The sequence below is a fragment of the Ferroplasma sp. Type II genome (assembly GCF_000496155.1).
Genome location: NZ_KI542682.1, coordinates 1,096 through 48,603 on the forward strand (window position 1 = coordinate 1,096; position 47,508 = coordinate 48,603).

At 38.7% G+C, this 47,508-nt stretch carries 49 protein-coding genes; 26 read left to right on the forward strand and 23 right to left on the reverse strand.

Annotated features, from left to right (window positions below; translation table 11 throughout):
- Nucleotides 1–285: zinc ribbon domain-containing protein (locus AMDU4_RS00420; RefSeq protein ID WP_290703763.1), on the forward strand; the 285-nt coding region annotated here is incomplete at its 5' end.
- Nucleotides 286–459: 174 nt separating this feature from the next.
- Entirely contained in the window at nucleotides 460–909 is a 450-nt protein-coding gene (locus AMDU4_RS00425; protein WP_021786030.1) for a peroxiredoxin, read from the forward strand.
- Between the two features lie 216 nt (nucleotides 910–1,125).
- Here AMDU4_RS00425 and rpl12p read toward each other — a convergent pair whose 3' ends face one another.
- Genes rpl12p through AMDU4_RS00445 form a run of 4 tightly spaced genes read right to left on the reverse strand, consistent with a single transcriptional unit; the run spans nucleotide 1,126 to nucleotide 3,514 of the window.
- Complete coding sequence (gene rpl12p, locus AMDU4_RS00430) at nucleotides 1,126–1,431, reverse strand: 50S ribosomal protein P1 (protein ID WP_021786032.1); 306 nt, start codon at nucleotides 1,429–1,431, stop codon at nucleotides 1,126–1,128.
- Between the two features lie 9 nt (nucleotides 1,432–1,440).
- A complete protein-coding gene (rplJ, locus tag AMDU4_RS00435; protein ID WP_021786033.1) occupies nucleotides 1,441–2,397 on the reverse strand; it encodes a 50S ribosomal protein L10 in 957 nt (318 codons plus the stop codon).
- On the reverse strand, nucleotides 2,394–3,038 hold the full coding sequence (locus tag AMDU4_RS00440; protein ID WP_021786034.1) for a 50S ribosomal protein L1: 645 nt from the start codon (nucleotides 3,036–3,038) through the stop codon (nucleotides 2,394–2,396). The genes rplJ and AMDU4_RS00440 overlap by 4 nt, the downstream gene beginning before the upstream one ends.
- Nucleotides 3,038–3,514, reverse strand: coding sequence for a 50S ribosomal protein L11 (locus AMDU4_RS00445; RefSeq protein ID WP_021786035.1), 477 nt, complete (start codon nucleotides 3,512–3,514; stop codon nucleotides 3,038–3,040). The genes AMDU4_RS00440 and AMDU4_RS00445 overlap by 1 nt, the downstream gene beginning before the upstream one ends.
- A gap of 483 nt (nucleotides 3,515–3,997) precedes the next feature.
- On the opposite strand from AMDU4_RS00445, the gene AMDU4_RS00450 reads away from it, so the two are divergent.
- Nucleotides 3,998–4,660, forward strand: coding sequence for a 2-phosphosulfolactate phosphatase (locus tag AMDU4_RS00450; protein ID WP_290703766.1), 663 nt, complete (start codon nucleotides 3,998–4,000; stop codon nucleotides 4,658–4,660).
- On the opposite strand, the gene AMDU4_RS00455 is transcribed toward AMDU4_RS00450, so the two are convergent.
- Both AMDU4_RS00455 and AMDU4_RS00460 read right to left on the reverse strand, forming a co-directional pair.
- The gene (locus tag AMDU4_RS00455; protein WP_021786038.1) at nucleotides 4,647–5,321 is read right to left on the reverse strand and encodes a 6-hydroxymethylpterin diphosphokinase MptE-like protein; all 675 of its coding nucleotides are present in this window, start codon (nucleotides 5,319–5,321) and stop codon (nucleotides 4,647–4,649) included. The two genes, AMDU4_RS00450 and AMDU4_RS00455, sit on opposite strands and share 14 nt — an antisense overlap.
- Entirely contained in the window at nucleotides 5,318–6,445 is a 1,128-nt protein-coding gene (locus AMDU4_RS00460; RefSeq protein WP_021786039.1) for a DUF373 family protein, read from the reverse strand. Before AMDU4_RS00460 ends, AMDU4_RS00455 begins: the two co-directional genes overlap by 4 nt.
- 432 nt (nucleotides 6,446–6,877) lie before the next feature.
- On the opposite strand from AMDU4_RS00460, the gene AMDU4_RS00465 reads away from it, so the two are divergent.
- Genes AMDU4_RS00465 through dph2 form a run of 3 tightly spaced genes read left to right on the forward strand, consistent with a single transcriptional unit; the run spans nucleotide 6,878 to nucleotide 9,711 of the window.
- Entirely contained in the window at nucleotides 6,878–7,627 is a 750-nt protein-coding gene (locus AMDU4_RS00465; protein ID WP_021786040.1) for an MBL fold metallo-hydrolase, read from the forward strand.
- Between the two features lie 59 nt (nucleotides 7,628–7,686).
- On the forward strand, nucleotides 7,687–8,685 hold the full coding sequence (locus tag AMDU4_RS00470; RefSeq protein WP_021786041.1) for an NAD(P)/FAD-dependent oxidoreductase: 999 nt from the start codon (nucleotides 7,687–7,689) through the stop codon (nucleotides 8,683–8,685).
- 21 nt (nucleotides 8,686–8,706) lie between these two features.
- Nucleotides 8,707–9,711, forward strand: coding sequence for a diphthamide biosynthesis enzyme Dph2 (dph2, locus tag AMDU4_RS00475; RefSeq protein ID WP_021786042.1), 1,005 nt, complete (start codon nucleotides 8,707–8,709; stop codon nucleotides 9,709–9,711).
- Here the strand turns inward: dph2 and AMDU4_RS00480 are convergent.
- Complete coding sequence (locus tag AMDU4_RS00480; RefSeq protein ID WP_021786043.1) at nucleotides 9,693–10,895, reverse strand: tRNA (N(6)-L-threonylcarbamoyladenosine(37)-C(2))-methylthiotransferase; 1,203 nt, start codon at nucleotides 10,893–10,895, stop codon at nucleotides 9,693–9,695. The genes dph2 and AMDU4_RS00480 overlap by 19 nt on opposite strands.
- 191 nt (nucleotides 10,896–11,086) lie before the next feature.
- On the opposite strand from AMDU4_RS00480, the gene AMDU4_RS00485 reads away from it, so the two are divergent.
- On the forward strand, nucleotides 11,087–11,626 hold the full coding sequence (locus tag AMDU4_RS00485) for an Lrp/AsnC family transcriptional regulator (protein WP_021786044.1): 540 nt from the start codon (nucleotides 11,087–11,089) through the stop codon (nucleotides 11,624–11,626).
- 11 nt (nucleotides 11,627–11,637) lie between these two features.
- On the opposite strand, the gene AMDU4_RS00490 is transcribed toward AMDU4_RS00485, so the two are convergent.
- On the reverse strand, nucleotides 11,638–13,005 hold the full coding sequence (locus AMDU4_RS00490) for an aspartate ammonia-lyase (protein WP_021786045.1): 1,368 nt from the start codon (nucleotides 13,003–13,005) through the stop codon (nucleotides 11,638–11,640).
- A gap of 441 nt (nucleotides 13,006–13,446) precedes the next feature.
- Here AMDU4_RS00490 and AMDU4_RS00495 point away from each other — a divergent pair, with 441 nt between their 5' ends.
- Complete coding sequence (locus tag AMDU4_RS00495) at nucleotides 13,447–14,580, forward strand: isocitrate/isopropylmalate family dehydrogenase (protein ID WP_290703769.1); 1,134 nt, start codon at nucleotides 13,447–13,449, stop codon at nucleotides 14,578–14,580.
- On the opposite strand, the gene AMDU4_RS00500 is transcribed toward AMDU4_RS00495, so the two are convergent.
- The 3 genes from AMDU4_RS00500 to alaS are packed head-to-tail and all read right to left on the reverse strand — an operon-like array spanning nucleotide 14,548 to nucleotide 18,987.
- Nucleotides 14,548–15,129, reverse strand: coding sequence for a hypothetical protein (locus AMDU4_RS00500; RefSeq protein WP_290703772.1), 582 nt, complete (start codon nucleotides 15,127–15,129; stop codon nucleotides 14,548–14,550). The two genes, AMDU4_RS00495 and AMDU4_RS00500, sit on opposite strands and share 33 nt — an antisense overlap.
- 1 nt (nucleotide 15,130) lies before the next feature.
- On the reverse strand, nucleotides 15,131–16,315 hold the full coding sequence (locus tag AMDU4_RS00505; RefSeq protein ID WP_021786048.1) for a hypothetical protein: 1,185 nt from the start codon (nucleotides 16,313–16,315) through the stop codon (nucleotides 15,131–15,133).
- Nucleotides 16,312–18,987: an alanine--tRNA ligase gene (gene alaS / locus AMDU4_RS00510; RefSeq protein WP_021786049.1), complete on the reverse strand. Its 2,676-nt coding sequence runs from the start codon at nucleotides 18,985–18,987 to the stop codon at nucleotides 16,312–16,314. The genes AMDU4_RS00505 and alaS overlap by 4 nt, the downstream gene beginning before the upstream one ends.
- 111 nt (nucleotides 18,988–19,098) lie before the next feature.
- Between alaS and AMDU4_RS00515 the strand changes: the two genes are divergently transcribed.
- The 4 genes from AMDU4_RS00515 (at nucleotide 19,099) to AMDU4_RS00530 (ending at nucleotide 21,499) form a co-directional block, all read left to right on the forward strand.
- Complete coding sequence (locus tag AMDU4_RS00515) at nucleotides 19,099–19,617, forward strand: cytidine/deoxycytidylate deaminase family protein (RefSeq protein ID WP_021786050.1); 519 nt, start codon at nucleotides 19,099–19,101, stop codon at nucleotides 19,615–19,617.
- 197 nt (nucleotides 19,618–19,814) lie between these two features.
- Complete coding sequence (gene hsp20 / locus AMDU4_RS00520) at nucleotides 19,815–20,354, forward strand: archaeal heat shock protein Hsp20 (protein WP_021786051.1); 540 nt, start codon at nucleotides 19,815–19,817, stop codon at nucleotides 20,352–20,354.
- A gap of 30 nt (nucleotides 20,355–20,384) precedes the next feature.
- The gene (locus tag AMDU4_RS00525; protein WP_021786052.1) at nucleotides 20,385–20,966 is read left to right on the forward strand and encodes an ArsR family transcriptional regulator; all 582 of its coding nucleotides are present in this window, start codon (nucleotides 20,385–20,387) and stop codon (nucleotides 20,964–20,966) included.
- Between the two features lie 116 nt (nucleotides 20,967–21,082).
- Nucleotides 21,083–21,499: an OsmC family protein gene (locus AMDU4_RS00530; protein ID WP_021786053.1), complete on the forward strand. Its 417-nt coding sequence runs from the start codon at nucleotides 21,083–21,085 to the stop codon at nucleotides 21,497–21,499.
- Here AMDU4_RS00530 and AMDU4_RS00535 read toward each other — a convergent pair.
- The 5 genes from AMDU4_RS00535 to tuf form a co-directional block, all read right to left on the reverse strand.
- Nucleotides 21,496–22,509, reverse strand: coding sequence for a pyridoxal-phosphate dependent enzyme (locus tag AMDU4_RS00535; protein ID WP_021786054.1), 1,014 nt, complete (start codon nucleotides 22,507–22,509; stop codon nucleotides 21,496–21,498). The two genes, AMDU4_RS00530 and AMDU4_RS00535, sit on opposite strands and share 4 nt — an antisense overlap.
- 193 nt (nucleotides 22,510–22,702) lie before the next feature.
- Complete coding sequence (locus AMDU4_RS00540) at nucleotides 22,703–23,224, reverse strand: GNAT family N-acetyltransferase (RefSeq protein ID WP_021786055.1); 522 nt, start codon at nucleotides 23,222–23,224, stop codon at nucleotides 22,703–22,705.
- 245 nt (nucleotides 23,225–23,469) lie between these two features.
- Entirely contained in the window at nucleotides 23,470–25,668 is a 2,199-nt protein-coding gene (locus tag AMDU4_RS00545; protein ID WP_021786056.1) for an elongation factor EF-2, read from the reverse strand.
- Between the two features lie 84 nt (nucleotides 25,669–25,752).
- The gene (gene rpsJ, locus AMDU4_RS00550) at nucleotides 25,753–26,064 is read right to left on the reverse strand and encodes a 30S ribosomal protein S10 (RefSeq protein WP_021786057.1); all 312 of its coding nucleotides are present in this window, start codon (nucleotides 26,062–26,064) and stop codon (nucleotides 25,753–25,755) included.
- Between the two features lie 6 nt (nucleotides 26,065–26,070).
- On the reverse strand, nucleotides 26,071–27,351 hold the full coding sequence (gene tuf, locus AMDU4_RS00555; protein WP_021786058.1) for a translation elongation factor EF-1 subunit alpha: 1,281 nt from the start codon (nucleotides 27,349–27,351) through the stop codon (nucleotides 26,071–26,073).
- 246 nt (nucleotides 27,352–27,597) lie between these two features.
- Here tuf and AMDU4_RS00560 point away from each other — a divergent pair, with 246 nt between their 5' ends.
- Entirely contained in the window at nucleotides 27,598–27,912 is a 315-nt protein-coding gene (locus tag AMDU4_RS00560; protein ID WP_021786059.1) for a DNA-directed RNA polymerase subunit L, read from the forward strand.
- Entirely contained in the window at nucleotides 27,872–28,873 is a 1,002-nt protein-coding gene (locus AMDU4_RS00565; RefSeq protein ID WP_290703774.1) for a DNA methyltransferase, read from the forward strand. Before AMDU4_RS00560 ends, AMDU4_RS00565 begins: the two co-directional genes overlap by 41 nt.
- On the opposite strand, the gene ileS is transcribed toward AMDU4_RS00565, so the two are convergent.
- Both ileS and AMDU4_RS00575 read right to left on the reverse strand, forming a co-directional pair.
- A complete protein-coding gene (gene ileS, locus AMDU4_RS00570) occupies nucleotides 28,866–31,940 on the reverse strand; it encodes an isoleucine--tRNA ligase (protein WP_021786061.1) in 3,075 nt (1,024 codons plus the stop codon). The genes AMDU4_RS00565 and ileS overlap by 8 nt on opposite strands.
- Before the next feature lie 118 nt (nucleotides 31,941–32,058).
- A complete protein-coding gene (locus AMDU4_RS00575) occupies nucleotides 32,059–32,376 on the reverse strand; it encodes a hypothetical protein (protein WP_021786062.1) in 318 nt (105 codons plus the stop codon).
- A 107-nt stretch (nucleotides 32,377–32,483) separates the two neighbouring features.
- Between AMDU4_RS00575 and AMDU4_RS00580 the strand changes: the two genes are divergently transcribed.
- From AMDU4_RS00580 to AMDU4_RS00615, 8 genes are all read left to right on the forward strand, one after another.
- Nucleotides 32,484–32,765, forward strand: a complete 282-nt coding sequence (locus AMDU4_RS00580; RefSeq protein WP_021786063.1) for a 50S ribosomal protein L44e — start codon at nucleotides 32,484–32,486, stop codon at nucleotides 32,763–32,765.
- Between the two features lie 2 nt (nucleotides 32,766–32,767).
- On the forward strand, nucleotides 32,768–32,968 hold the full coding sequence (locus AMDU4_RS00585; protein ID WP_021786064.1) for a 30S ribosomal protein S27e: 201 nt from the start codon (nucleotides 32,768–32,770) through the stop codon (nucleotides 32,966–32,968).
- A 7-nt stretch (nucleotides 32,969–32,975) separates the two neighbouring features.
- Complete coding sequence (locus AMDU4_RS00590; RefSeq protein WP_021786065.1) at nucleotides 32,976–33,737, forward strand: translation initiation factor IF-2 subunit alpha; 762 nt, start codon at nucleotides 32,976–32,978, stop codon at nucleotides 33,735–33,737.
- The gene (locus AMDU4_RS00595) at nucleotides 33,734–33,913 is read left to right on the forward strand and encodes an RNA-protein complex protein Nop10 (protein ID WP_290703777.1); all 180 of its coding nucleotides are present in this window, start codon (nucleotides 33,734–33,736) and stop codon (nucleotides 33,911–33,913) included. Before AMDU4_RS00590 ends, AMDU4_RS00595 begins: the two co-directional genes overlap by 4 nt.
- On the forward strand, nucleotides 33,894–34,646 hold the full coding sequence (locus AMDU4_RS00600) for a proteasome assembly chaperone family protein (protein ID WP_021786066.1): 753 nt from the start codon (nucleotides 33,894–33,896) through the stop codon (nucleotides 34,644–34,646). The genes AMDU4_RS00595 and AMDU4_RS00600 overlap by 20 nt, the downstream gene beginning before the upstream one ends.
- A gap of 39 nt (nucleotides 34,647–34,685) precedes the next feature.
- Nucleotides 34,686–35,303 carry a hypothetical protein gene (locus tag AMDU4_RS00605; protein ID WP_021786067.1) on the forward strand — a complete coding sequence of 206 codons (618 nt, stop codon included), beginning with the start codon at nucleotides 34,686–34,688 and terminating at the stop codon, nucleotides 35,301–35,303.
- Between the two features lie 66 nt (nucleotides 35,304–35,369).
- Entirely contained in the window at nucleotides 35,370–36,635 is a 1,266-nt protein-coding gene (locus tag AMDU4_RS00610) for an FAD-dependent oxidoreductase (RefSeq protein ID WP_342765598.1), read from the forward strand.
- The gene (locus AMDU4_RS00615) at nucleotides 36,632–36,901 is read left to right on the forward strand and encodes a 4Fe-4S dicluster domain-containing protein (protein ID WP_342765597.1); all 270 of its coding nucleotides are present in this window, start codon (nucleotides 36,632–36,634) and stop codon (nucleotides 36,899–36,901) included. Before AMDU4_RS00610 ends, AMDU4_RS00615 begins: the two co-directional genes overlap by 4 nt.
- 51 nt (nucleotides 36,902–36,952) lie before the next feature.
- On the opposite strand, the gene AMDU4_RS00620 is transcribed toward AMDU4_RS00615, so the two are convergent.
- The 5 genes from AMDU4_RS00620 to AMDU4_RS00640 all read right to left on the reverse strand — a co-directional run bounded on the left by AMDU4_RS00620 (nucleotide 36,953) and on the right by AMDU4_RS00640 (nucleotide 43,435).
- Complete coding sequence (locus tag AMDU4_RS00620) at nucleotides 36,953–38,344, reverse strand: hypothetical protein (RefSeq protein WP_290703783.1); 1,392 nt, start codon at nucleotides 38,342–38,344, stop codon at nucleotides 36,953–36,955.
- A 34-nt stretch (nucleotides 38,345–38,378) separates the two neighbouring features.
- Nucleotides 38,379–39,026 (reverse strand): phosphoribosyltransferase, encoded by a 648-nt coding sequence (locus AMDU4_RS00625; RefSeq protein ID WP_021786071.1) that lies wholly within the window; start codon nucleotides 39,024–39,026, stop codon nucleotides 38,379–38,381.
- Between the two features lie 216 nt (nucleotides 39,027–39,242).
- A complete protein-coding gene (locus AMDU4_RS00630; protein WP_021786072.1) occupies nucleotides 39,243–40,121 on the reverse strand; it encodes an AAA family ATPase in 879 nt (292 codons plus the stop codon).
- Nucleotides 40,122–40,132: 11 nt separating this feature from the next.
- Complete coding sequence (cooS, locus tag AMDU4_RS00635; RefSeq protein ID WP_290703786.1) at nucleotides 40,133–42,100, reverse strand: anaerobic carbon-monoxide dehydrogenase catalytic subunit; 1,968 nt, start codon at nucleotides 42,098–42,100, stop codon at nucleotides 40,133–40,135.
- A 144-nt stretch (nucleotides 42,101–42,244) separates the two neighbouring features.
- The gene (locus tag AMDU4_RS00640) at nucleotides 42,245–43,435 is read right to left on the reverse strand and encodes an MFS transporter (protein WP_021786074.1); all 1,191 of its coding nucleotides are present in this window, start codon (nucleotides 43,433–43,435) and stop codon (nucleotides 42,245–42,247) included.
- A 102-nt stretch (nucleotides 43,436–43,537) separates the two neighbouring features.
- Between AMDU4_RS00640 and AMDU4_RS00645 the strand changes: the two genes are divergently transcribed.
- The 4 genes from AMDU4_RS00645 (at nucleotide 43,538) to AMDU4_RS00660 (ending at nucleotide 47,505) form a co-directional block, all read left to right on the forward strand.
- Nucleotides 43,538–44,695 (forward strand): acyl-CoA dehydrogenase family protein, encoded by a 1,158-nt coding sequence (locus AMDU4_RS00645; protein WP_021786075.1) that lies wholly within the window; start codon nucleotides 43,538–43,540, stop codon nucleotides 44,693–44,695.
- Between the two features lie 448 nt (nucleotides 44,696–45,143).
- The gene (locus AMDU4_RS00650) at nucleotides 45,144–45,977 is read left to right on the forward strand and encodes an SDR family oxidoreductase (protein WP_021786077.1); all 834 of its coding nucleotides are present in this window, start codon (nucleotides 45,144–45,146) and stop codon (nucleotides 45,975–45,977) included.
- 398 nt (nucleotides 45,978–46,375) lie between these two features.
- A complete protein-coding gene (locus AMDU4_RS00655; RefSeq protein WP_021786078.1) occupies nucleotides 46,376–46,741 on the forward strand; it encodes a hypothetical protein in 366 nt (121 codons plus the stop codon).
- A 107-nt stretch (nucleotides 46,742–46,848) separates the two neighbouring features.
- Nucleotides 46,849–47,505, forward strand: a complete 657-nt coding sequence (locus AMDU4_RS00660) for an MFS transporter (protein ID WP_021786079.1) — start codon at nucleotides 46,849–46,851, stop codon at nucleotides 47,503–47,505.
- Nucleotides 47,506–47,508: the final 3 nt, after the last annotated feature.

Here is a 47,508-nt window from a genome sequence, read left to right on the forward strand (position 1 = left end):
CTTATAAAAGATATAATTTACAAGGCTGAGAGTGCCGGTAAATCATATATTAAGGTTAATCCTAAATACACATCAATGAAATGCTCAAAATGTGGAAATATAAAAAATGATTTAACATTGGATGATAGAACATATCATTGTGATGTATGTGGTATTACCATTGATAGGGATTTAAATGCGGCAATAAACATATTAAATGATGCTATAGATAAGATATTTAAAATGTTTATAATAAAACATAAAAAAAAGAGTAGGCACGGACTGTCGCCGATTTTATGCCCGTAGAGGCTCAACCTCTGCAATGCAAGTTGAGTTGTTGAAGCGGGAAGCCCCATGCGTTAGCCTGGGGAGGATGTCACTTAACAGGATAATGGCATCATCTATTGGGAATACATTACTTTAGAAAAATCAGGCAAAAATTGACAAAATACTTAATTATACATTAGATATGTATATTACATGGAAACCTTAAATGTAGGGGATCATGCCCCGGATTTTGAAACCCTAGACCAGGATGGAAAGACAGTGAAGCTTTCGGATTTTGAGGACAAGGTTGTAGTTCTCTATTTCTACCCTAAAGACAACACTCCCGGATGTACTATGGAGGCGAAAAATTTCAGGGACAATATAGATATGTTTAAAGAGAAGGGAATATCTGTACTGGGTGTAAGTGTTGATTCTAGCGAGTCACACAAAAAGTTTCAGGAAAAATTGGGGCTTAATTTCACATTGCTCAGTGACAAACCAAAGGAGATAGTTAAGAAATACGGAGTCCTGGGGCTTGCAACGGCAAAAAGAGTTACATATATTATCAAGGATGGAAAAATTGTTTATGTATATCCAAAAGTCAGTCCCAGGGAGCATGCAAAGGAGGTCTATGAAAAAATTGAGGAATTAAAGCTTGTATAATTTCTCTTAAATTTATGATTTAACGAAATTGCTTTTTATACTGAAATTTATCAGTGAAACAATAAGTGAAACCAGCAACCATAAAACGGAAATCATTATTAAAAATGGATTGAACTTTATTACTGAATATGTTAAAATGGCTACAGGCACAAGATATTTTATTATTATCCAAAATATTGTATAGAGAGCCATAAAAATCTAAAATAAAAAATGTATTTATCCGAAAAGAGAGCTTAAACCAGCCATTGCATCTGAGTCAGATTCGTCTTTCTTCTCTTCCTTCTTTTCTTCTTTCTTTTTCTCTTCCTTCTTTGCTTCCTTTGCAGGTGCTGCTGCTACTGGAGCGGCCGCGGCATTTTTAAGGACGTCTTCTATATTGACATTTTTCATGCTTTCAAGCAATGATTTCAATCTTGCGTCATCTGCCGCCACTCCTGCGTCTGTCAGTACCTTCTTTAGGTTCTCTTCATCTATTTCTTTTCCTGCTGAGTGAAGCAGTAAAGCTCCATATATATATTCCATTTTATCACCTCATCCAAATAAAGATCCAAGTCCCGCTGCTGCGTCATCCTCGGATCCTTCATCTTTCTTGTCCTCTGTTTTGCTTTCTTCAGGGTTTTCATCCTCTATATTTTCATTATTTAAATCTTTATTTATTAATGAATTTAGAGTTGTAGCGTTTATTACAGCTTTCCTTATAAAAATATCTATATTCTTCTCGTCAACAAAGTTTGCTGCAAGTGCAAGTCCCAGTGCCTGAAGATGTGCCTTAGATAGAAGTTCAGGCATTATTTCCGGCACCAGGAAGTCCGTCTTCAATGCAAGTGCTTTTGCCTTCAGGAATGCTCCTGCCATATCAGATACTATCTGTTCCACTGTGATAGAAAGTGCATCCTTTGTGTACACAAGCCCATCATCGTATGCAGCTATCATCTCAAGGCCTACTGTGACAGGAAGTATCTCAAGTTTTTCAAGTACCTGAGCCTTGTCCTTCGATATTGCCTGGCCTTTTTTTACCAGTGTAACTTCGCTCTTGATTACTATTTTACCCTTTTCTATTCCAGCCGGTATTCCTGCCTTCTGGAATACGGATATCATAGGACCTGGAGGAAATGATGTTTCCTTGGGCTCTATTACTATATCATCCTCTGCTATTTCCCCTCCCCGGGCTGCAGCCTTGGTTCTTTTAGAAACCAGTATATCGTAGACCGTTTTTGGAGATTTGGTTGTTGTTATAAGTGCTATCTGGCCATATGAGTAGTCTATAAGCCCACCAATATTCTTCTTTCTGGACTTCTCCAAAGCAAGCCTGAGCAATCTTGATCTTAGAACCTGCATTTTTGCTTCTCCACGTATGTCATTCCTAATTTTCTGAAACTCTTTGTTTCGCAATCCCTTTATACTTATAACCGCGGATACTGGACTTTCATCTATCTCCTCAGTAAGATGTTTGACCTTATCCACTTTCCACTGTGCTGGCTCTCTCATTCTATATCACCTAAATTAATTGTAATTGCCTTGCTCATTGTACTCTTAATATAAGCAGAGGCTATATTTCCCTTTCCCTTATCAAGGTGAGAGATTATCCTTTTCATAACTGTGTTGAGATTAGTATACAGGTCTTCATTTTTCATAGATTTTGTTCCAACAGGTACATGAAATGTAACCTTATCCTTGCTTCTTGCACGTACACTCTTTTTAAGATTTTCTATTAATGGTGTAGGATCCTGTCCTGGCGGTAAGGGCTTTGGCATTTTCCCCCGTGGCCCAAGAATTATACCAAGGTTTTTTCCCACATTGCCCATAATCGTTGATTCAGCCACAAAGAAATCTATGCCTTTCACAACCTTCTTAAATGATCTCTTATCATCAGAAAAATTGTTCAGGTCTTCTATTGAATATAAGAAATCTGCGTTCTTGGCCTTTTGCCGCATTTCTTCACTGGCAATGACTGCCACTTTTATATCCCTGCCCCTTCCTGCAGGAAGAATGATTTCTTCATTTATCCTGTTTTTTGGGTCAGCCATATCAACATCTTTAAGGTTTATTCCAACCTCTATACTTTCCTCAAAATTCCTTTTCTTGAATTTTTTTAGTTCTTTTATATTTTCTATAATACTATTTTCCATCACTTCTCACCGATATCTATTTCGCCAGCCTTTATTAGTTTCTGAATTTCAGAAGCATTCTTGCCATCAACTGTGATTCCCAGTGACAGCGCAGTGCCTAAAACTTCAAGGACGGCTCCTTTCATTGTGTATGAAAGTAAACCGGATTTTTTGGATTCCGCAACCTTTTTAACCTGTTCAAGTGTCAAATTTCCAGCATAACTTTCCTTGTTCTTGCCGGATCCCTTGGCTATTCCAGCCTCCTTCTTCAGCAAAGCGGAAGTTGGAGGAATACCTATTATTATTTCATATTTCTTGGTAGAGGGATCCACCACATTTACTGTTACAGGAACCTGCATACCGGCAAATGACTTGGTCTGCTCATTTATATCCTTTATAACCTGCCCAAGATTAAGACCCAAAGGACCCAGGGCAGGGCCTAAAGGAGGACCTGTTGTGGCTTTTCCACCTTCAACCATTGTTTTAACTGCAACCATATATTACACCTTCGATTATACCCTATTTCTAACTCATTTTTAATATTTTCTTTTTAACATATTTATTTAATGTGAATTTAAACGGCAATTTAACCAGATTTATCATACCAGGTCAAAATATTTTTCATCCAGTATTTATTCCTGTGTCCCCTGAAATTTCTGTGAGCAACCTGCCACTTAAGTACTCCGGTTTTATGGAAACACAAGCATATGCCTCAGTCATGGTATCACATTTATCCCATTCCCTCCAAATGTATATGATCCGCTTTCAAATGGGTCCTACCAATAATAAATTGGAAACAGGTTTCATCCACTAATCCAAAAACATTCTTAGCCTTATACTGAAACAGTGTTTCTAAAATATATCTTTCCCCATTAATATAAAATCAACGGCAGTTTATATATTATATTTTCTAAAAGCGCTTATCATATCCATGAAAAAATAAAAAATAAGATATATAAAAAGAATATCATACATGGATGATGGTAAATATTATTGACGGTAGAAAAGAAAAAAAATTTGATGATTCTACAAAGGTTCTTATTGATATATTCAGGGCTACTACTACACTGCCACTTATGCTGTATAGGGGTGCAGAGTTTATAATCCCGGTGCGAACTGTAACAGAAACACGAAGAATGAAGGCAAAAAATCCTGAATATCTTACCAGTGGTGAGAGGTATGGAATCAGAATTCCTGGTTTTAACTATGGAAATTCCCCAGGCGTCATAATCAATGAGGACCTTTCCAACAAAACTCTTCTGTTTACTTCCACAAATGGAATAAAGGTACTTTTTAAAATTATGGAATACCCTGGAACCATATATCTCTCATCATTCATAAATTTTACAGCAACATACGATGCAATAAAGGACAGCGATAGGGTATCAATTATTGTTTCTAACAGGCCTGATGGAGTATCAGATGAGGATTATATCTACGCCAACATGCTCAAAAGCAAACTGGAAGGAAAGGATGTAAATGTTAATGATTACTGCAATCAGATAAGGGTGAGCCATGGGGCAAAAAGGCTGAAAATTATGGGTGCAGGGGCAGACATAGAGAGTTCACTGAAGGTTGATATTTACAGTAACCCAGTTATCTACAGTAACGGAAAAATAATGCCTTTAATCAAATCTCTATAATATCACCAGGGGACATTGATGTGCCCCTTGATTTTGCCAGATAGCCCAGAAGATATTCGGCCCACATAAGCTTTATTTTTTTCCTTGAAACAGCTGCTTGGTCATAATTTGGTTTCATATTTACATTCTTGAAATCAAAACCCAGGAGTGTTATATGAGGTGCACCAAGATGATCGGCAAGAAAGGCTGATCGATCGCCGTCACTGAATCCACCGTAATTATAAAGATATTTCATGGGTATATGCTGTGTGGTTGCTATTCCACGGGAAAAATATCTTGCGTACTTTGTTATTGCAGGCATGTTGTCACCATGTGCATGGACAAAAACAAATGATCCGTGGTTGTATGCATCTATTATGGAATCCATATTTCCGTCAAGATCCGTTACTATCATGTCAGGGTTTCCATATAGGCTATTATAGGTTTCAATAGCAGAATCAGCTACTATTACATATCCCCCTGAAATAGTCCCAAGTACGTTTTCCAGGTTTTTACCATTGCCGACTATGAATGCATTTCTACCACGATATGGTTCTATTATCCCATCACTGTTGTGGATGAATTTTCTTAAAAGTATAGAGGATTCATAATCTGCCATTCTATTTATTTTCAATGAATCGGTGATCTGAAGGTATAATGGAAACCAGTCCTCGAAATTCATTTTATCTCCATCACATTGCTATTCTTGTTCTTTATTGAGGAAAAGTATTTATGCACTGCAGATGCAGACAGTGCTATTATTATTCCAGCTATTATGTATCCCAGATACAATGTCATGGAAGCGAATGTTATGAATCCAACAACGTACCTCACATAGTTCATCATGCCATAAAATATCAGTACTATGGCCAGAGAAAATGATATGCCATACCACATCTTTGACATGCCATGCCTTTCCTCCATATACACATCGAATGCATCGAAAAGCTCCTTTGAAACAAAGGATGCTAATGCCCACCAGACTAATACAGTAAGAAATACAAGAACCTTATTGATAAGGGGAACGGTTTTTATTGTGGACTCATAGCTGTATGCTATACCTATGACTATGATAAAGAACGAAACCACGTAAGAAAGCATGGAAATTTTTGCTTCCTGGGAATATTCCTTCATATTCACGACCAGTTTTACAATAAGCTGGTTGATCTCAACTGCCCTACCTACGAAATATGCCCCAAGGATTATGGTAACAAGCATTACCGCCCCGCTGCCAGGGCTAAGCAAATAGGATTTTGTAATTACCATATAGTATATGGTAAAGATCAAAAGCGACAATCCATAGCTCAAAAGAAGTAAACCCACCGGTATTGTGAATTTCCTTGCAATTTTCTTATCCTTGATTCCTCTGATGATATAATAATAAAGTGATTCTATATTTTCATTATGGCGCACAAGGATATGTTTTACATATCTTATTCGGATCCTCGATGATATGATAGGTATTATGTAGTCATCCTCTGCACCATCAGATACAAGTATAAGATCATCGTAATGCTCCATGGAGAGTACATCGTCTAGCTGCCTGCTAAGTATTTCGTCGGATTTTGCCCCCACATCGTCATCACCGGTGATCAGTGCAATTTCAACATTTTCATTTTTCCTCTTCAAGTCCTCATATACTCTTAGTGCGCCAAAAAGGGCGTTTGCATCAGAGTCTTCAGGATCAACAGAGATTAACTTAAGGGCTGCATTATAGCATTCCCCATACCCCGTAACGGGCCCATCCATTCCTGCCTTTATCCCGTAATCATTGTCACGGTCGACATTCAGTATAAGGGTTGTCATATACGATAACTATAATAGGAAATGTAAGTATATAAGTTTTATCAAATTGATGATATAAAAAAAATAATGACTTCAAAAGCAACATTTCAGGTAATAATAACCACAGTATAGTGTGTTGTTTCAAGTTATTTTATTATAAAATATCCGGCACTTTTCTGCCTGGCCACTCTTTTTACCATTTTTTATCAATAAGTTCCTTAAGTCCAGAATTAACCGGTGCCTTCCCGACAGATGCTTTTTTCATATATCATCTGCTGTTTCCATATTCTCTTCTGATGTGGTCCCATTGCATTCAGGGAGCTATATATTTTTTCTGAGTTGCCTGATAGGTCTACCATTTAGGATTCCAGTACTATATTTTACATAAATACTATTAAACTAATAATTATTCGAAAAAGAGTAAAAAAAAATACTAATAAGCTATTTACTGTTATGCTTAACTTTTATATGCTGTCCTCAGGCAGCAGAGGGAATTCGACTATAATATGGGATGAAAATGATATTATAATCATAGACTGCGGCATAAGCATGAAAAAGTTCTCTGAAAAAACCTCTGAATTAAATATAGAAAATCTTGAAAAATCAATCTTTATAAGTCATGAACATTCCGACCATTCATCCGGTGCCAGGGCCATATCCAGGAAACTGAAAGCTGATGTGTATTCCAGGAATAAAACATTGGAAAAACTTCGCATGGATAATGCATATAGCATAAATGGGGAGGTCGCAATTGGAAATTTCTCCATAACCCCTATAACGGTAAACCATGATGCTGTCGACCCTGTTGTCTATATAATACGAAACAGGGGGGTGAAAATATCAGTTGTTTCCGACCTGGGAGTTGTTGATGATTCCCTGCTTACAGAAATGAAAAACTCCAGTATAATGGCAATTGAAGCAAATCATGATCCGGAAATGCTTAAAAACGGTCCATATACAGAGGCGTTGAAAAGTAGAATAAGAAGCAATCATGGGCATTTGTCCAATGAACAATCAGCAGAAGCAATATATGCATGTGCCTCTGGTGAAACAAAAATTATACTTACACATTTAAGTGAAAAAAACAACACACCAGATATTGCCCTGCATACAGTAAAGTCCCATCTTCTAAACAGGGGCAGGAACTATAATTCCATAGAGGCAGCATCACAGGAGTTTGGAAGTACGCTCTATAGATTATAAGTTATACAAACAAATTAGACCATGCCAAAGTTTTTGTATGCTTTTTATATATTTCCCCGATGAATAACTATGATCTTGTTATAATTGGAGCCGGTCCAACCGGGCTTTTTGCTACGTTTCTTGCAGGTCTCAGAGATATAAATAGCATAACACTGGAAGCCTTAGACTACACTGGCGGGCAGATACCAGAACTTTATCCTGAGAAAATGGTATATGATGTACAGGGAATCCCGAAAATAAATGCTATGGAACTAAGGGATAAAATGTATGAGCAGGCAAAATTATTTGATGGTGAAATTAAACTCGGAGCAAAGGTTACAGACATTATTCCAAATAATGATCAGTATATTATTGAGGTTAACGGCACAAAGGAATATAATTGCAAGGCGATCCTAATATGCACAGGTATAGGAGACTTTACACCAAGGAAGATAGGATGCCCCGGAGAAGATGAATTCAAGGGCAAGGGAGTCGAATATAATGTAAAGGATATAACAAAGTTTAAGGGAATGACAGTCGCAATTGTTGGCGGTGGCGATTCTGCATTAGATTATGCCAATGAGCTGGCAGGCACAGCAAAGAAAGTATATGTAATACACCACAATGATAAATTCAAGGCTGCTGAAAAGACACTTGATATGGCAATGAAAAACCCCCATATTTCACTGATAATGAACACATCTATAAATGCCATAAAAGGAGACAGCCAGATCAGGGAAATTTCCATGATAAATAGTAATGATAAAACCACACAGGATATAAAAGTTGACGCACTCATTATTGCCATAGGCCACGTGGGAAAAGCCAATGTGTTTAAATCCGTAAATATAGAAACCAGCAAAAACGGCAGATCCATAATGGTAGACAACGAGTATCAGACAAATTTAAAGGGAATATTCTCCGTGGGAGATGCTGCAACAGTAGCGGGAGAGCCCATACATCCATTAATAGCTGTGGACGGTGGAAATGCCTATATTGCCATAAACTTCATCAAAAAATATTTAACACCTACCGCAACCATATTCGGAGGACACAGTTCGAGTCTTAATCTTAAATAAGCATAAAACGATATACAGTAAATGGACATCGATGATGCAATAAATGAACTGAAAACGCGAAAGGCTTCGAAGATACTGCTTCAGATACCTGATGGTTTGAAGCCTGAATCCTTCAACCTTTTCAATAAATTTTCAAAGGAATTTAACGTAATAATTAGCTCACAGTCTTTCTACGGGGCATGTGACATAGGCAATATGGAAGTATACAGGGATGTTGATTACATAGTACAGTTCGGCCATTCGGAAATACCCAATATCAAATACACGAAGCCAGTAATTTTCATAGAGTATTTTTATAATGAGATAGAAATCGAAGACGATGTTTTCTCAATACTCAAAGAAAAGGGAATAAAAAATGTGGGGCTCCTGTCCTCAGTGCAGTATTATAGGGAAATGGAATACGTGGAAAAAAGGCTGAGAATGCTTGGATATAATGTTATAATCGGCGATGTGGATGGTAGAATGAAGTACCCTGGTCAGGTTCTTGGTTGCAATTTCAGTGCTGCACATTCTGTATCTGGCAAGGTTGACGGATATCTGCTTGTAAGCACAGGCCTGTTTCATGGAATAGGTGCCCAGCTATCCACAGAAAAACCGGTGTATATACTTGATCTGAACCTGAGATCGATTAAGAGTATACAGCCAGACATAGAAAAATTCCTGAGAAAACGATATGCAAGAATAGAATCGGCAATGGATGCGAAAAAATTTGCCATAGTAATTGACACAAAAATAGGGCAGTACCGGAAAAAACTTGCATATAGCATCTACAATAAGGTAAAGAGTATTGGCAGGGATGCTATAATAGTTACTGCAGATAATATAAATCCTGTGGATTTCCAGAATTTAATGTGCGATGCTGTTGTATTCACTGGATGCCCGAGAGTTTCCATAGATGATGAGGACAAATTCAACATGCCAGTATTGACACCCATAGAATTCGAACAGTTATTTGGATTCAAAGGCAATAATAAATATATAATGGATGAAATAGTAGGTGTTGATTCCTATTCCCCTATAAGATAATTAGACCCGTGAGATACGATTTTGCAGGTAATTTTTGAGTATTTCTCATAACTGCCCTTTATGACAACAGGGCGGTAATTAATATCCCTTCCAACCATAGTTGCGTTCTTACCATTCTCAGTAATCAGTATCTGCTCCTCCCTGCCCACATACTTATCGAGTTTTTTCTCCATGTGTTCTCTGTGAAGTTCTATAATTTCATTGGACCATTCCTTCAGAAGGTTTGAATTAAGTGGTATTTTATTATAATCTTTTGTGTATGGCCTGGGGGAAAACCTGGTTACATTGATGATATCTGGCCTGTACTCTTCCAGAAATTTCAGTGTTTTCTCGAATCCTTCCCTGCTGTCGTTGTAATATCCAAGTATTATATCAGTAGCTATGGACATCTCCGGAAAAGTATTGATGAATCTGTTCCAGACCTCTTTCACTTCTTCTATGGTATATTCCCTGTTCATGGTCTCAAGTACACTGTTATCAGCACTCTGAACGGGCAAATGTAAAAACTTGAACACATTTTCATGCCTGTATGATGGAATCAGTTTTTCTAATATATCGTATGTATTTCTGGGTTCCATCATACCAACACGGAGATAGAAATCCCTGTTAATGGATGAAATTTGGTTTACAAGCTCTGAAAGATCTGTGCCTATATCCTTTCCATATGCTGCAGTGTCCAGTGAGGATATGCGTATCTCCTTTATATTCCGGTCCAGTTCCATCTTTACCTGATTTACAATTTTATCTATTCCCCTTGAGAGGAGACGTCCCCTGGCAATATGTGAAATGCAGAAATTGCAGCTGCCTGTGCAACCCTGGTTTATTGGTATACCATCATATATGTCAGATTTTATTTCTATGCCATCTAAATCTCCTTCATAGAAACTTCTGAATTCACGGGGTTTCATTATATGCACATTTTCTGATTCTATTGTGTTTCCATTTACAGTGGCGAGGCACCCCAGCACCTTAACATTACTGGAAGCTTTTGAAAGGGCAGATATGCGTTTGACCATTCTGTCCTCTGTATGTTTTATTACAACACAGGTACCGATGAGGCTTAAATCTGCATCCTCAGGCTTATCTACAACCTGATTGTTTTTGTCCTTGAGCAGTTTATTGAGGTAAAGTGAAGATTCGGATTTTTGCAATGTGCATCCGTATGATTCAAAATAAATTTTCATCGTTTTTAATTGCAATTACATTAATAACGATTTTTATGCTGTTTTTATATGAATGATTTTAAAAATATTATCAATTAATTATATAAATGCATTAAAATACTATCATCTGAATTGCTAATTTCGATAAATACAAATTTTATATTACAATTTAAATGTGAAAAAAGTTATATATTGCTTTAAAATATAATTTTATGACGGAAGAAAATAACTTAAAGAAATTAGAAGACAATAAAAATTATGAATGTGACCTCTCTGTAAGATGGGAGCATATAGACCCTTCTATTTTGCCATTTGATGAGTTAGACAAGGAAATTATGTGCTTCCTGCGCTACAATGCCAGAATGTCAAATGCTGAAATAGCAAAGATGCTGAATACCAGTGAAGCCACTGTAAGGCGGAGAATTAACGAGCTTGTACGGAGAAAGATTATCACGGGCTTTTCCGCACTGGTTGACCTGCATGCCATTGAAAATAGCATAAAAGTGTGCATAAGGATAGACACCGAGGGAGACAAGCTTGACTCTATTGCCCAGTCACTTTCCGCAAATCCCAATATACTGTCACTGTACAGGAGAAGAGGGCAAAATCAACTGCTTCTTCAGGGTCTTTTCCTGAACCTTGAAACCATACAGGAATTCGAGGACGGCCTGGCAAGAAAGGATGGAATAGTAAAATATGATACAATGGTTGTGTCAAAGGCATTCAAAAAAGATCCTTGGGTAGGCATATAAAAATTTAAAATTCAATTAAGAAAATTGAATATTTCTTTGTACTTTTTTTCATCTATTTTTCCTGTTGCCAGGACAAGGTCTTTTATGCTTTTTCCTGTTTCCAGGGACTCTTCTACTATCTTTGCCATGGTGTCATAGCCCAGGTAAGGATTGAGTAATGCTGCCGAACCGAAACTTCTTTCTATATTTTCCTTTATTTTGTTCAGATCAGGCTTTATTCCCTGCATTGCCTCTTCATCCAGCATTTTGATCCCGTTTGCAAGCCTTTCAATTGATTTGGATATTTCATAGTCTATGTGTGGCATCATGACATTTAGCTCAAGTTGCCCGGCCTTTACAGAAAGATTTACTGCCTGCTGCGATCCGGTTATAGAATGGCATATCATGTTCATGGCTTCAGCTATGGATGGATTTATTTTTCCAGGCATTATGGATGAACCCTGTTGAACTGCCGGGAGTATTATCTCATGCAGGCCTGCTCCTGGACCGGAATATAGAAGCCGTAGGTCATCGGAAATTTTGCTAAGATCAAGTGCCATGTTGGACAGTGCGTTGATTACCCTTGAAAAGTCGGTCATGAACTGCATTATGCCCATTAAATTTTCTCCTGGCCTGAAATTAAAGCCAGTTTCCTCTGATATTTTCTTTACAGCATTTTCCTTATATCCCTCAGGTGTGTTTGCTCCATTTCCCACAGCTGTTCCTCCAATATTTAGTTCCAGTATATAGTCTAATGAAGCTTCAAATTCCTTAAGATCCCTTGCAATTGCAAATGCCCAGGCATTAAATTCGTCTCCCAGTGTTACCCTCACAGCATCCTGGAGATGTGTTCTCCCTGTTTTGTAAACTTTCTCAAATTCCTTGTGCTTTGCCCTTAATGTTTTTATAAGTGATTCAGCGTTGCCAATAAGTTTTGGGGACTTTAGCATTATGCTTACACGCATCATGGTAGGATAAATATCATTTGTTGACTGGCTCATATTTATTACATCATTAGGATGTGCGTATTTGTATTCCCCTTTTTTATGATTAAGTGACTCAAGAACCAGATTCGCAAGTATTTCATTGGTATTCATATTAAAAGATGTACCTGCACCAGCCTGAAAAACATCAAGGACAAACTGATCGTCGAATTCTCCAGCTATTAGCCTGTCACATGCCTTGCTTATGCTTTCATACAATTCTTTCTGAAGTTTACCTGATGTGTAGTTAGCATATGCGGCACCTTTCTTTACTATTGCCATTGCCCTTATATGGTCGCGGTCTCTGGATTTTATCCCAGAAATGTTAAAATTATTCTTTGCCCTAAGAGTGTTTATCCCGTAATAAATGCTATCGTCAATCTGTACCTCGCCTATTACATCTCTCTCTGTTCTCATAAATAATAATGCCGCCTAAGTATAAAAATATGGCTCTTTACACATTAATGCTGCTGACACACCCTCCTCAGATAAAGTATATTCTCACTTTTGCTTCGTTCTCATTCATCACACTATGGACTTTGCAAAACTTATTACTGAGTCTTAAAGTCACTGTCTGTTACAGCATTGCCTCTTCAGGAGTATCAGTGTACCATTTGTTTGATCAGTATATGCGTGCAATTAAGATACACCTTTTATCTCCATCATGCCATTTTTCAGGACTTATCCAGTAGATTCTCTTCTGGCTAGTCATTTCATGGAATAATAAATATTCTGCAATACATTTACTCCCTGAAAGCCGCAATATAATTAAGGTAGAGAAAGTTAGATCTTTGTCCATGAATCCCCAGAAAAGTCCTATGACCATAAATTTTTAATCGTAATATTAAAAAAAATTATATGCTTAAATGCATGGTGGAATTAATGTATATAGAATTTACAGATGCCGGAATGGTTGTTCCTGATACGCTTACCATAGGATACATTGACGGGGACGGCATAGGGCCGGAAATCACAAAAGCCATGATAGATGTTGTCAACAGCGCAATAGAACTTGCATATGGGGGTAACAAATCAATTGAATGGCATAGAATTTTAATTGGTAGTGAAGCCTACGATAAATTCGGAACCTATATACCTGAGGATTCCATAAAAGAAATTCAGAAAATGTCCGTGGTAATGAAGTCAACCCTGAATCTTATGCCTGATAACAGGGATATAAACACTGTATTGCGAAGAAGGCTTGGCCTCTATTCAAACATAAGAATGCTGAAATATATACCGGGAATGGATGTAAGGATAAATACATTTAACAGGCTCAACCTGACAATTGTCAGGGATTCTCTGCCGAATACACATATATTTTACCATTCATCAGAAAGTACAGATGATCTTATAAAATTCATATCAGACAATTATGATCTGAACATAACACCTGATTCAGAAATATACATGATAACACAGAGCAAATTCAGGACAAGAAAGATTGCAAAACAGGCTATCCAGTATTCTAAAAGAAAGGGTAATGGGAAAATAACAATAGTTGAAAGCCAGCAGAACCCAGAATTTGCACAGTGGTGTTTGGAAGAGTTATCAAAACACGAAGATATCAATTATGAAATTATGAAAACAAGGCAATTCATGCAAAAAATCATTATCTCTCCGGAAAATTTTGAAGTGATACTGCTGGACAACATTTTAAGTCGAACTCTTGTGGATTATCTTATGGGTGCAATTAATACAGAGTATGGATGCAGTATGGGAGATGAGTGTGCAGTCTTTGAGGCTGTACAGTCGTCACTTCCCTCTGAGGCTGGATATGATGCGGCCGACCCATTATCCTTTATCCTTTCAGGTTGTGCCATGCTAAGACATATAGGCTGGGATGAGGCCACCAAAATCATTGAGAATGCCATATCTGCTGCTTTTATGGACAACAAAATCCCCAAAGATATTACATCCAGAACCGACATTAATCCTATAAAGTGTTCAGAATTTTCATTAGAAATAATAAAGAGAATGGATGGAATTTAATGCATTATCATTATTTTGCGACCCGTTAAAGGACTTTGGATTTGGTGGGCTTGCTTGTGCGGGCTTTATGTGTATGTCTACAATTGCAGCCTGTCCATTTGATTCCAGTATAATAATTTTCCATGTACCGGGGGTTTCAGCCTCAAAGTTCATCGTTTCATTTTTATCGTGGGGGATGTGGGTGCTTATTCCTTCATATGGGTCTCCGGCGAGATTTATTGTTAAGTTGCCGGAACCTACCATGTAGACCCCCATACTTGTGGAAATTGATAGTATCTTTACATCAATTGTGTGTGAACCATTGTTATATATGGTAATATCGAATGGTTTTCCCTGATATTCTGTGAGATTCAGGGGATTTAATATATTGCTGAAATGTATATTTTTGTCAACCTTCAGGAAGTATACAGAAATCATTTTATGGAATATTTGTGATCCAGTATTAACAGTTATATTGAAATTCTTTTTACCCGTATAATTGGAATGATAGGTAATAAGTTCCAGCGTATATGTAGTGGTGGTCATATTGTTCTGTATGCTCCTTTCCACACTAAAATTTCCCGGGACTTACGGAAAACACAGGTACAACGTTCAATCCGTGATTCTGTACTGTAACGTTTACCGTAACGTTCCCTGTATTGTTTTGCTGCATGACATAACAGGAATCCGGAATTGCAACATTACTATTGCTGGTGCTATGAAATGGCAGTGGTACAAACCCTAGAAGGAGTATGATTATTATTATCAGAGCCCATGATGCTTTTACGGAAATTTTGGGCTTGAAAAAAGTATTCATGGGAAGCGGTCCCTTAATTCCCAGCAACAGAGAGAGAACAACAAGGATCAGTATATAGGGATAAATTATACCAGCAATCAGGAGTATAACTATCCCGGCATATGATGCGTATTTGAAATATTTCCCCATAATTCCAGAAAAAACTAGTCCTCCATCCATAAATCCAATGGGCAATGCATTTATTGCAGTTGTTATAAGCCCGACATAGCCGGCAAGTTCAAGTGGATCTGGTATAATTAATGCCGGGAAGAAATGTTCCAGGACAACAGGAAAAACCAGAGGAAAATTGAGAATTGAAATGGGAGAATGTATAGATGCATTGTACTGTGCAAATGGCATTGTAGCAGCACCGACAACTATAAGAAAAATTGATGCAAAGAATCCAGATAACAATGAAAATGATCCGGCTTCTATCATGGATTTTGAATCCCTAAATTGATTTTTATTTGAATTTATTGTCCCTAAAGTCCCTATTCCAGGAGAGGGAATAAAAATAGGAAATTTATATTTTATATGGTTTTTTCTCAATACAAGATACTTTCCCCCCTCCCGGGATAATAAAACGAATATGACAGGCAGGGCATAAAATATGGAACCATAAATAATATTTCTGTATATGGAAATGGATGAATAATAAGCTGAATAATAAATAAATCCTGAATAAACCAGAGTGGCTATGGAAACAAACAGCATAATTGCTTTGAGTCCATTTCTTTCTCTGCCTATATTCCCGTTGTTAATTACAATAATCTGATTATCCGGAAAATCATTTGTAAATGCTGTTGTCCCTATTTTATCAAGTTCTTCAAGGAGATATGTGAATGACTTTTCACTTCCCCTGGTCCGGATATGGAATATCATAGAGTATTTAGTATTCTCCACATCTGACACATTGTAATATTTTTTTACTATGCTATCAATAATATTGGAGTCCATCATATATTACCATATTCTAAAATCTCCCTTATTAACTTTTCACTTACCCCCTTGCTGCATGTTGCCGAATACAATTTTTTGTTCCTTATCTTTTCCTCAACCTTAATGCCTTCTTTTAACAATCCCGATACAAGCGTATCTACGTATGAGTCAATTCCTATGCCAGTCATTTCTGTACCGCCGTTTATTACTACGGCCTTTGTGTTTTGTCTAAAAATAGCCTGAATAAGAAGGTTCATATCTTCCCTGTCAAAATTTGTTGTATAAATTGCAATATTTCCTATCTTAGTTGAATTGCCCATAATTACAGATTCAATTTTTTCCTTTCTGTAGCGGTCAATCAGTTTCTGGTTTTCCAGGTCTTCCCGGAAAATTTCCAGAGAACGGCTGTACACATCCTTTATGTCTACTTTCATAAATTCCTGCTCCATCACCACAGTATCATAAATCGTCTGTACATACCGCATGGCGGCCGGGCCTGCTGAAAATATAATCCTCTGAATACCTTCCTGTACAGTTTCTGTCCTGATAATTTTTATAAAACCTATGGATCCAGTGCTATCCAGATGAGTACCGCCACAACCCTCTGAATCGATGCCGTCTATGGTGACAACCCTGATTTTTGATGAAACTGGAACACCGCCCTCAAAGAGCCGGAACCCGTATTTTTCAATTGCCGGATTCCAGCTTACATTTACCACCGTAATTTTTCTGTCCTGCTCTATTGCCTCAAGGCACATATTTTCTATATTTTTTATATCTTCCAGCGTTATTTTCCTGTAATGTGTAATATCTATCCTTGATTCGTCCACATCCTTCCTTACACCGCTCTGCCACACATGGTTCCCGAAATATTTTCTCATTATCCCAAGCAGAAGATGGGTTGCTGAGTGGTGTATCATCAACTGTTTCCTTCTTGTATAGTCAATATAACCCTTAACCCTGGATTTGTCCCCTATGTTTCCATCAAGGAAATGCACTATGGCATCATTGTATTTCTGCACATCAACAACATTGATTCGTTTTCCATTGGCTATAAAGTATCCGAGATCACATGGCTGTCCACCGCCCTCAGGATAAAAAGCTGTCTGATTCGGGATTATTAGCTTCTCACCAGAATAAAGGACTATGCCTGTAAATTCACTTATTTTTGTGTTATCATAATATAAAGGACGTGTATGAACAGGTGGATACTCTACAGTTTCTTTTTTCTTTATGTGTTTGGTTTCATGCCTGGATATAACAATCTCCTGGAAATTATCCGGAAGTTCAAGATTCTTCCCGGCCACTTTCATGAATGATTCTTTAATTAAATCCTCATTGAGCCCTTCCGAGTCGTAGAGCGTAATAGCGTCCTTAAGCTCTAGTTTACCTGAATGTATGTACTTCTTCAAACGGTTAACAGCTGTTTTATTTATTTCATTATATTTTTCTTTCTCTATTTCGATAATGTTTTTTATGAAATCCCGGTCATAATTAGAAATAATGTCTGAAAAAATATTGTGCTGGAAGTCCATAAGATCCATGAAATCCTTTGAAAATCCGATTTCATCCATAAATTTCAGCGACCTTCTTATGAGGGTCCTTGCCAGATAGCCAACTTTAACATTGGAGGGTATCACATAGTCAGAAAACATTAAAAGCAGTGTTTTTGTGTGATCTGCAAGTGAATACATGCTTCTAATGCGTTTCAGCGTCCCTATAAATTCATCATTAAGGTTGATTTCTTTTGCCTTCAGGTATGGATCAACCTGCATTAAGAGTTTTGATTCGCTATATGGGTCTATCTCAGCCGACAGTTCAGATAACTTTTGCATAATTTCCGGTTCTATATACCCCACTGTTGCATTTTTCCTTATGTATTCTATTGTATCGCCGAATATTGAGTTATAAACTGTGGGCGTCCCAGTGGAAAGCCACACAAGCCTTTCCAGGCCATATCCAGTATCCACAATTTTTAGGGGCATTTGGGAATATTTTGTTCCCTCTATTTCTATATCACCTTCCGGATCTTCTTTCATATCCATAAACACCAGTGTAGCCACTTCAAGACCCCTGACAAAGACTTCTACTGCATTTCCTGCATTACCGCCGCCAAACCACGGTTTTTCTTTGTAAGTTATTTCATTTCCATTAACACGGAGTTTTTCTGTGAGGAACCTGTATGAGTATTCTATTGTCTCATTTTTCCAGTAAATATATTTATTTTCATAATTAAATGCATCATGGCACAGCATCTCAAATGATGTCAGATGACGGCCTGTTTTTCCAACCAGATCAAGGTCCAGCATTCTTATGCTTGGCTGGGACATTGCAAGGGGATTCCCGGGAGGAGGCACAAGCCCGGAGGTAACCTGCGGCTGGAAATCGTATATGGAAGCGTTAACAAGGAGAACATCATCACGCCATCTGGGTACCACCGGATATGGATCTATTATAGAATGGTTTAGTTCATCCTTCCTGAAAAAGGAAAGGAACTCATCACGCATCTCATCCAGGCTATATGGCCTGTATACGGGAGAGTTGCCTATAAATGAATAACTTTCACAGGCAGGGTCTCCACATGTCTTTTTCCGGGAGTTTTGAGTCCAGAAGAGGGATGAACATACAGTGCATTGCTTCCGTATAAAACTGTTATCCCTAAAGAAATCTATATCAAACTCATTTTGTGCCATTTTACATATAATGCATCTGCATAAATAAATATAATTGTCATGTATTATATATAGAGGGTGTAATGTAAAGCGATAAACAATATTTATATCCTTATGTTTAATTTATATTTTATGGAAGAAAGGCTAAAAAGGCCATCATGGGACGAGTACTTTATGCGTATGGCGTATCTTGCAGCATCACGTTCCAACTGTACTAGAAGAAAGGTGGGGGCAGTTATTGTGCGGGATAATAATGTGCTTGCCACCGGGTATAATGGACCCCCGTCTCACACAGTAAACTGCGATATCGTAGGATGCATAAGGGATGAGTTAAATGTCCCATCAGGAGAAAGGCATGAACTGTGCAGGGGTTTGCATGCTGAACAGAATGCGATCATACAGGCAGCAGTTAATGGATCATCAATAAAGGGATCAAAAATATATGTCACAACCCACCCCTGTGTTGTATGCTCCAAAATGATAATGAATTCAGACATAGAGGAAATAATATTTGCAGAGGGATACCCAGATGACCTGGCAGAATTAATGTTGCTAGAAAGCAATATAAAGATACGGAAGTTTAACCTCACCGACAGGGAGGTAGAATCTATAATAGGAATATATTACACCCATAAAACAGGGGAAGATTAGATCAATAATAATTATTCAACACAGGCTTACTCATATAATGTATTACAAATTTAATTGCTTTTTATTTTGAAAATTTTTACTGGCCTGTTACATAATTATTTACAATTTTTATATTAAATAAAAGATAAAATAAATATTTATATATAAGTTAGCAATATATAGTTAACAACTAAAGGTTGTTAACTAAGGTGATGATAATGAATGGAAGAAGAGAGGATGACTGGGACGATATATTTAACGACATGTATGACGAGTTTGGGCTTGATATGAGAAAGATAAACAAGGAAATGGCCAGATTTTGGGAATCAATAATGAAAGGCGACATAAACAGCAAGATCGTGGGTCCCTATGTGTATGGATTCAGCTACAAAATAGGCCCGGATGGAAAACCAGTATTCCAGGAATTCGGCAACGTTCCAAGAACTGGAATAGGTACCAGGAAGGATACACAGGAAGGGTTCAGGGAACCACTCACTGACATCAATGAAGACAAAGAAAATGTCTATATAACATACGAATTACCAGGAGTTGAAAAAAATGACATAAATCTGGTTGTAAATGAAAACAACATAGAACTTAAGGTTGACAAGGGAACAAGGAAATATTATAAGAACATAGAATTCAACACAGGCGTGGATATAGACACTGTCATAGCGAAATTCACCAATGGAATACTGGACATAACAATTAAAAAATTGAACAGCAAAAATGGTGGCAGAGCTGTGAAAATAGATTAAATATATTTTCTTAATTTTTTGGGTGTTTTTATGGATGAAGATTTATGGTCTATTTTGATTGCGCTGGAAAACAATACCAGGCGAGAAATGTTAAAAACACTCGCAAATTATGATTCATATGGCCTTGAACTGAGCAAGATGATAGGAGTGTCACAGCAGGCTATCAATAAACAGTTGGAAATTCTTGAAAAACTTGGATTAATATCTACAAATGGCAGCATGCCGTCAACCATGGGTCCACCCAGAAAAGTATACAGGTCCATGGGGTTCTCTACCATTACTATAGATTATTCCAGAAATTTCATGAGTATAAAAAAAATGGATATTGACTATGACAATGATAATGTTGATGGAGACAATTCAGACCTGGTGCACGAACTTGATGTTTTGAACCATGAGATCAACCAAATAGACAGAAAAAGAAATTTAATGACGGCTAAAAAGGATATGATAATAGGAAGATTAAAGGAAAAAGCAGCCGGATATGATAATTTTTACAGGAAAATTATATACGAGTACCTTGAAACCATGGACAGCTCAACAGTATCCCAGAACACGGGCGTTCCTGTAGAGATGGTTGAAAGGATAATAAATGATTTTTTGTCTGAATGAAAAAATATTTTTCTTAAATATTTGCACATAACTGGGAAGCATTCTCCTCATATCAGTATAGGGTGTTTTCCAATAATGGGTGTTAAAAGTTATATATATTTTAAATATACATATATATGAAGGTATCATTTAAATTTGACAAGGATGTTGGATTTGTATCAGATGACGGCAAAAAAGAGATAAAATTCAAGAATTCTATAGTTGGCAATGACCAGTACCATTCACCAACTGAAATGTTGCTACTGGCCATGGGTGGATGCAGCAGTGATGATGTGTTGAATATTCTAAAAAAAATGAGAAAGGAAATAAGAAGCTACAGGTGTGAAGTTTCCGGTGAGAAGAGAGATACGGATCCCAAGATGTTAAAATACGGAGAAATACACTACATATTTGAGGGTGATGTGGATCCTGAATCGGTAAAAAAGGCTATTGACCTGTCACTGGAGAAATATTGCTCTGTATCACTGACCGTGAAAAACGCAGGCATTCCGGTTTCCTCTTATTATACAATAAATGGAAAGGATTATCGTTAATTCTTTAATCCGTTTCCTGTAAGCACCAGCATCGAAGAACCTTCAGGATGATATTTTTCATAGGCAGCAAAAACTGTGGCGGAACTGTATTCTGTGTAGAAACCCTTCATTGCCAGGTCTTTTCTTGCTTTTATTATCTCGTTTTCAGATACAGATATGCACATATTTCCACTTTCCATTATACGCACCATATATTTCATCAGTAGTGGACGCTTCGAAACAAGTGCATCAGCTATGGATGAAAGGTTATTGTCTGGATTATATTTATTTCCATTTACCAGTGAACACAGTGGTGATATATTCTCTGGCTGCACTCCCACTATCACGGGCAATTTTGTAATTTCACCGGAATTGTAAAGATGCATTAATCCGCTGTGAAGCCCGGAAAGCAATGTGCCTGCAGAAATAGGCACAAATATGTTGTCGGGCATCTTCCCCTGGAGAAAAATCTCATAGGCCAGTGTGCGTATCCCATCCCTGAATTCCGGATTTAATATGTGGGAAGCGTAAAATCCTGGAGCATTTTCTGCCTCCTCCTGAACATGGTCACGTGACCCGTTTACCTTTATTATGTGTGCCCCATAGCTTTCTATCTGATTCAATTTTTTTGGATTGGCATTAGAAGGAACGTAGATACTGGTTTCGAAACCAGCCCTGGCCCCGTATGCTGCTATTGATGACCCCGCGTTTCCTGAGGAATCTTCATTTATTTTCTCTATATTGAGCTCTTCCCTTTTTGAATACATATAGGATATCAAATTTCTTGCGCCACGGTCCTTATAGGAATATGTAGGGGAGAAATAATCAAGTTTGAATAAAAGATTGCCATTAATTTTTACTATTGGAGTTTGAACTTCTCCAAGTGTTACCCAGTCAGATACATAATCAAAATTTTTATCTATCTTTTCCGTGAACTTCTTTTCTGGAATAATTTCAAAGGGTTCGTTGCATTGCCTGCATCTAAGCTCGTGTCCAATTCTAGGATGGCCATTAAGGCATACTGTGATCATAAAATAAGAATACAACAAAAAATAAAATACTATGCAAAAAATAACCCGTTGGGATGAAATCCTGGAGTCTTTACGGCTGGGACAATATCTAACCTAACGCCTTATACCCGACATTCTTGCCTACTTGAAGGGTGGATTCCTGCTCATGGATCCATAAAAATAATCTTCCTTTTATTATTAACTCAGATAAGATTTAGAGTGTTAGATACATCCTCTTTTCATCGAAATATTTATTTCCTCTCTTAATAGCATTATGGAGTATTCCATATTCTATGAATCCCATGTCCTCATATAGGGAAATCGCCTTTTGATTTCCAGTAAATACACCCAAAATAAGCATCTCAAAATTGCCTTTACACTGTTCTATAGTCTTTTTCATGAGCATTTTTCCAATTCCTCTACCGCGGTACTCCTTCCTGATTGCAATTCCCAATGATCCTATGTGCGAAACTTCATAACCGGGCATGACCCTGTGGACATCACAGAAACCAATTGCCTTCCCATCTTCTTCCGCGACCATCCCTATTACATCTCCACTGATAACGCCCTTGAAAATGTTTGAAAACCATTCAACCTCATATTCAAAAGCCGGTTTTGAGTGATAGAAGACAAGCCCCAGCTCAGGAGTTTCGCTTCTGACTTCATCGTAGTATGAATAATAATTATCGACCAGCTGATTCATATCGGCCCACTTGAGTCCGCGTATTAAAACCATATAGAGATGAATCCTGCTACGTATATGAAGATTTTCAGTTATATCAAGATTCAGAAAACACCCAATACTGAAATGTGAAAATGAGCAAATAATGCATAATAAGCTAACTTGCCATATATAAATACTGTATTGAAAAAAATATGGGAATGGTATTCCCAAATATATTCATTAGATGGAATTGCCATCCCAGGTGGCACCTCTGCTGGTTGAAATTGGAAGCCAATGGCTTCAGTTTAGAAAGGATATCACAGGGACGAGTAGTATGCTTCATCGTAAGGCTCAGGTTTGAGACCTTTCCTTTCCCTGATCTTTGCAACGATTCCGGACTGAAGTTCGTATGGAACACGCTGGTACCCAGAGTTTTCAGAACTCCATATGGCCTTTCCGCCTGTTGCACTTCTTATTGCAGATGCAAATCCTATCATACCTGAAACAGGGGCGTTTGCAACAACTGTGATTTCCTCTCCATTTTGCTGCATATCCTCAACCACACCACGCCTCTGCTGGAGTTCACTGGTAACTGGACCCATTAATTCCTGGGGTACACTGATGTATACCTTCTGCATTGGCTCCAGTAGAACCCTGCCAGCCTGGCACATGGCACCGTATATTGAGTTTCTCCCGGCCGGTATAACCTGCGCAGGCCCTCTATGTATACTGTCTTCGTGCAACTTTGCATCCATTAAACTTACCTTGAGGCCGTATACCTTCTCATTTGCCAGTGGCCCTTTGTTAAGTGACTCATCAAAAGATTCTATAAGAAGTTCCATTGTTTCATCCAGATACTGTATTCCCTTTGTCATATCCAGAAGGAGATTAGCACCATGAATAGATACCAGACCTCTGGCCTCATTATGGTCCAGTCCGGCTTCTTCAAGTGTTGCCATTACAGCCTTCTTATCCTTTATTTTTGACCCGTCAGGTACTTTCCCATCCAGTATGGCCTGAACAACGCCTTCTGGGAGCGGTTCAACCTTGAAATAGAACCTGTTATGCTTATTGGGTGATTTTCCCTCAAATGGCCCACCAGTTTTGTCCACAGTTTCCCGGTAAACTACAAGTGGTGCGGAGGTTACAACGTCTACGTGGTAATCGTTTTTTATCCTGTACAGAGTAATTTCCAGATGCAATTCTCCCATACCGGAAATAAGATGTTCCCCTGTTTCCTGATTTATATCTACCTGTATGGATGGATCTGCCTTGGAGACTGATCTCAGTACATCAATTAGCTTCGGAAGGTCGGCTGTGTGTTTAGCCTCTATTGCCAGGGTAACTACTGGATCAGAGTAATGTGACATGGGTTCGAAATCTTCCATATTCTGTAACGAAGAAACTGTTGAACCGGCTATTGCCCCCTTTAATCCCACAACGGCTGCAATATTTCCTGCCGCTATTTCATCTATGGATATCCTGTCAGGACCGACCATCATTGATAATAATTGCACCTTAGATTTCCCTGCGCCTGTTACATAAAGTTCAGCACCCTTTCTTATTATCCCGGAGAACACTCTTCCAACTGCTATCTCTCCTGCATGTGGGTCTATAAGAATTTTTGTTATCATCATGCTTATGGGGCCGTTGTCATCACATTTTTCCATTGCCTTTCCGATTTCGCTGTTAAGATCTCCGTGCCAGATCTGAGGAATCCTGTATTTCTGTGCCACTGCCGGATTCGGAAGGTTTTTTATTACCATGTCTAGAACCACCTTATGAATGGGTGCTTTTTTGGCAAGTTCCTTCTGTTTTCCTGCGCCTACAAGATCAACTATATCCTTAAATGTTACCTTGAATAATCCCATTGCGGGTACCGATAGTGCCCAGTTATGATAAGCGGAACCGAAAGCAACTGTTCCGTTTTTAACGTTTACGAGCCATGAATCTGCAAACTCCTTGGGTGCGTATTTTGTTATAAGCCTGTTTACATCTGTTATAACCTTTATAAAACGCTTCTGCATTTCATCCCCGTTTAATTTTAGCTCATTGATAAGCCGGTCTACCTTATTGATAAACAAAACGGGTTTAACTCTTTCCTTCAGGGCCTGCCTTACCACAGTTTCTGTCTGCGGCATTACACCTTCAACTGAATCAACAACTATTACTGTACCGTCAACCGCCCTCATGGCCCTTGTCACGTCACCGCCGAAGTCCACGTGCCCCGGCGTATCTATAAGATTAATAAGGTATTCCTGTCCATCAACCTCATGAACCATGGAAGCATTTGCGGCATTTATGGTTATTCCCCTAGCCTGTTCCTGTACGTCATAATCCAGCAACAACTGCTTACCTGCCAGTTCCTCGCTCATCATGCCTGCACCGGCAATAAGGTTATCACTCAATGTGGTTTTACCATGATCTATATGAGCGGCAATATCTATATTCCTGATAAGCTCTGGATGTTCTACTAATTTCATTGCTTTTGCAACATTTTCTTCTTTTCGACCCATTAACAACACCGTTTAAATTTTATAATACTGTATCAAAAATCATTATTTAATAATTATTAAAAATTATTAGAAAACAGAAATAATTTAGCTTTTTATCTGAATTTCTATTCTTACACCATCGGGTATAGATATTCTCATGAGTTGCCTCAGAGTTCTTTCATCAGCATCTACATCCATAAGGCGTTTGTGCACTCTCATTTCCCAGCGGTCCCATGTGGGAGAACCCTCTCCATCAGGACTCTTTCTCAGGGGAACTTTGAGTTTCTTTGTAGGCAATGGAACTGGGCCGTGTATTTCAACACCAGTTCTTTTGGCTATAGCTTTGATCTCGTTGCAAACAACGTCAACTATTTGATTTTCAGTGCCACTCAGTGAAATCCTTGCTTTATATGCCATATCTCATCACGCTACTGTAGCCTTTTCAAGGTCTATGCACTGACCGGCTGCAACGGTCATGCCCATATCCCTTATTGCGAATCTTCCCAGCTGCGGGAATTCTGATACCTTTTCGATTACAAGGGGTTTGTCAGGTATAACCTTGACTACAGCTATGTCTCCTGCTTTTATGAAATCCGGTTTGTCCTTAAGGGTTGTTCCATCCTTTGGGTTTATTGTTTTTATTATTTCCTCAAATCTGCATGCCACCTGTGCTGTATGCACATGGAATACAGGTTTGTATCCAGCCGCTATGACACTTGGATGCTGAAGGACAACTATCTGTGCTGTGAATGATTTTACTACAGTAGGCGGTGCTGAAACTGGTCCGCAGACATCTCCTCTCTTAAGGTCGTTCTTTGCTATTCCCCTTACGTTGAATCCTATATTGTCACCGGGCTCGGCTCTTTGCATTGCGGTGTGGTGCTCCTCTATTGATTTAACTTCTCCTGACTTGTTTGCAGGGAGGAATATGACCTTATCGTTTATTTTAATAACGCCAGTTTCGACTCTTCCTACTGGAACTGTTCCTATACCTGTTATGGAGTATACATCTTCTACAGGTATCCTGAGTGGTTTGTCTGTTGGCTTTGGAGGTACCTTAAGGTTGTTAAGTGCTTCCATGACTGTTGGGCCTTTCCACCATGACAGGTTTGCGCTGGCCTTCATAATATTGTCTCCCTTGTAACCGCTCATGGGTATAATGGGGACATCTCTGAATCCGATTGGGGTAAGCAATTTGGTAACCTGTTCCTTAACTTCGTTGAATCTTTTTTCGCTGAAGGGCGGTTGAGTTGAGTCCATCTTGTTAATTGCAACTATAAGCTGCGAGACACCAAGTGTTCTGGCAAGGAAAGCATGCTCTCTTGTTTGTGCCATTACACCCTCTCCTTCTCTTGCTGAAACAACAAGAACTGCAGCATCTGCCTGGCTGGTTCCAGTAATCATGTTTTTGACAAAGTCCCTGTGTCCCGGTGCATCAATAATAGTAAAGTAGTACTTGTCTGTCTGGAACTTTCTATGGGTAAGGTCTATTGTAACTCCTCTTTCTCTTTCTTCCTTAAACCGATCCATGACCCATGCAAACTCGAATGTTGCCTTTCCCTTCTCTTCTGACTCTTTCTTGTACTCATCTATTATGTGCTGTGGAATCTCTCCGTGCTCGAACAATAATCTCCCGACGAAGGTAGACTTCCCATGATCGACATGCCCTATTATAACTAAGTTCATATGTGGTAATTCTGCCATTTTCTTTCACCTTTAACTAGGATTAGTAATCCTTTCTTTACCATATAATACTTTAATATTTAAATATCTTTCTTTATCAATTGTCCATTAATTCAATATACTCTTATCCTCCAATATATATAGCAAGGGGCAAATTTAATGCTCCCTTTGAGATGCCCTGGCATTCAACATGTGAGAAATTTAAAAACCTTGGTTAATTTTTAGATTTTTTGATAATAAATATATACTAATTTAAAATAAGGCTCTATGGATTCCAAATTTAATATTATTTCAAAGGACAAGGATTCAATTAAAGTGGAAATGATAAATTATGACAATACCCTTTTAAGGCCATTAGCCGAAGAAATACTGAAAGATGATAAGGTTGTAGAGTCATATTATTATATAAAGCATCCAGATATAGACAATCCACAAATTTATGTGAAGGTCAGCACCGGAAAACCCCAGGCAGCCATTAAAAGAACCATAAAACGCATGAATAAACTTTATGAATCATTGTATACAGAACTGCAGAAAGAACTTGGAAAAACTGAAAGCAGTACAGAAAAAAATGAGCAGTAGATATATTTTAGAGATATCCGGTGAAAATATTGAGATTGCCCGTACCGAAATAAAATGTCTCCAGGAAACCTACAGGGATTTTCAGATAATTTATCTGGAAAATAAATTTATAGTGATAGATGGAAACCCGGATAGGGCAATGAATTCTGCATTTACCAATTATATATCCCGAATCGTTGAAGAAAATGATTATTACGATGATTTTTTGGGATCCGGAATGCCGGAGGGCCTTTTTTATGTGAGAGTTATTGGAAAACCAAAGACAGAAACAGAAAACCTCGAATCAGAAATAGGCAAAAACCTTGGTGGCCATGGAAGAATATCCTTTAAGAACCCAGATTTCAAGGTCAGGGCTATTTTCATTGATAAATGGTATCTCTGCATTCTTATATATGAAAGGGATAAAAAAAGGTTTGAGGAAAGAAGAGCCCCTATGAGACCTTTTTTTTCTCCTGTTTCCCTTCATCCCAAATATGCCAGATATCTTGTTAACACCTCAGGGACTGTTGAAGGTGATACAGTCCTTGATCCATTCTGCGGGACAGGTGGCATACTGATAGAAGCGTCCATGCTCGGCAGAAAAATTATAGGAAATGATTCGTCACTTAATATGGTTATGGGCACAAAATTGAATTTTAAATATTTCGGCATAGAGGATTACAAAATGTATAATTTGGACATTGCAGAACTTTCAATAGATAAAAGGGTAGATGGCATAGTTACGGATATGCCCTACGGAAGAAGCTCTGGCATTAACAATCATGACATAGTGGAGCTATATAAGGAATCATTTATTAAATTCAATGAACTACTGAAAAGCAGTGGCAAATGCTCAATAATAGTAAACAATATCCAGTTTCTGGATTATGCACGGGACTATTTCAATATAGAAAAAATAGTGCCTGTGTACCAACATAAATCCCTGATAAGGCAATTTGTAATTTTGTCTAAAGTTAATTAACCGGTATTATCCTTATCTGAACATTTTCTCCATCTATCTCCCATGTTTTTCCGTCACTGGATGAGGAAAATTCTATGCTTTTGCTCAAAGTTTCCTTTTGTATAAGATCTTTGAATTTATCAATAGATTTTCTTATGTCACCTACTGCGTTGATAGTGGTTTTTATGTTTGCTGAATATTCCAGGTTGAGATCTTTTCTCATAATCTGGATTCTCCTTATGATTTCCCGGGCATATCCGGCAAGCAGCAGATCAGTGTCTATATTTTTGTTAATAAATACAGATATTCCGGTTTTTTCATCGCTGGCAAAGGCATATTCCGGGTATGGTTCCTCATGGATCTCTAAGAATTCTTCTGTGAATTCATTTCCTCCATAGATTATTTTTCCCGTATTTTTTAATTCGCTGTATATTTCGCTACCGGACAGATATTCTGCAAACCTGTTTGTATCTCCCCTTAATATGGGAGCTACCTTTGAGAAAACAGGTTTTAGTGTTACTTTTACAGGCCTTCCGTCAAATGGGATAAACTTGATTTCCCTGGCGTTGAGCTCAGGAGATATTATATCAAGTATGGACTGGTTTAATTTTACGTCACTGTATACGAGTATGTCGTTTACAACCTGCCTGCCCTTTATGTTTGACTCCTGCCGCGCACGCCTGGACAACTCCATCATAGATATTGCGTATTTGAATTCTTTTTCAAGATCTGTATATATGTAAGAACTATCAGGATCCGGATATTTTTCAGAATGTATAGTTTTTTCGGGTCCGGAAAGTTTCTGGTACATGTAATCTGAATAGAAAGGGGCAAGGGGTGCAAGCATTTTCAGTATATTTATAAGGGTATAATACAATGTTTCGTATGCTTTCCTTTTTTCCTCATCCAGTTCCCCTTCCCAGAATCTCTTTCTGGAAAGCCTGAGATAATAATTGGAAAAATCATTGATCAGATCCATTAAATTCCTTAAGGCTATGTGCATGTCAAATTCATCCATGTTTTTCCGTACATTTTCTATGGTAGTATTTAATCTGGAAAGAATCCATTTGTCCAGCAAGTTTTCTGGTGCCTCCAGTTCCTTGAAGACAAATCCATCAAGGTTTGCATTTGAAGCAAAAAATGAGTATACGTTCGAAAGTGTTCCAAATACCTTCCTGCTGGTATCATTTATGAGTTTTTTATCTATAGATTTTGAATTCCATGGGGCGCCAGTATAGAAGAATAACCTTGCAGGATCAGCCCCATACATAGATATGAACTGGCTAGCTGTGACAAAGTTGCCCTTGCTCTTGCTCATTTTCTGACCTTTCTCGTCCAGGATAAAACTCATGGACATAACGTTAGTATAGGCGTTTCTGCCGAACAGAAGGGATGCTATTACATGAAGCGTGTAGAACCATCCCCGTGTCTGGTCAATTGCTTCAGTTATAAAATCTACGGGAATGTTTTCTGTGTTGAAATTTTTATTGAATGGATAATGCATTGCGGCATAGCTTGCACTCCCTGAGTCAAACCAGGTATCTATGACATAGGGTTCCCTGGACATAGGTTCCGAACATTCAGGGCACTTTAGTTTTACATTGTCAATGAATGGCCTGTGAAGGTCATCGGGTATATTTCCACCATACTTTTCCAGGTCTTCCCTGCCTCCTATGGCAAGATAGTGCTCATTGGCGCATTTCCATATGGGCAGTGGTGTCCCCCAGTACCTGTTCCTGCTAAGTGCCCAGTCCTTTGCATCATCAAGGAAGTTGCCGAATCTCCCATATTTTAGGTATTCCGGATACCAGTTAACCTTATCATTGTTTTTCTTGAGAAGATCCCTTATTGTGGAAACACGGATAAACCATGCATCCAGAGGGTAGTATAAAAGCTTAGTTCCACATCTGTAGCAGAATGGGTATGTATGTTTTATTTTCTGGCTTTTAAACAGAAGTTTATTCTCTTTTAGATATCCAATTATCTCTGAATTGGTATCCATGACGAATTTATTCTTCCATGGGACACTATTATCAAATTTTCCCTCAGAATCTACCGGATTTACAAGGTCAATATTGTATTGCTTTGCTATGTCGAAATCATCGGCACCAAATGCCGGTGCAGCATGCACTATTCCTGTACCATCCTCTGCCGTCACAAAATCTCCGGCAACAACCTGAAGTGCATTTTTACCAACACGCAAAAAGGACATTAGCTGGTCATAACGGATGCCAACAAGATCACTGCCTTTCATGGTTTTCAGAACTTTTGGGTTCTTGAACAGCGATTGTACCATATGGGACAGGACATAGTATTCGTTTCCATCATCTGAAACAAGAGCGTATTCTAAATCTTTGTTAACAACAAGAAGCTCATTTGATGGCAATGTCCATGGTGTTGTTGTCCATGCTATAAGGTATCGGTTCATGCTATTCTTTACCTTGAATTTTACATACACGGATGTGTCGTCTGTATTTTTATAACCCTGGGCAACTTCATGGGAACTCAGGGATGTTCCACATCTGGGGCAGTAGGGAACTATCTTGTAATCCTTTACAAGCATTTTATCTTCGAAAAGTTTCTTCAGGGCATACCATTCACTTTCCATATAATCGTTCCTTAGTGTTACATATGAGTCCTTTTCATCGATCCAGTATCCTATCTCACTGTCTATGGCATTCCACTCGTCTATGTATGTAAAAACACTGTTTCTGCAGTATTCATTGAATTTTTCTATGCCAAAATCCTCAATTTCTTTCTTTGTATTAAAACCAAAATGCTTCTCTGCCTCAAGTTCAACCGGCAAACCATGACAGTCCCAGCCACCTGTTCTCCGCCCTATGTCATAGCCGGACATATATTTGTATCTCATAACTGTGTCCTTTACGGTTCTTGTCATAAGATGCCCTACATGCGGTCTTCCATTGGCTGTTGGTGGCCCCTCTAGAAATGTATATTGCTTCAAATTCCTGCTCTTATGGAGTATGTTTTCGATAATTTTATGGTCTTCCCAGTATTTCCTTATTTCTTTCTCGATATCCATCAGTGATTTGTTAACATCAATAGTCTGGTAAAAATTCGCAGTCATTATCCGTTGAGTAATAAAATGTATTTATTATTTTTTATAATTCCATGGTATTAACAAAAACGCCAGCACATAAAAATATTTCTGGCCTATTTTGAGGCTTTTATTACCGGGATATTTTTCAGTTCCTGTATTTGCTATATGAATATATCAGGTCTATAAGGTTTTTCTCCATTTTCTCATTTATGGTGCCATCCTCTTTCTTTTTGATTATATAATCCTTGGCATCCTTAATCCCCTTCTTTGACGTAATGGAATAAATGCTTCCCCTTAAAGCACCCCTGACACTATCAGGTAGATCTTTCAGTATAGTTCCCAGCATATAGTTAAATTCATCTTCCCTTCTCATATCCAGCTTTTTGGATGCTTTTTCACCATTATTTTCCCTGTAATTTTTATTTACTCTGCTTCCGTATTTCCTATATTTGTAATTGGCCATTCACTTTTATAGGTTAAATTTATATTTAATATTTGTTAATTCAGGCAAGATTTAAAATTGTATAAACATTATATATCAGGAAAAAATATAGTTTAAGGTTTGATATTATGAAAATGCCAAAACAAATAAAAACTTACTGTCCATACTGCAAAAAACATACGGTACACGATGTAGAGAGGGTCCGTAAAAGAAAAGCCAGTGAATTGAGGGCTGGGCAGAGAAGGTTCAGAAGGGTGACATCTGGTTATGGTGGATTCCCCAGGCCAAGATATGAGGGACGGGAAAAACCGACGAAGAGAATTGCATTGAAACTTAAATGCACTGTATGCAAGAAATCAATAACTCCTCCGACACAGAGGGCAAAGAAATTTGAAATAGTGGAGGCATAAAAATGGCAGATGAATTTACAAAATTGAAGGACGCGGGAAATAATTTCCTTAAAATAAAATGCAAAAGCTGCGGGAATGAACAGATTGTTTATTCAAAGATCTCTTCTGTGGTTGTCTGTAACATTTGTGGGTCAACCATAGCAAAACCAACAGGGTCAACACTAGCCACATCGGGAGAATTTGTGGAAAGGGTAAAATTGTAGGCCAGTTATGTCCAGAGATATACCCGAACAGGGAGATTTGGTAGTTGTTACGATAAGAGAAGTACAGAATTACGGGGCTATTGTCCAGCTTGATGAGTATCCCGGGGTTTCTGGATTTATACATATAGCCGAAGTTGCAACTGGCTGGATAAAACACATTAAGGATTTTGTAAGGGTTAACCAGAGAACAGTATGCAAGGTATTAAATGTAGACAACAACAGAAGGCATGTTGACCTCTCACTCAAAAGGGTAAACGAACATCAAAAAAGGGAAAAAATAGAGGAATGGAAGAACGACCAGAAGGCATACAAGCTGCTGGAAATTGTGGCCAGGGAAGCAAACATAACAGATAAAGGGGTAATAAAGAATATAGAAGATTATCTGATATCTGAGTACGGTAGCGTTTATGATGCATTTTTTGATGCAGCTTCCAATAAGGACTTTTTGAAGGATAAAAATGAACCATGGAAAGACATATTTATAAAAGTCTCAAAGGAGAATATATCGATTCCCATGGTAAAAATTGGAGGTGAAATTGATATGTACTCACTGGCCTCCAACGGAATTGATCTTATAAAAAATGCCCTTGATATTGGAGACACAAAAAATATAGATCTAACATATGCAGGATCGCCAAAATACAGGATTTCTGTTGTGGATGAGGACTATAAATCTGCAGAGGAAAAACTCAAAAATGTTTTAGAGATGATTTCAACCAGATGCAAAAAAAATAATATATCCTATAGTTTTGCAAGGGATGAACAATGAAAACTCTCATAATGAAATGCCCGTCCTGCGGGTTGTATTCAATGAAAAATATATGCACACACTGTGGCGCAGCAACAGTAATGGCCATCCCTATGAAATACTCGCCCGCGGACAAATTCCAGAAATACAGGATAAAGATGCTGGAGGAAAAAAATAATGGAAAAGATAATGATTAAGAACTATGAGGAGCCCGAATTGAACTCCCCCATATTTGTGGGCGGTCTCCCGGGTATTGGAAACGTGGGAAAAATAGCTGCAGATTATTTTGTAGATAAATTAAAAATGAAGAAGATGGCTGATATATACTCAGAATTCCTTCCCCCACAGGTATTTATAAACAACAATGTGGTGCATCTTGTAAGAGAATCACTTTATTATAAAAAAACTGGCAGGAAGAATGACCTTATTTTTCTCACCGGCGACTTTCAGGGGACAACGCAGGAAGGACAGTACGAACTTTCCTTCAGGACACTTGAGTTGCTGAAAAAATATAAGGTTTCAATGGTTTATACCCTTGGTGGCTACAGCGTCGGGAAGATTGTTGACGAACCCAGGGTGCTTGGAGCTGTCACAGATAAGAAACTTGTAGGTCCTTTAATGCGCAATGGGGTAGTTTTTCCAGAGGGCGAGCCCAGTGGTGGAATAGTTGGTTCTGCAGGATTGATTCTTGGCATGGGCACAGAGCTATTTTCTATACCGGGAGCATGCTTCATGGGTGAGACGTCCGGATACTTTGCCGACCCGAAGAGTGCAAGGGAGATAATAACAGTTCTATCAAAGGTTCTTAAGACAAGGATAAATCTCAAGGATATTGATGAAAAAACAAGGCAACTTGAGGACATAACAGAAAAAATGCGCCAGGAAGCCCAGAATAAAACTTCAAAGGATGACCTTGGCTATTTCGGATGAATATTTTACATTTTTATATTGGAACAGCATTTACTATTAATGAAAGCCGAAGTTTTTAAACCAGGCAACATTAAGAAACTGAAAAAGGATTTTGAAGAAATTAATGAATGTGATAAGCCTGTATACTATGTAGTAATCAATCTTTTTGACGCTTTTCCAGGCAGGATTTCAGCCATAAAGGTGTACAAAGACAGCGACATAGACCTGAAGATAAGGCTGGGCAACAAGGATTACAGGTACATAAAAATACTGAAATCAAAATCCGGGATGTTCGAGATCATGAGATTGCCTCTTGATGAAAGGAAGATAGGAAAAAACAGCCTGTATGATATGATCAGGAGGGATGTGAAATCAGGAGACCAGCTTACAAGGGAAACAAGAAATGAAATATTGAAATACATTGATTTTAACAGAAACAGAAAAAAATTGCTGTATATACTCAGCGACAGCGAAAATAAAAATTATTACATAATGAAGGAAACAACAATTAAGGACATAGTAGTCCATGACATTGAATACATGTATTCAAAGGACAGCTCATATAGAATATACAACGGCACCATCCCTGCTAAATTTATTGGGGATTACTGGACAAGCTATCTTAAAAGAAGAAAAAAGACAGAGATGGATGTGTGGAAATCTTTAATAACACAATGAATTTTTTATATAAAAGAGTTAAAATCTGATACAAAAAATTATTAAATGCAGTGCTTATATGCAATGATGGATTATGATGTTGACGTTGCGGTTATTGGCGGAGGGCTCGCCGGAATTTCTGCGGCAATTACTGCTGCAAAAAATGGCCTTTCCGTTATAGTTCTCGAACGTGGGGAACATTCAGGATCAAAAAATGTATCCGGCGGCAGAATGTATATACACTCATTAAAGAAACTTCTTGGGGACCATTATAGGGATGCCCCTCTGGAACTCCCCATAAAAAAGGAAACATTCGAGATTTATACCGGGAATCACAAAGCAAGTTTTTCTTTTGAAAATAAGGATAGTGAAAACAGCTATTCTATACTCAGGTCAAAATTTGATGCGTGGTTCGCATCTGAAGCAGAAAACCTTGGAGTTCCCATATCCTATTCCACACTTGTGTCAGGAATAGACAGGGAGAATGAAGGCCTTGTTGTTAGAAGTGACAGGGGAGACATAAAAACGCCCTTGGTTATTGAGGGTGACGGAGCTGCAGCATTTGCATCCAGGTATTTGGGACTCAGGCAGGAAAAATCATTTAAAATGCAGCCTGTGGAAAATCTTCAGAACAACCAGGATTTCATGCCAAAGCAGTTCATGCTCGGTGTAAAGGAGATAATAGATAAAAAACCTGAAGGTGATTACGGGGAAGCAAAAACTATACTTGGGCTTTCTGATGGGATAAAGGGTGGTGGATTTTCCTATACAAATAAAGAGACAACTTCCATAGGGCTTACACTGAAACTGGATTCTCTTGAAGGCCATGATGAAAAATCATTTGAAATTATAGAAGATTTCAGGGAAAAACTTGGGATTGAGGGAAAGTTGTTGGAATACTCGGCACACATGATTCCATTTTACAAATTTGAAACACTTCCAAGAAGATACGCAGATAACATCCTTGTCACTGGGGACGCTGCGGGGTTCCTTATTAATGACGGGTTTACAATCAGGGGCATGGACAATGCAATTGAATCTGGCCGCCTTGCCGGTGAAGCCGCAAAGAAAATAAAAGATTCGGGCAATTTCAATGATACCTTTGTATACGAACAGATGCTGGAAGACAGCTTTATACTGAAGGACATGCAGGCTGCCTCAAGGATTTCCACATTATTTGGAAACGAAAGGACATTTGATGCCTATCCCAAAATAATGGCCGGCATACTGGAAAGAATGTTCACGGTAACTGGCAACCCCCGGGAAAATATAAAAAATGTCATGATGGACGAGATTAAAAAGAACAACATTGGTTATTATACATTGTTGCAGGACATGCTGAAGGTGATATGATGGATTTGATAAAGAGACTTGGACTGAATAAAAATGAGGTTGGAAACCAGAGCCACATAGAAGTTAATACCAGTATATGCAAAACATGCATTGATAAACCATGCATAAGGGTCTGCCCGGCTGAAACATATGAGGAGGATAAGGAAAAGGGTATAACAGTTCATTATGAACGATGCCTGGAATGCGGTGCAGCACTGTATGCATGCCCCTTCGGTGCCCTGGAATTCAAGTACCCTGAAAAGGGTGTGAGCTATATATATGGATAAATTATAAATTTTTTAACATAAGCTGGAATCACATGAACTGGTTATGCCGCTTCACTGTTTTTCCCTACCTGTTACAATTTCCTTTCTGCAGCTGCATGATCTGAAATCACAGGATTTTATTGCAAACTCCGGGCACATGTCAAGAATCATTGGTGTTCTTCCTGCAACGGCTTTTTCAATATTTTCTATTGATTTCCTGCATAAGCTGATAATCCTGTCTATATCAAACAGGACATCGTGCACCATAACAGTGTTTTCAAGCCTTGGGTACACAACTATTATGAGACCCTCCCTCATATTGCGGCGGGCACATGTTATTGCCAGTTCGGAATAATATGTCTCAGGAATGCTGTTCGGATATTTTGAATTGTTGACCTTCAGCAGGTAAGGGACTATGGAGTTTTCATCATAGATGTTTTTTATTATATACTTGTCATCTCCATAGAGCGGCAGTGTAGATACCTTATTGATCTGTGCTTTCTCAGTTCCACTCACGCTCAGAATAGAACTGTTTATGGATTCCATTGCAAAGAATTTTATGTTATTCTTCTCATAAAAAGAATCGGGAATTTGACCGGAATTTTCCATGGTTCTTGAATCACCGGTAATTTTGTGGTAATATTTTCTTGGATATATAAGATCGTAAAATCTTAAATCAATGGAACTTCTACCTTCTCCATATATTTCCTGAAGACGGGATTCCAGATCCCTGTCCTCCTCCACTCTGGCCACATTTTTAACCCATGAAGAATCACCAGGCCGGAGGGAATGGCACGGGCATATTTTAGCTTCCGAATAGGGGCATCCGTATCCAAAGTATGAGCAGCGGGGAAAATCTCCTATATCCCCATTATCCATTGCTCTTGTTATAAGGGAGAATCGGTAGACCATCTCATCTTCCACTGCGCCACGGTCATATATGGAAACCCTGTAAACATAAAACTTTTCATCTGAGAAGAATACCAGATAATTGTCTGTGGTGAAATTTCTGTTCATGGCAGCATAGAAAAGCAACTGTTCCAGGTCTGAACTGTAAACGCTGTATATATTTTCCATGCTGATCCGGTCAAAATGTTTAGTCTTGAATTCAACAATGGAATCATAAAGTGTGAAATCAGCCCTGCCAACCACATTCAATCCCATCTGTGCACCGGTCAGTATGACTTCAGACCCCGAGAATCCGGGCAGCCTTTCAAACCACTGCCTGGCAAGGAAATGTATTTCTTCACCGTTTTTCATTCTGGATTCCACGTTTTCAGGCATGGGAACATCTGGATATTTTCTGGAAAAATATGAACGTGTTGGGTTTATGAGGTCGGTCACATAGAGATATTCCGGAATCTGGAAATTTTTTATTTTTATTTTATCCTCCAGTATCTGTGAAATATAGGTATTTACTATTTCACCACTTATGGACGACTTAATTTCCCTTAATAATGACATATTTATATATTGATACAAGCTTAAAAAATTTTCTTTAAGGTATTGAGAATTTTCCTTCATGTCTTTTCAGCATTTTCAATGCTGCAATGTTTTCCAAAACTTCCTCCAGGTCAATATCTTCAACATTCAAACCATAGTTTTCAGCCAGTTTTTCTTTCAACTCCCCAACTCCAACAGGAGCATCCATGAATTTCTTTGAAAGGTTATAGGTATCCTCATAAACGTTCCATGGAAAGACAAACCATGCCCACTCTTCCTTTGAAAGTCCCTTACCATAAAAATCCGGGGTATAGTTTGAACCATCTATGTAAAGCATGGATGTTGTTTTTACATCAGCTGGATTAAGGGATTTGACATAATTGTAAGAAAGTTTCATGCTTTCACCTGTATCAGTTATATCGTCCACTATGAGAACCTTCTTCCCACTAACATCATAGTTTAACTTTTCCCTGAGAACAGCCTTTCCGTTCATTGTTGCCGTCAATCCCCAGTGTTCTGTCTTTATGGACAGAAGATCTTTTTTAAACAGGTAATCGGCAACCATTCTTGCAGGAACAAGTCCCCCACGGGCTATACCTATAATAATATCGGGATTGTAATGATTCTCTATAACCATTTTCATAATTCCCTTAGTCCATTCTTCTATTTCCTTCCATGAAACATATGTAGCTTTGAATTCCATTTTCTATCTATAGATAAGTGGTTATTGTTATTTTAACGTTCTTAGTATCATTTTCCCTTCTGACATTTCATGTACTTCTCTACAGTATCTGGTGTTACCGACCGGACTGGCCATATGAATCAGGAATGTGCCACAGTGCTGAAATCTTTTAAAATATAAAAACTCATTTTGCAGCATGACAGACCACTTCCCTCAGGAAGGGTTAGTTGACGTTCTTTATTCCGAATTCTGGACACGCTTAAGCAATTTCTCTACTGCCGGCAAAATAGTCGTATTGTTTTTGATCAATGTTTTAACAGAAGGATCAACAGCTCCCAGACTATCGTCGTATGGAATATAATCTATCGTAAATGGAATGCTCTGATCCATTTCTTTCAGTAAATCTTTAATTGAGCTTTCATTGCTACCCACACGGTTGAAAACAAGATGAATTTTCTGTATTCCAAGATCCCAGGCGAGTTTTATCGCACTGTCAGCTACCTGAACCGAATTGAATGAAACATCACTTACCACTATTGCATGGCCAAAACCCTTTGCAATAGCTCTTCCAAAGTGCTCAACTCCAGCCTCCGTATCCATCAGAATAACATCGTCATTTCTTAAGGAAATATGTCTAACAACTGAGTCAAGAAGATCGTTTTCCGGACATAAGCATCCTATTGCTGCCTTATGTAAAGTACCCATGACCAGCAGGCTTATTCTCTCATCAACATCAATTCCGAATCTGTCTACAACATCACTTACATCGGGATTCAGGGATAAAAATTCTCCCCAACCAGATCCGGGTCTGGCACCAGTCTTCTCCTCTATGTAATCCACATGCCTGTTCAATGGAACTATCTCCCTGGCCAACTCCCTTTTCATGCCCAGGGCATAGGGCAGATTCATCTGGGGATCTGCGTCCACTGCAAGAACATGGGATTCCTTTGCAAAAAGGTAAGAAAGAATTGCAGTTATTGTAGTTTTGCCGGTACCTCCTTTTCCTGTTATCACAATCCTGTTTCCTGGGCGATTAATTGCAAATTCTTCAGTTCCTTCTACCAACTTTTTGACTATTTCGTCTCTTTTTACTTCATTCGACAAGGTAAAATCCATCTGAATTCACCTTAAGAAGATAGACCCAGTGCTATTCTCTTCTCCCGTATCATGTCAATCATCTTTTGGGCGGCCGCCTCCGGGTTGAGTTCTGAGAATGTTTCAGCACCGATGCTGCCCTTCAAGTTCTCGGAGAGTATCTGTTTTACCTGTTCTCCACCCTCGATGTGTAGCTCAGGAGCAGTATGCACTGGAAGTCCCATTGATAAAGCCCATGTTCCGATTGCCACTGCCTTCTCGGCAATAAGTTCAGGTGCGGATGCAATAACCGGAAGGGCAGAAACATCTACATTAAGCCTCTCTGACAGCAATTTTACAAGGACACCGATTCTGGAGTTGTCCACACATGATCCCATATGAATAGTAGGAGGCAATGACTCCAGGCCTGCAAGTTTTCCAAGTGCCTTAAGTGTACCCTTCAAACCTTCACCAATATCAAATTCATCAACCCTGGCAGGATTCATAAAGCCTTCCTGTGCGGATATGTGTGCAATGCATCCTGTAACCAGTACCAGAACATTGTTTTTCAACAGTACATTTATAAGGCGCTCAGTGTAAAGTTCTTTTCTAAGTTTGGGATTCGGACACCCGACAATTCCTACCACACCGTATACGTCCCCACTGACAATGCTATCAATAAGAGGTTTCAGTGGGTCTTCCTTGTTTATCTTTCCCAGTAGTTCTACAATAGACTCTACAGAAAAACCACCAATCATCGGCTCTGTTTTCTTGGAAAGTAGAACACGGGACGGATCACGCTTCTCATATGCGAGAAGTGCCTGCTCAACAATTTGTTTTGCTACTTCATCTGCACGCTCAACAGAAAATTCAATGTGTAATGCACCCGGTATCTTCACGTATGGCATAGTAGTTATCAGCTTTGTGTGATAGCACGAGGCAACCTCCCCAAGAACAGGCCATATGCACTGAAAGTCAACTACCATTGCATCAAGTGCTCCTGTGGCTATTGCCAGCTCAGCCTGCATCTCATTAGCGGCCAGTGGGACTCCATGCCTCATCAGCACTTCGTTTCCACTGCAACATACTCCGACAACATTAATCCCTTTAGCTCCCAGCTTCTTTGCCTCTTCGTTAAGATTAACGGCCCATTCAAGAACCTTCTCTGCCACAAGTGGATTATGTCCGTGAATGGCCAGATTAACATAATCCTCTTTCAGTACTCCAATATTTGCTGTGGAACTCACAGGTTTAGGTGTTCCGAAGAGAATATCAGAAATTTCAGAACTCATTGTCAACCCAGGATATCCATCGATTATACCCATTTTAAGATCGTCAAGAAGAAGATTTGTCACATCAGCGTCATTACCCATACTGGTCCTGTGCATGGCGTTCATTATGGGTATCCAGGCATTTGTTGGTATTATACCCAGCTCAGTCCAGTGTTTATAGCTAGAAGAAGGGGCATAGGCCTTAACCCAATTCATTGGGGCATTGTCAACCTTATTGAAATCTCCGATTGATATGTCAGCTATTTCATTAGCAATTTCCATATCTGTTTTCCCATCTGACACTACCTGTAAATTCTTGGCCACTGACAATAATTTTTTTCTATCCTTGATTTCATAGCCCTTTATTTTTCCAGTGGCAACGAGCTTTAAAGTTTCAGCGATCTCGAATGCGTGTTCAGCGTGGGATGAGGCTCCTCCAACAGTTTCTCTAAGGAGATTCCTTGCAACTATTGTATCAGCAGTAGCACCACAAACTCCTCTTGTTGCCCCATTCTTGAATCTTACAGTGGGAATTCTGCATGGACCCATGTAGCAGATCCTGCAGCAAACACCCCACTCTCCAAACCAGCAAGATGGCTGCTGCTTGGATAATCTTTCAAAGGATGACGTTCCCACATCATTCATTATTTTATCAACAAGTTCCAGTGAGGGTTTAGTAGCAGGCGAAGATCCAAAATTACCCAGTTTTAGATCAATTTTCTCATTCTTAAGTGATTTAGTTTGTTCCATATGGGAATCATAATCTGGCACTTTATATATTTTCTGAATGTGGTAAATATATTCATAATGGATACAATGGATTTAAATAGTATACAAAACTGAATTTTTATGTGGTGTTATGAATTTTTCACGAATATTTGAGATAAAAAATGTTTAATCTGCCTCCGGTGAGGCTACGGTTGCCTGCCTGCCTTTTGACAGGATTAGGGGAGAGAGCAGGAAGGAGACAAGCACAATTAGAAGAGCCGGGATTATTCCATAGATTGATCTGCTTATGCTTACAAATTCTGCACTGATAAGTACCGGTATAATAGCCACGCCCACATTGGTGGCCACACTGTACATCGATGTGGCAAAGCCTGCCCTTCCAGGGTCTTCCACATAATTTATTATGGAATTCAGTGCCAGGACCCAGAATGCATTACCAAAGAACCCGAATATGAAGAACGACCCCGTTATTAGAACTGCAAAACTCGTATATACCAGGGAATACAGTAATATAATGGCAAAGACGAAGGATACCAGGGCAGTGAGCACTGTGCCTAACCTGATGAAATGATATCGCTCAAAAATGAATGGAAGTATCAGTGCCCCCAGTGCAGAGCCAAGGAATTCAACCCCGCCCATAAGCCCGGAAAGCTTTAAAAGGAAATTTCCTGTGAAATGGAATCCCAGTGCGGTAGCCGCAATATCGCCAAATAATATAGATATGGATGCCATGGCCATTCCTATGTACCAATTCTTTATCATGCCTGGCTTGAATGATCCACGCAGCGATTTTCCCTTATATTTCTCCGGGTATTGCGGCAGGTAAATGAACAGCCATATGGATGCAAGTATTGTTAGTATAGCAGGCAATGCCATAATGCCAGTCAGGGAAAATGCCAGATATATATAGGGGCCTATAAGGGCTCCTGAGGACATACCGAGAAACAGAAATCCGATGCTTAAACCTGTTATTGTTGCCGATTTTTTTGGGTCCATTGATTCAGCTATGCTTCCTACCGGTGCAAGGGAGAATGGATAGGCACTTGCTGCAACTATGGAAAGCACAAGAAATTCTGAATAACCCGTTGCAAAAATACGTACAAGAAGCCCTGCTGTGGAGAATGCCATTGCAAGGTAAATCGATGATTTTACAGTAAATTTTGCCGATAGGACTCCAGCAAGAAGCCCTATTATTGCCATGGTATATCCATATACTGAAAGAATCAGTACTATCTCAGAAAGTGTGGCTGACAGATGCGCCATGAGTTCAGGTATGACAGGTGCCAGTATAAACCAGCCAAATCCTATAGTGAAAACAAAGAACCAGTATGGTATGAGTTTCTTGACATTATCCATGACTGTTAATATCTATCAGGTAAATAAAATTTTATTCGTATTTTTGCGGACACAATTATAACCACTTAGGAATATTTAATAATCAGGAATCTATAAAATACTATGAATTTCTCATTCAGTGATGAACAGGAACTTTTAAGGAAAAATACTGCGAGATTTTTGGAAAAGAATTTAAAACCCTACGTCAGGGATATAGATGCAAAGGGAGAAATACCGGCCGAATTCTTCAGGAATGCAGGTGAAAACGGTATTATATCTCCTCTAATAAAGCAAAAATATGGAGGGCCCAGCCTGTCATTTATGGATTCCGTGATTATATCCGAGGAAATAGCTAAAGTGGATACCAGTATGGCAACATCTGTCTATTATCTGCTTAACACTTCATGGGCATATGTGCTCCAGAAATACGGTAAGCAGGAACTGAAAGATAAACTTCTACCTGAAATAGCCAGTGGAAACCAGTTTATAGGAATTGCATCAACAGAACCATCAGGTGGCAGTGATGTGGCCAATATTACAACCTCTGGAACAGTAAATAATGGGAAGGTCATTATTAACGGGGAAAAAATGTACATAAGTGGGGCACTGGAAGCAAAAAACAATGGAGGAGGCCATCTTACTCTTGTCAAAACGGATAAAGAAAAGGGGCACAGGGGCATAACAATGGTATATGTACCTGCCAGTGCAAAGGGAATTGAAATTACAAAACTTGAGAATATGGGAAGGATGGGCATATCAACAGCAGGGATAAAGTATGACAACGTTGAGGTGCCGGAGGAAAATATTATAGGAGAAATCAATGAGGGTTTTTACTATTCCATGGACGGTTTCAATCATGCCAGGATCATGGTGGCTGCGGCATGCAACGGGTTATCGGAAAAAATGCTTGAAGAGGGATTGGGATATATAAAGGAAAGAAAGGCTTTTGGAAAACCACTCAGTGATTTTCAGGCTATTTCATTCGAGGCAGCGGATTTAAAGACGGAAATAGAGATGGCTTCCCTGCTGAATTACAAGGCAGCATATCTTGCCGACGTTGATGATCCTGAATTCTATATATACAGTTCCATGTCAAAGCTGAAATCGCCACAGATTGCCATGGATACTGTAAAAAAAGTAATGATGTGGTTTGGTGCCTACGGCTATACAAAGGATTCTGGCATAGAAATGAGTGCAAGAGGAATCTTTTCCTATCTTGTTGGTGCTGAGGGTGCACTGAATATAATGAAAATGATAATAGCAAAGGCAATATTGAAGTAACTACTCATGAATTAAACCTGTTGCATTATTAAATGTAGAAAACAACTGGCACACAAAAGCACCGTTAACATTCTTTATTTTTTCCGGTAAATTATAAAAATATATGAGGGCAAATATTTTATGGATTCGCCAATGTTTTCCACGAAAAAGTATGGCACTGTATTTCTGGGGAATACCGGAGCTTTTCTGTCTCATGGGTACAATCTTATATTTACAAAATTCATGTTATATAAAACAAAATAATCGCTTTAATCGCTTTTGAATACAGGTTCTCCAAAAATAGTATTGTAATATTCGGAAGTCTTTGCCATGTCCTCAACAAAAAATGCAACGTCCTTTAATCCCTTAAACATAGTTTTCATTCCATTCTATAGTTCCATTTTATTTACATTTTATAAAATTTTTGTTTGAACGATTATTATTATATCTGTATGTAATATATTAAACCATGTTTGAAGAGAATTTTCTTAATGGTAAAAATATAATAGTTACCGGCGGCGGAACTGGCCTTGGAAAACAGATGACCGAAACTTTCCTGAAACTGGGAGCTACCGTATCCATAATAAGCAGAAATGAAGAACATCTCAATGCTGCCAGAGAATATTTTAGGGAACTTGGGTATAATGTTGAAGCCGAGAAATGCGATATCAAGAATCCAGATGAGATAAAAAATGCAGTGGATGCAATAGAAAACAGAACTGGAAAAATAAATGTTTTAATTAATAATGCAGCAGGCAATTTTATTAGCAGAACAGAAGATCTGTCACCTAAAGCGTTTGATACGGTAATAGGAATAGTTCTCAATGGCACTGCCTACGCCTCCCTCGAAATGGGAAAGAGGTGGATTGCCAATTCCATAAAAGGGACAATACTGAGCATAGTTGCAACATATGCATCTACCGGGTCAGGATATGTTGTTCCATCAGCCATATCCAAGGCTGGCGTTCTGGCTCTCACAAGATCACTGGCGGCAGAATGGGGTCATAGAGGTATAAGGACTGTGGCAATAGCTCCCGGGGCATTCAAAACTGAGGGGGCCTGGTTAAGGCTTCTTCCCGGTGATGAATATGAAAAAGCCATAATTGCAGGTAATCCTGAGAGAAGGCTTGGCACAAAAGAAGAAATAGCAAACATAGCAGCATTCCTTATTTCTGATATGGCCTCATATATCAACGGGGAAGTTGTCACCGCAGATGGTGGGCAATCACTATATGGTTCTAGCATGTTCAATATGATGGAAAACCTGCCGGATGAGATATGGAAAATGATGCGCCAGAGATAAATCCTGCATTGAAAAAATATTCCATGTCTATATCAAACCCTCAAGCTAATGCAATGATCTTGTTTCTGCCTTTTTCCTGAGGTAAAGCACTGCGATACTATTGGCTGATCTCCCCTTGCCAGTGGAATTATGCAATTCTTTATTCCTTTCGGGCAACACTCCAAAGCCTGATTTCAACCCATATTAACCCTATTGACCTTCAGGAGGGTACCTTGCCATTTCAGGTATGGGTTTAATATGGAATTATACTTGATAGTTGCTGTTAAATATTTCTATAGTGTTTCATCCACTATCCTGCAGGAGTCTTTATTCCTATAATTTTAAGATGAATAATTTCAGCATGTCGCAATACTTCAATATAAAGGAAGGTTTAAATAGTCTGATTGGGATAGATACGTATGGCTTCTAATGCTAGGGTAAGGTATCTTATCACGACTTTCGGTTCTATTATTACTATACTTTCAGGAATTATAGTATTGCTGGTTCTCTTTATTTCCGGTGTTGCGGGTGCAGCACAGCTTGTTTTCTTCCATCCAGGTGGGCTGATAATTATAGGCGGTGCAATAGTTCTTGCTATTGTTCCAATAATATGGATAATACTTGCCTACATCATATATTCTATGGCACATGAAAACAGAAGAACGGATAAAGTTGTTAACGGTGTTGTAATTATAATACTGGGTTTCATAATACTTATGATGGGAGGAGGATTCGTCATAGGCCCAGTTCTTGATATTATAGGCGGCTTTTTATTGATTTTATAAATTTCTAATCCGCCGGTATAATAATGCCGGAAAAATATTCTTTGGTGTGTATTTATTTCCGGAAATGCCTTAAATATGCTTAAATAGTGATAATTATTAGCAGGGTAATGGATAGCATATTTAAATTAGGATTTCAGAAAAAGGAAACTGTCAGGCAGGCCGCCGGAGAGAGCCTCAAAAGATTTATAGTAATAGCTATTGTAGCCGGTTTACCTGCATTTCTGGAGGGATTTGACGGTGAGATTTATTCATTCGGTTCTACCTATATTGTACCTGCATTAACAGGGCCCACATATCTTTCCATAGGTCTGATACTGACTGGATACGCCATCGGCATAGCCATATTCAGCCTGGTTGGTGGGTACCTGTTTGACAGGTATTCGGTAAAGAATACCGTAATACTTTCTGTGCTGGTATTCTCTGCTTTTACTGTAATGACAGGATTTGTTAATACAACACCAGAACTGTTTATAGCAAGGCTGGGTGTGGGAGTGGGCGTTGGCATATTCCAGCCGGCTGGAGTTGCACTTTTAGGGGATATATTCTATGAAACAAGGGGAAAGGCAGTATCTGTATGGGCTACTTTCTTCTCTGTAGGGCTGTTTGCCAGTCCTTATCTTATAGAGCCTTTCCTTCCTGCATTCAGGCTTCCCTTTGAAATATCAGGTGCCCTTGCAATAATTATCCTGATGCTGGTAATAATGATAATACCTGTCACATATAAGACGATTCCTAATAACCCTCTAAATCTTCTTCAACTATAGAAA

Excerpts from the sequence above, each read along its gene's own strand:
- rpsJ (WP_021786057.1), bottom strand. The coding sequence starts at position 26,064 with ATGGCATATAAAGCAAGGATTTCACTGAGTGGCACTGAAAATCAAATA.
- rplJ (WP_021786033.1), bottom strand. The coding sequence starts at position 2,397 with ATGAGAGAGCCAGCACAGTGGAAAGTGGATAAGGTCAAACATCTTACT.
- AMDU4_RS00585 (WP_021786064.1), top strand. The coding sequence starts at position 32,768 with ATGGCAGATGAATTTACAAAATTGAAGGACGCGGGAAATAATTTCCTT.
- AMDU4_RS00650 (WP_021786077.1), top strand. The coding sequence starts at position 45,144 with ATGTTTGAAGAGAATTTTCTTAATGGTAAAAATATAATAGTTACCGGC.
- AMDU4_RS00535 (WP_021786054.1), bottom strand. The coding sequence starts at position 22,509 with ATGATCACAGTATGCCTTAATGGCCATCCTAGAATTGGACACGAGCTT.
- AMDU4_RS00470 (WP_021786041.1), top strand. The coding sequence starts at position 7,687 with ATGAATAACTATGATCTTGTTATAATTGGAGCCGGTCCAACCGGGCTT.
- AMDU4_RS00590 (WP_021786065.1), top strand. The coding sequence starts at position 32,976 with ATGTCCAGAGATATACCCGAACAGGGAGATTTGGTAGTTGTTACGATA.
- AMDU4_RS00440 (WP_021786034.1), bottom strand. The coding sequence starts at position 3,038 with ATGGAAAATAGTATTATAGAAAATATAAAAGAACTAAAAAAATTCAAG.
- AMDU4_RS00465 (WP_021786040.1), top strand. The coding sequence starts at position 6,878 with ATGCTTAACTTTTATATGCTGTCCTCAGGCAGCAGAGGGAATTCGACT.
- AMDU4_RS00615 (WP_342765597.1), top strand. The coding sequence starts at position 36,632 with ATGATGGATTTGATAAAGAGACTTGGACTGAATAAAAATGAGGTTGGA.
- AMDU4_RS00655 (WP_021786078.1), top strand. The coding sequence starts at position 46,376 with ATGGCTTCTAATGCTAGGGTAAGGTATCTTATCACGACTTTCGGTTCT.
- AMDU4_RS00450 (WP_290703766.1), top strand. The coding sequence starts at position 3,998 with ATGGTAAATATTATTGACGGTAGAAAAGAAAAAAAATTTGATGATTCT.
- AMDU4_RS00640 (WP_021786074.1), bottom strand. The coding sequence starts at position 43,435 with ATGGATAATGTCAAGAAACTCATACCATACTGGTTCTTTGTTTTCACT.
- AMDU4_RS00495 (WP_290703769.1), top strand. The coding sequence starts at position 13,447 with ATGCTTAAATGCATGGTGGAATTAATGTATATAGAATTTACAGATGCC.
- ileS (WP_021786061.1), bottom strand. The coding sequence starts at position 31,940 with ATGACTGCGAATTTTTACCAGACTATTGATGTTAACAAATCACTGATG.
- cooS (WP_290703786.1), bottom strand. The coding sequence starts at position 42,100 with ATGGAACAAACTAAATCACTTAAGAATGAGAAAATTGATCTAAAACTG.
- AMDU4_RS00540 (WP_021786055.1), bottom strand. The coding sequence starts at position 23,224 with ATGGTTTTAATACGCGGACTCAAGTGGGCCGATATGAATCAGCTGGTC.
- tuf (WP_021786058.1), bottom strand. The coding sequence starts at position 27,351 with ATGGCAGAATTACCACATATGAACTTAGTTATAATAGGGCATGTCGAT.
- AMDU4_RS00490 (WP_021786045.1), bottom strand. The coding sequence starts at position 13,005 with ATGAGAACAGAGAGAGATGTAATAGGCGAGGTACAGATTGACGATAGC.
- AMDU4_RS00620 (WP_290703783.1), bottom strand. The coding sequence starts at position 38,344 with ATGTCATTATTAAGGGAAATTAAGTCGTCCATAAGTGGTGAAATAGTA.
- AMDU4_RS00530 (WP_021786053.1), top strand. The coding sequence starts at position 21,083 with ATGAAGGTATCATTTAAATTTGACAAGGATGTTGGATTTGTATCAGAT.
- AMDU4_RS00505 (WP_021786048.1), bottom strand. The coding sequence starts at position 16,315 with ATGATGGACTCCAATATTATTGATAGCATAGTAAAAAAATATTACAAT.
- AMDU4_RS00560 (WP_021786059.1), top strand. The coding sequence starts at position 27,598 with ATGGATTCCAAATTTAATATTATTTCAAAGGACAAGGATTCAATTAAA.
- AMDU4_RS00575 (WP_021786062.1), bottom strand. The coding sequence starts at position 32,376 with ATGGCCAATTACAAATATAGGAAATACGGAAGCAGAGTAAATAAAAAT.
- AMDU4_RS00460 (WP_021786039.1), bottom strand. The coding sequence starts at position 6,445 with ATGACAACCCTTATACTGAATGTCGACCGTGACAATGATTACGGGATA.
- AMDU4_RS00660 (WP_021786079.1), top strand. The coding sequence starts at position 46,849 with ATGGATAGCATATTTAAATTAGGATTTCAGAAAAAGGAAACTGTCAGG.
- AMDU4_RS00580 (WP_021786063.1), top strand. The coding sequence starts at position 32,484 with ATGAAAATGCCAAAACAAATAAAAACTTACTGTCCATACTGCAAAAAA.
- alaS (WP_021786049.1), bottom strand. The coding sequence starts at position 18,987 with ATGGCACAAAATGAGTTTGATATAGATTTCTTTAGGGATAACAGTTTT.
- AMDU4_RS00610 (WP_342765598.1), top strand. The coding sequence starts at position 35,370 with ATGGATTATGATGTTGACGTTGCGGTTATTGGCGGAGGGCTCGCCGGA.
- hsp20 (WP_021786051.1), top strand. The coding sequence starts at position 19,815 with ATGAATGGAAGAAGAGAGGATGACTGGGACGATATATTTAACGACATG.
- AMDU4_RS00605 (WP_021786067.1), top strand. The coding sequence starts at position 34,686 with ATGAAAGCCGAAGTTTTTAAACCAGGCAACATTAAGAAACTGAAAAAG.
- AMDU4_RS00480 (WP_021786043.1), bottom strand. The coding sequence starts at position 10,895 with ATGAAAATTTATTTTGAATCATACGGATGCACATTGCAAAAATCCGAA.
- dph2 (WP_021786042.1), top strand. The coding sequence starts at position 8,707 with ATGGACATCGATGATGCAATAAATGAACTGAAAACGCGAAAGGCTTCG.
- AMDU4_RS00485 (WP_021786044.1), top strand. The coding sequence starts at position 11,087 with ATGACGGAAGAAAATAACTTAAAGAAATTAGAAGACAATAAAAATTAT.
- AMDU4_RS00600 (WP_021786066.1), top strand. The coding sequence starts at position 33,894 with ATGGAAAAGATAATGATTAAGAACTATGAGGAGCCCGAATTGAACTCC.
- AMDU4_RS00425 (WP_021786030.1), top strand. The coding sequence starts at position 460 with ATGGAAACCTTAAATGTAGGGGATCATGCCCCGGATTTTGAAACCCTA.
- AMDU4_RS00445 (WP_021786035.1), bottom strand. The coding sequence starts at position 3,514 with ATGGTTGCAGTTAAAACAATGGTTGAAGGTGGAAAAGCCACAACAGGT.
- AMDU4_RS00525 (WP_021786052.1), top strand. The coding sequence starts at position 20,385 with ATGGATGAAGATTTATGGTCTATTTTGATTGCGCTGGAAAACAATACC.
- AMDU4_RS00455 (WP_021786038.1), bottom strand. The coding sequence starts at position 5,321 with ATGAATTTCGAGGACTGGTTTCCATTATACCTTCAGATCACCGATTCA.
- rpl12p (WP_021786032.1), bottom strand. The coding sequence starts at position 1,431 with ATGGAATATATATATGGAGCTTTACTGCTTCACTCAGCAGGAAAAGAA.
- AMDU4_RS00625 (WP_021786071.1), bottom strand. The coding sequence starts at position 39,026 with ATGGAATTCAAAGCTACATATGTTTCATGGAAGGAAATAGAAGAATGG.
- AMDU4_RS00515 (WP_021786050.1), top strand. The coding sequence starts at position 19,099 with ATGGAAGAAAGGCTAAAAAGGCCATCATGGGACGAGTACTTTATGCGT.
- AMDU4_RS00645 (WP_021786075.1), top strand. The coding sequence starts at position 43,538 with ATGAATTTCTCATTCAGTGATGAACAGGAACTTTTAAGGAAAAATACT.
- AMDU4_RS00595 (WP_290703777.1), top strand. The coding sequence starts at position 33,734 with ATGAAAACTCTCATAATGAAATGCCCGTCCTGCGGGTTGTATTCAATG.
- AMDU4_RS00545 (WP_021786056.1), bottom strand. The coding sequence starts at position 25,668 with ATGGGTCGAAAAGAAGAAAATGTTGCAAAAGCAATGAAATTAGTAGAA.
- AMDU4_RS00630 (WP_021786072.1), bottom strand. The coding sequence starts at position 40,121 with ATGGATTTTACCTTGTCGAATGAAGTAAAAAGAGACGAAATAGTCAAA.